Consider the following 57,671-nt stretch of genomic DNA (forward strand, 5'->3'; position numbering starts at 1 on the left):
GCAGGCCTCTTCAATATTCCAACTTCTTGATTTTCTGTAAGAAAAATCGGGGATCCCTCAGGGTCTGTCCCCATTTACCCCCAGAACCCGCGGCGACGTGCTACCTGTATCGCGACACGCCTCTTATAACCCGCCGAGAAGGTTCTTGTATTTCTCACAAACCGACCTACTGGACAGAGTGGAATCGTCCACGTCATTTAAAACACAAGGCCAGGCTTTCGCAAAACTCAAAAAAACCTTCAAATACATTAACTTAGCGTGCTCAGTATGATCTAGATTAATCTCAATCATTGTCTGCGGAGTAGCCCCGAGAGCATCCTGCCATTCCTGCTGATCTTCGGCATCATAAAACTCATCAAGAATATCTTTTGAATGCAGGGCCAACCAAATATCTGAATCCCCCTCACCAACGCCACCGCGAGAAGGTTTCCCGGCACTCACGAACCCACCATGTTCTAGGAGCACGGTTTTAAAATCGTCCGCGCTCAACTTTTCTGACGATATGATCATTGCCGACAATGACATAATTAAAGCCCTCCTCTGCTGGCGCCATACAAAAACAGCTGATCCAGAGTATTTATCACCTTGACACCTATTTTTTCGTAGGCTTTTATCTGCTGCGCTTTGTCCATATTTGGCGCAAACAATATAACCTCCTTACGATCAGGGTTCAGCGTAGGATTATTCTGGAGTTTTTTCAGCTGCTCCAGCTTCCGTGGATTTGCACTGCTGGCCACTTCGATTATGAAGTTAGGCGTTTCAGCATCAATCTCTCCAATACCTTCAGGTTTTCCATTTATGAACCCAGACCTGAATTTACTTTGATAATCCAACAACACACCCTTATCACTAAGCGCTTTACCTACTTGCCCCTCTAGCACCTCTCCCGGAGAGTTCGACTTCAACGCCAGCTCAATGTCATTTGAAAACTTGCCCGGTTCAAACTTTAGGAATCTTCCAGCATTACCTGCTTCGCTGTCCGCCAGCCCCGCCAGCTTGATCCGAAGCAATTCTGTTTCAGCAGCGGCTACTTTTGCTGCCTCCCGCTTCGCAAAGACCTCCAGAATAGCGTCTACAACAAACTTACCACTTCGAATCCCTGTCATCGCAAGGATGGCGTCATCGAAGGCGCTAACAGACAGTACCCCTTTATTACCAATTGTCGCCAGTCGATCAGCAGCATCCGTCACAACAGACTCAAATGACGAGATGCTCGACAACTCGTTCCCATACTGAGCTGTCTGTTCCCGGCCAAACTGGCCCCACTGCTGGTAAACCGCTCCTTGCCCAAATACCCCGGCAGCATTGAACAACGTCGAATCGTCGAATTGCTCTTTGGTGGCACTGAACGCGTATACCGGTGCGCCATTAGCGATAATCGGTCGACCATCACTCCAGGTCAGCGGGGTTTTCTGAGCTGTCAGTTGCGAGATTGCTTCATACGCAACGCCCATATCTATAGCAAAACCCTCGGACTCAGAGTCGTTGCCAACGGTTTTCTGCATCACGCTTTTCAGGCTTTCCAGATGCGCAGCATCCACTTCTGCGCCGGCAGCGAGGAGCAGCAGGTCTTCCCAACGAGCGCTCGAATGTGGCTTCCCAAGTAAGCCCTCAAGCTCCTCAGCTTTTTTCTTCAGCAGCGGGATTTCCTGTTGCTTGTGCAATTGGCGGTTGAACATCTCAACACCGGTTGCACTGACGATCGCAGTCGTCGCGCCCGTTGCTCCGCCACCAGACCCCGCCGCCGCGCCAAGACCCGAAGCAATCAAGGTTGCCAACGAATCCTGCTGCTTGTCGCTGAGACCGCTATCTTTCAGGGCTTTGGCAATCATTGGCATCAAGGCTGCGGAAACACCTGCACCCAGTGCACCGGCTGCAACGCTGCTGCCCGACAACCCCATTACCGCGCCAACCAGCGAGTGCAGCATGACGCGTGCGGCCCCGCCTTCGGCCCACGCCGCTTGAGTCACACTGTCAGTAGCATCGCGTGCTTGCTTGTCGGCGTAGTCGCCGATTTTTTTGAACGCGTCATTGGCCGTGGTGTTGGCGACGATACCGATGGCCGTCGTGCCGCCCACGCCTCCCAGGCCCACAGCAATCAAACCTGCCGCAACATCCGCCATGATGCGTTTTTCGCCGCCCACCTCCCAACTTTTAAGCTCGATGAGTGCTGCCAGACGCTCCTCGTCGGTCGTGGCTGCCTTCATTTTGTCAGCAGCCGCTTGCTGCTGGGCGTTGGCCACTTTGCCGATGATGTTTCTCGACAGCGAGACCGTGCTCTGAATCAGATCGATCCGCTCTTGAATGGCTTTCTGATCAGGTTTGTCCAGTGCCTCATTCGCATGCGCCGTATCACGATTCAGACCCACCAAATCATTCACGCCTGCAGCGTTGCGCACGATGATGGTGCCTTCGCTGACGGCACTGCGGGTCTTGCTCTGATCCGAGTATTCAAGCGCCAGCGGAATGCTGCCGCCGACACTGGTGCCGGACTTGCCGCCATAAGACAGCGAAATGCCGGCCGACTGGGCACTGATATCGCTCGTGTTTTTGATGTCACTGACGAACAGGCGATCAGTGCTGAGCAGGTTCTTGTCCGGTGTCGCTTCACTGGTAATGACCGCGCCTTGCAGGGTCGTATTTTTGCCAACGGTGATGTCGTAACCACCTTGGCCGGCGAACAGACCGCTCTGATCGGTCACGGCCTTGTAGTCGCTGTTCATGTTGCCGGCGGCAAGGCTTGCAGACCCGGTCACCGTTGCGCCATAGCAGAATGGCGGGATACAGATGCTCGCGCCGATACCGGCACTGCCCTGCTTGCTGCTCTGGGTCTCGGTGTCCTGACGCGAGGTGATGTTGAGGTTGCCGTCGATCACAGCCTTGATACTGTCGGCTCGGACTTGTGCACCTGCCAGCGTGGTGTCATTGCCGCTGTGCAAGGAGAGAGAGCCGGTATCCAGGGTCGTATTGACCTGGGTGACCGAGCTGCCGGTGCCTTTGTTTTTGGCTACAGACGCTCCGAGATCAAGGGTAAACCCGTTCTGCTCGCCCAGGTTGAAGCTAGCGCCAATGGCGGTTTTGTTATTACTGCCGTTGTTGGCCCAGTCAGCCGTGTTCTGCGCGCTTTCCAGAATGATGTCGTTCTTGGCGATCAAAGCAGTGTCTGCGGCTTTCACGCTGCTGCCGACAATATGAATATCACCGGCGGTCCCCGGCGCACCGCCATCAGCGATGATCAACAGGTTCTGGCCAGCATTGATCGTGCTTTGTTTCGCTGTCTGACTGTTGTACTCGCTGGTGCTCTTGCTGTGGGTGTTCGCCAGTTCAGTACCGATCTTTATCAACGAACCATTGCTGGCGGAACCCTGTTTCTTGCCATAGTCGGAACCTGCACCTTCGGCGCTTCCCCCCATACCGCCGAGATCGTTCAACGCCATGGCGGCTTGAGCGTATTTGACCGCTTTAAGGCGCGGGTCGTCGGCGTTTTTCGCCGCTTCGACCGAGTTGTGAATGGTATTGACCGTGTCAACGATCATGCCACCAATGACCCGCCCTACTCCCAGGCTACTGGATTTGTCAGTACTGCTTTGACTCGAGCTTTCCATGCCCGCAGCAATGGTCACCTTGGAGCCGATCAGGCTCATGTTCTTGGTGCTGACCAGATCACTGGCGATCACGCTCAGTTCACGACCACTGGAAAGAGTGACGTTGCCAGCACTGGAGCCGATGGTGCTACCGGTCAAAGTGGTCTGGGACGACTGCCCGGTATGGTTCTGACTGCTGACCGACAGATGTTGGTTGCCTGTGATGTCATCGACACCAAGGTTGTTGGCGGTCAATACCCCCGTCAGGTCGCGGTTCTTTTCCTTATGCAATTCATTGCGGGTAAAAGTGTTTTCTGCGGCGTTGATGGTCAAGTCGCGACCGGCCTGCACCTTCAGATCCTGAGTGCTGACCAGCGCTGAGCCGGTAATCGTGACGTCTCGACTGGCCACCACATCGACGGTGTTACCCGAAATCATGCTGCCGACCGCTGTCGTTTGCGTCTCGGACACTTGATCCTTGACCTTGCTCGACTTCAAGCCGCCCCAACTACTTTTGCTGGAGCTGCTTTCATGCCGGACGCTTTGCGAGTCAGTGACAGCAACGATTTGCATGTCGTTGCCTGCAACCAGTTTCACGGCACCTTTATCAGAGGCCACTTCGCTGCCCTTGATGAGCATGTCGTTGTTGGCAACCAGCGTTGTGTTGCCCCCCGACGTTACTGAGCTGGCGATATTGGTGGTGCTGGATTCTTCATCAAGACGGCTTTTCTTCCCGGAGGAGGTTTTCTTGGTCTTGCTGTAGAAGCTGTAATCGGTGTCTTGCGCCGATTGCAGCGTCAGATTGGCACCCGCGGTCAGGTAAGCCTCATTCCCGGCGCTGACTCGACTGGCAATCAGGTCCAAGTCTTTACCGGCATTGAGCATGACCGTCCCGCCCGCCGTCAGTGTCGTCGAGACCTGGCTGACATGGTCCTCTTGACTCGTGACCTTTTTGGTCTTGGTATACGAGTGCTCTTCATCCGCCGCCGAGGCCAGGGTCAAGTCGCCCACGGCGCTCATGTCGACATCGCGTTTGGCATCGATCTGGCTGGCAATGGCGGTGATGTCGCGACCGGCATTAACGATCAGACTCTGACCGGCATTAATGGCCGAACCATATTGAGTAATCGTCTGATCCGTGTGCAAACCACGTTGACCACCTGAGACCTGCTCAGCCGAAACGAGGTTGACGTCACGCCCGGCATTGATCGTGGTGTCCAGGCCGCTTTTCAGCATGCCTCCGGTGTTGTTGAAGTCCTGTCCAGCCTTGATGGTCAGATTGTTGGCGGCCTCGATACGCGCAGCACTGTCGACAAAGTCGCTACGCTCACTGCGGTAGCCGCTGTCACTCTCGTGGGTGGTGACGGTGCGTTCGTTGATGATGTCGCCACGAGTGGTGGTCAACGACACTTCTTTACCCGCGATAACGCCGCCGGATTTGTTGATCAGGTTGTTGCCGGCCAGCAGGTCGAGGCGATTGCCCGCTTCGATCAGGCCGCTGTTGACCAGGTCGTTGGTGGCGGTGGCCGACAGGTTGTTGTTGGCCTTCAAGGTACCGGCGTTGTTCAGGTCCTTGCCGGCGATCAGGGTCACGTCGCTGCCCTGGATCAGGGCGCCGTTCGGGGCGAGGCGATTGTTGGCGTTGGCCAGGTACAGTACCGGTACCAGTACTTGTTCGCCGTTGACTTCGGCGGTTTCCATCCAGACGATGTCGTGGGTCAGCGCCGCCACTTGTTCGGATGTCAGGCTGACGCCCACCGCCAGATTGAGCTCGTTTTTGCTGGCGAGCGCATTGTCCATCAGGTACTTGAACAGCTCGCTGTCAGACGTTTTACCATCGATAAAACGCTGCCCCGTACGGGCAACCACGGCTTGCTGGATCAAGGTCTGTTCGTAGAATCCGTCACCCAGACGCTTGGCGCTTTGATCGGGGTCGTAACCGAGGTTGGAAAGCAGGTAGTCCGAGCTCATGAACTGCTTGAGGTCGGTCAGTACCGGGTTGGTTTCGACCAGGTATTTTTGCGGTTTGGACTGGCCGCCGCTGACCGGTACGCCCTGCACGCGATTGATCGTGAACGCTGTGGAACGACCCGGCAGCGTCGCGCCACCAGTGTCCGTCGCCGGGGCGCTGACGTCGATTACGCTGGCACCGGCACCCTGTTGCTGGGTCTGGTGATCGACGGTGCTCAGGTTGACGTTGCTGGCTGAGGCCGAGGCATTGTTGGTCAGCAGAATGTTGCGCGTCTGCAAGTTCGGCAACGCTTGATCACGCTGGCTCGGATTGACGCTGGCACCGCCCATGGTCCAGCTCTGCGGGCCGGTCGCGACCGGCGCGGTGTTTTCCTGGCCGCTGAGGCGGAACAGACCATTCTGCCCGGTTGGCAGTGCGAAGCCAGGCAACACCACCGGGTTGACCTGCTGTTGGGCGAGGTTTGGCGGCAGTTGCTGATTGACAGTGACGCGCGTGGAGAACTGGCTGCCACCCGCTCCGGTGCCGGTGCGCGGACCGCTACCGATATAGGTGTAGCCCGGACGGACGACACTGTTATCAATGTTGTTCTGGGCGGTGATGTTGACCGCGCCTGCGGCTTGAATGACGGCGGAATAGCTCTGGTCGCTGCCGGCGATTTTACGGGTGCTGCCCAGCCCCGGCAGTTCCCGTTCGGTCATGCCGATGAAGTTGGCGATACCGCCCTGCAGACCACCCAGATTATTGGCGTCGTAGCCACTGCTTTCATACCAATACTGGTTGGTGAAGGCACTTGCTGCGCTGTACCAGCCACCCGCGTTCCGGGTGCGCTCGGACATGTAGATGCGGGTGGTTTCGGTCTCACCGGTTTCCACGCCACTGTTGGTCAGGTTCGCCACGTTGGCAGTGAAGTTGCCCGCCGTGGCGATGGTGCTGCTCTGGTTGAGCAGGTCACCGCCATTGATGGTCAGGTTGCTACCTGCGGTGATGCTGGACGCAGCGCTGGCCGCAGTGACCTCGAGTTTTTCGCGCTGCACGATCTCCCAGGCGTGGTTCTGCTTGCCGCTGCAGTCACCGGCGTTGACCCCTTCGATACAGGTGACCTCACCGATGCGCGCGGTGTAGATACCGGCGTTGTTGACCGTGAGCACGTCGCGGATGTTCTGGATCGAACTCGCCGCGAGGGTCATGCTGCCGTCGCTTTGCATCGACGCCGAGCGATTGACGATGGAGTTGGCCCACCCGCCCCTGCCGTCGCGGTCAATCGTCAGATTGCCGAGGCTGTAGACGTTGCCGTAGCTGTTATTCAAATCGGCGACCCGCAGCGACATGTTCTTGCCGCTGAAGATCAGCCCGCTGGCGTTGACCAGGTTACCGGTGGTGAGGGTCAGGTCATCGGCAGCAGCGGTGGTGCCGTAGTTGCGCACGCCGCTGGCATTGATGGTCAGGCCTGCGCCGGAGGTGAGTCGACCGGCGTTATCCAGTTGGCCACCGACATTGATCGTGGTCTGCCCGCCACCGGCGATGCTGGAGGTGGCGGTCGTGAGGCTGACTTGCGCAGCACTCAGACCGAGGTCGCCCTGGCTGGTGAGACGACCGGTGCCCCAATAAGCCGAGCTCAAGCCGACATTCATGCTGCCATCACTGGCCAGCAGCCCTTCGTTGTTCCAGTTGACGCCGTTGCCGGTGAAGCTGTTGGAGGCCAGCAACTGCCCGCTGGCGGTCTGGGTCAGGTTGTTGACGTTGACGGTCAGGCGCCCGGCCTGAATCGAGTTGCTGTTGGTCCAGGTGTCGGTGCTGATGGTCAGGCCACCACGGGTCACCAGCGTGCCACCAGCGTTGATCACGTTGTGGGTGGAGATGTCGAAGGTGCCCGTGCCGACGTGCAACAGGCTGCCACCGGCATTGAGGAAACTGCCGGCATCAAGGGTGAGGTCGGTGTTGGCGGTTTCCAGCGTCCCGTTGCGGTTGTCGAACAGGCCACCAATCTGGAAAGCGGTTTTGCCGCTGGTGCCCAGCGCACGCAACTGCCCCGTCTGATTGTCGAGGCTCGCCGCCTTGATCGCCAGGGTGCTATCGCTCTCGATGATACCCAGACGGTTGTTCAGTGCACCGCTCAGATTCAGGTCGATCTGCTGGCCGGCAATCTGCCCGTCGTTGTCGCCGCTGTTGTCGAAGTTGTTGCCGGTGACGTTGATTTTGCCTTTGGCGTAGAGCCCGCCATTGCGGTTATCGAAGTTGCCGGTGACGACGATGGCGTCGCCGCTTTGCGCGGAGATACGTCCACCGTAGTTGTCGATCGACATCAGCGCATTGAGGTTCAGGCGCTGGGCCTGGATCACGCCGCCCTGACGATTATTGTTCAGGTCGTAGCCATTTTTCAGCACACCGCTCAGGCGCGCAGTAAACGCAGCTTGCAGGCTGGCGAGTACACCGCCACGGCTGTCGAGGTGGCCGGCATCAATGGTCAGGTCGCCGTTGGTGGCGATGATCCGACCGCTCTGGTTATCGATGTCACCAGCAGTGACAACGCTCAGTGCGCCCTGGCTTTGCACGGTGCCTTTGCCGTTGTCGAGGCTGGCGGCCTGCAGTTGTACGTCGCCCGTCTGACTGTAAATCAAGCCATCGGTGCTGTTCTGGATGGCGCCCGGTGTAGTGATCGTCAGCAGACCGTTGGCGGCCACCGTGCCGCGATTACGGTTGTCGAGGCCACCGCTCAGCAGGGTCATCAGACCCTGACTGACCAATTGCCCGCCCTGGTTGTTGATCTGGGTCGAGCGTTGCAGCAACAGCGCGCCGCCACTGGCCAGTTTGCCGTTGGTATTGGTCAGAGCACCCAGCAGATCAAGGGTCACTGCGGCGCTACCGACAAGACTGCCGCCGGTGTTATCCAGCATGGTCCCGGTGAAACTCAGGTCTTGCTTGGCATTGACGGTGCCGCCAGCGTTGCCCAGGGTAATGGCTTGCATTGCCAGGGTCGCATCGGTGGCAATCAAACCACCCGCAGCGTTGTTCAGCAGACCACCGATGGTGAGGGTTTGCGCACCGCCGCTGGAGAGTAAGCCGCCGTTGCTGTTGTCCAGATTCGCGGCATTGACGCCAAGGTTTTTCTGGGTGACCAGTGCGCCCTTGCCGCTATTGAGCAAGTCCCCGCTCAAGGTCACGTTGAGGTTGCCGTCAGCGCTTGAAAGTGTGCCGATGTTGCGGTTGTCGAGGCTGGCCGCGTTGACGGCCAGGCCGTGCAAGCCGGAGATCAGACCGTTCTGGTTGATCACTGCGCCGGCGTTGACGTTCAGCACATTATTGCTGATCAGCTTGCCGCCGCTGTTATCGAAGCTGCGAGTATTGAGGTCGATGCTTTGGCTGCTGGAGATCTTGCCGTTGCGGTTGCTCAGGTCGCGCAGATGCTGGAGGCTCAGTTGGCCTTCGGTGGTGATCAGGCCACCGTCGTTGTTCAGGTCAGCGCTCGCTGCACCAAAATCGATGGCGATGGCGCTGCCCAGCAGAGAGCCGTTCTGGTTGTTCAAGCCTTTGCTGTTGATGGTCAGGCCACTAGTGGCGTTGATCAATCCAAGGTTCTGGTTAGTGAGCAAACCATCGAGATTCAGATCAAGGTTCGCGCGGCTGGTCACGGTACCGCCGCTGTTGTCCAGGCTGGCGGCTTTGATGTCCAGCGCGGCGGCGGCAATCATGCCTTTGAGGTTGCTCAGCGCCTGGTCGATGCGCAGCGTCACCGCCTGATTGCTGAGCAATTTGCCGTTGCTGTTATCGAGGCTGCGCGCCGCCACGGTGAAGGCGTGGGCACTGGAGATTTCGCCACCGTCGTTGTTGACGTCCTGAAGGTTTTTCAGCATCAGCAACGGTGCGCCGATCAGGCCGTTCTGGTTATTCAATTGACCGTGATTGAGGTCCAGCTCCAGCGACGTATTGCTGAACAGCTGACCGCCCTGCTGATCCAGACCGGTGACGTTAGCGGTCAGGGCAGCGGCGCTGGCAATCCGGCCGCCGTCCTGGTTGGTCAATTGGGTGGCTTTCAGGTCCAGCGTGTCGCCGCTGTTCAACTTGCCGTTGTGGCTGTTATCCAGCGCACCGGTCTGCACCCGCACCGGGCCTTTGCCGCTGATGACGCCGTTTTTACTGTTGTCGAGGCTGGCACTGTTGAGGGTCAGGCTGGCGTCGGTAACGATCTGCCCTTCCCGGTTGAGCACCACGCCGGTGGTGGTCAACGTCAGCGGCCCGCCCACGGACAGGCTGCCAAGGTTGTTGATCAGGCTAGCGGCGTTGACGACAAGCGTACCTTCGGCGCTGATCAGGCCCTGGCTGTTGTTCAGATCACCGGTGAGGTCGAGTTGCAGATCGTGCTGGCTCAACAGCGTACCCGCGCTGCTGTCGAGGCTGTGCCCGGTCAACGTCAGGTCGGTCTTGCCCGACAACAGGCCTTTGGCCCGGTTGAGCACTTCAGCAACGGTCAGGGTCAACGCGCCCTGCGCAATCAGTTTGCCGCCGTCGCTGTTGTCCAGACGGCTACCCACCAGCGTCACGTCGGCCTGGCTGGACAGTTCGCCGCCACGGTTGTCGACGGCATCGACCTTCAGTTGCAACGCGTCGTTGGCGCCGACGAGGCCACCGTTTCGGTTGTCGAGGCTGGCGCCGGTCAGCGTCAGACCGCTGCTGGCGACCAACTCACCGTGCTGGTTGTTGAGGTTGGCGACATTGGCGATGACATCGGTTTTACCGGCGATCTGGCCATCGCTGTTGTCCACGCTGTCAGCGCTCAGATTCAGCTCGCCATCAGCGATCAAAGTGCCGCTCTGGTTGAGCAGTTGACCGTCCACTGTCACCCCGAGGGTGCCACGGCTGGAGATCATGCCACTGCCGTTATCCAGGCGGGCACTGCTGATATCGACGGTTTGCGCGGAGATCAGACCTTTGACACTGGCCAGCAGTTGTTCGATGCGCAGGGTCAGGCCCTGATTGCTGATGAGCTTGCCGTTGTTGCTGTTATCAAGGTTTTGCGCGGTCAGTGTGAACGCCTGGGCGCTGGAAATTTCACCGCCCTGGTTGTTGATGTCCTTGAGGTTTTTCAGCACCAGCACGTGGGCGTTGATCAGACCGTTCTGGTTGTTCAACTGGCCGTGATTGAGGTCGAGACTCAGTGAGGTTTTGCTGAACAACTGGCCGCCCTGCTGATCGAAACCGGTGACCGTAGCGGTCAGCGCCTTTTCGCTGGCGATCCGGCTGCCGGTGCCGTTGCTCACCTGCGTGGCGTTGAGGTTCAGGGTGTCGCCGCTGATCAAGCTGCCGCCCGCGGTATTGTCGAAGACACCGGTGGTAACAGCGGTGGCATTTTTGCCGCTGATCAAGCCCTTCTGGCTGTTATCAAGACCTTGCGAGTTGAGGACCAGGCCTTTGTCGGTGGCGATCGAGCCGGCCTGATTGTTCAGGCTGCCCGTCGTGGTCAACGTGAGGGCACTGGCACTCGACACCTGACCGCGAGTGTTGTCGAGACTGGCCGAATTGACGGTCAGTTTGCCTTCACTGCTGAGCAGGCCTTCGATGTTGCTCAGGGCATTGTCGAGGCGAATATCCAGACCTTGCTGGCTGACGAAACTGCCACCGCTGTTGTCCAGCGTCTGCCCGACCAGCGTTGTGGCGTTCTGGCTGAACAGCTGCCCCTTGGCCTGGTTGATGATACGGGCCACGGTCAGGCCCAAGGTGGTTCCAGCGAGAATCTTGCCGCTGTCACTGTTGTTCAGGCTTTGCCCTGCAACCGTGACATCGACCGCGCTGGAGATTTCGCCACCGCGGTTGTCGATATCGTCGACCTTCAGTTTCAGCGCTTTTGTGGCGCCTACCAGACCGGCGTTACGGTTATCGAGCGCCTGGCCTGTGAGCAACAAAGTCCCTTGCGCGACCAGTTCACCGTCCTGGTTGACGAACTGTGCGACGTTGGCCGTCAGATCGGTTTTGCCGGCAATGCGCCCGGTGCTGTTATCGATACGCGTGACACCGAGGATCATCGGTCCGGCCGCACTGAGCAAGCCGCCGCGGTTATCCAGTTGGCTGCCGCTGAGGTTGACGGCAGCCTGACCATCGAGCAGGCCTTTCTGACGGTTGTCGAGTGTCCCGACCGTCAGTTGCAGATCCTTGGTCGCGCGAACTTTACCGCCACGGTTGTCCAGCGCGTCGCTGCGCAGGGTCAAACGGTCTTTGCCCAGCACGCTGCCGCTGCGGTTGTCGAGACTGATGCTCTGCACGTCCACCACGCCTTTGCCGCTGACATCGCCATTCTGGTTGTCGAACAGGCCGCTGATGCGCGCAGTCAGACCGCCGTCACTGACGAGGCTGCCTTCGTGGCTATTGTCCAGGCTCGCGGCGGTAATGCTGACGTTCACACCGGAGCCCAACACACCATTGCGGTTGTTCAGCGCACCGATCAAACCGATGTTCAGCGCAACGTCACCCGTGACCTGGCCGTCGCTGTTGTCGAGGGTGACAGCGGTGATACCGAGGGTCCCCGCACTGGAAATCTCGCCATTGTGGTTGTTCACCTCGCCGATATCGGCCTTCAGACTGCCACTGCTGGTAATCACGCCCTGCGTATTGAGAACTTTGCCGGCGCTCAGTTGCACGGCGGTGTTAGCGAGCACGCGGCCCTTGTTCTGGTTGTCCAGCGTGCCGGCAACGATGTCGACGGATTGCCCGGCGTTCAAAGAGCCACCCTGGTTGTTCAGGGTTTGCGTTACGTTCGCCGTCACGTTGCGACTGGCGATCACGCTTTTGCCGCTGTTGTTGAGGTTCTGCGCACGCAGGCTCACGTCGCCTGTACCGTTGCGGCTGTTGTCCGCGTTGACCCCGGCTTCGATGATGCCGTTGTTGGTCAGTGTGCCGCCGGCGCCGAGGTTGATGCTGTCGCGCGCGGCGAGGTTTTGCAGGCTGGTCAGATCACCTTGAGTTTGCACATTCAACGCGGTGCCAGCGTAAACCGGACCTTGCGCCTGGAGGCTGGTGGCTTTGACGTTGACGGCCGTGGCCGCAGAGGTCTGCGCCAGGGTCAATTGGCCGTTGGCATCGATCTGGATATCACCACCACTGGCGGCCAGATTACCGGCCAGTTTCACCCCGACCCCGGCCTCGGTGCCGACCAGTTTGATCGCGCCAGCGTACATGCCGCCGAGTGCCGAGGAGTCGATGGCCAATTGTGGTTTGGCGCTGCCGTCATCGGCGCGCGGCGTAGCGTTGAGGGTTTGTGCGTTGACGTCGTTGCGCCCGGCGACGATGGTCAGGTTCTGTGCCTGAATCTCGGCATTGATCTTCGCGCTGCGAGTGATGATTTCGAAGCGATCGACATTGTTCGCGTTGAGCCCCGCGCCTTCGATGGCGACGCTGCCCTGATCGACCTGGAAGCGATCGAGCCGACCGTTGTCGAGCACCGGTTTACCGGTGGTCAAGGTCACTCGTGGCGAGTTGATGAAACCGCAGCCATTACAGGTGATGCCGTAGGGGTTGGCGACGATGACCCGCGCCGACTGCCCCGCCACCTCGGTGTAACCACGCAACTGGCTTGGGTTACCACTGACGACTTCGTTGAGAATCGCCTGCGCCGACCCGCTGTTTTTCAGGTTCGGGTTACCGATGATGTGGCCGCCCAACTGAGTGTTCGACGTCTGGGTCGCACCGTTGTTGAGGATGACGCCCTGCGCACCAACGTTGTAATCGTGGAACTGGTTGTGCGACAGACCGCTGGCATTGGGCGTGGCGATGTTGATGATCGGCACGCCATTGCCGGCGCGATCCAGCGACGTATTCGGGTTGGCCACCACAATGCCGTCGGCCTGCGCCCACATCGGTTGCCAGAACATGACGTTCGCCAGCAGAAACGCCAGCCCGCGCTTGGGCATGCCCAGAAAGCGCTCGTGCTCTTTCACGGCCGCAGAAGGTTGGAGCGCAAGAAAGGCGAACTGGCGAACGTCCATGTCGATGATCTCGAAAAGTTGTTTTTAGATGAAGAAATCAATGCGGAAATAGATCGGCGCTTCGCGCTCGGTCAGGGCATCCGGTCGTTCCAGGGAATGCGCGAATGTCACGCTGGCGGCCACGTGCTGACCACGGGCGAACAGCTCCAGCGAGTTGCTCGACATGCGCCCATGCTGATTGCCGTTGTAGCGATCACCACGGATCACGCCTTGGTCGTAGCCCAGGCTGGTGCCGTATTCGGCGAACACCGGTTGCATCCACTCAATGGTCACCGGGCGGGCCCAGCGCAGATCGTTGCGCCAGTAGCCACCGCTGTCGCCGGATAGCGACTGATCCTTGTAACCACGAATCGACGACGAGCCGCCGAGGCTGGTGCGTTGCGGGCTAAACAGCACATCTTCACTGCGCTGACCGGTCATCAAGCTGCTGAAACTGAACGACTCGCCCCACACCTTGAACGGTTGCAGGTAGCTCAAGGTCGCGGTGTATTTACGGTAGCGGGCATCCGGTTCACCCGGACCAGGGTCGTGGCTACCCTGCGCGTCGAACGTACCGATGCCTTCCTGCATGCCGGCATCGAAGTTGACGAAGGCACTGCCGATTCGACGACCATGGTTGATGCCGAACTGCGCTTCGCTGATGCGGTTGCTGCTCAGCTTGAGTTTGCTGTCTTCGATGAAGTTATTGGTGCGCAGGTACGACAGGCCGGCGCTGAGCGAGGTCTTGCTGACGGCGTCGCGGTGGATCACCCGCTCGGCGCGCAACTGATGGTTTTCGCTGTCGCCGGTCTGTTTGAAGTTGTAGCCGTTGGCGGCGATTTGTGAGCGGTACTCGCTCTGGCTGTAGGTGTAGCTGAATGTCCACCAGCCCCACGGCAAGCTGTAATTGAGCATGGCGTTATTGGAGGTGTGCTGGTGATCGGTCATCGCATCGTGACCACCGCGCAAACTCAACTGATCGGCCAGACCCAACGGGCTGTCCCAGTCAAACGTGGTGCCCCATTGCTGTTCACCGGTGCTGCGCTGGCCGTCGTTGTTGCGTGACAGCCCGACTCGCCATGGCTTCTGTGGAGTGTTAGTGACCAGCACGTTGCTGCCGCCGACGTTCTGCCCTGGCGCCAGCTCCATCTTCGCCTGATTGGAAGGCAGGCGATTGAGCTGATCGACCATCTGCTCGATCTCACGCAGGTTGACCAACTCGCCCGCCTTGCCGGGAAAGGCCATGGCCAGTTCGCGATCCGAGAGCTTGCTGTTCTCCGCGCCCTTCATGCCTTCGAGCTTGCCTTCGACCACCAGTACCTTCAGATGGCCGCCAGACAGATCCTGTTGCGGCAGGTAGGCGCGGCTGGTGACCAGACCTTTCTCGATGTAGTAGTCGGTGATGACCTTGAGCAGCTCGTTGAGCTGAGGTACGCCCAGGCATTCGCCGATATAGGGTTTGAGCAGGCGGGTTTTATCACGTTCGGAAAGGCTGTCGGCGCCCTTGAGTTCGATGTCCTGGATCGGGAAACAACGGGTATCCGTGGGGGCTGCCGGTTGCGCAGGCCTGGCGTCCTTGCCGGGCAGATCCTTGAGTTCTTCGAGGCGCCGCTGCTGCTCTTCGAGCAAGCGATTCTGGCGATCGCGGATCAGGTCGGTTTCACCGGGCGTGGGTGCAGCATGAGCCACTTGAAGTGCACACAGGCACAGTAAAGCCATGCACAACCGCACCGCAGGGGCGGGTGAGGACATGTTCGATCCCTCGAGATAAATTTGATATCAAAATAGTGGCGCGATACTAGATGGCCATCATTTTGACGTCAAACAATCGCTTTTACCGTTTGTCGGGTTTGTATCGAGGGTTTTACAAATGGGTTCGCTGCAGCCCAGCGAGGCACGTCCTCATTAATCTGGCGCCAGCGAAACACTCGATTAAAGTAATGCCGTCCTTTTAGTGTTCGACACCCAGCCGCGTCGCGACGTCCTCCGGCGCCAGCGCTCGACCATCGGCCGCGATCAATTCCAGCTTGCGAATCGGCTGACGGTCCTTTGCATCGACCATCACCGAACCCGGCTCACCCGGCGCGTACATGAATTCACCGCCCCACTGCGACAGCGCGACGATCACGGTCTGCAAGGCTTTGCCGCGCTCGGTCAACACGTATTCTTTATAGGCGCCGCCATCGGCCGCTGGCAGCGCTTGCAGGATCCCCTGCTCCACCAGCCCTTTGAGGCGCGCGCTGAGCATGTTCTTGGCGATATCCAGACTCTTCTGGAAATCATTGAAGCGGCGAATCCCGTCCAGCGCATCACGGATGATCAGCAGCGACCACCAGTCACCAATCAGGTCCAGTGTCCGGGCAACCGGGCAGGCATTGCCCTGCAGACTTTTGCGTTTCACGTAAACGTACTCCCTCGATTCAGTGCGCGGCCGGGCGGCTTTGAGTTGCATCATACAACTCTGCAGCCGATCGACGATTGCAGCGACACAAAACCAGCACCTGCATACAAGTAGCCGGCGCGCTTTGCGCTGATAGTGAATGTCGCCATTTCGGCATCACGTGCGATCCCTGACGCAGGAGTTTCCATGAGCACCTTCACCACGCAAGACGGTACCGAGATTTACTACAAGGATTGGGGCAGCGGCAAACCTGTGCTGTTCAGCCACGGCTGGCCGCTGGATGCCGACATGTGGGAATACCAGATGGAATACCTGAGCAGCCGTGGCTATCGCACCATTGCGTTCGATCGTCGCGGTTTCGGCCGGTCCGATCAGCCGTGGACCGGTTATGACTACGACACCTTTGCCGATGACATCGCGCAACTGATCAACCACCTGGACCTGCGCGAAGTGACGCTGGTGGGCTTCTCCATGGGCGGCGGCGATGTCAGCCGCTACATTGCCCGGCATGGCAGCGAGCGTGTTGCCGGTCTGGTGTTGTTGGGCGCGGTGACACCGCTGTTCGGCAAGAAAGCCGACTTCCCGCAAGGCGTCGATACCTCGGTGTTCGACGGCATCAAGGCCGGTCTGCTGCAGGATCGTGCGCAGTTCATCGCCGATTTCGCCGCGCCGTTCTACGGCACCAACCAAGGCCAGAAAGTCTCTGACGGCGTGCTCACGCAGACGCTGAATATGGCCCTGCTCGCTTCGCTCAAGGGCACCGTGGATTGCGTGACCGCGTTCTCGGAAACCGACTTCCGCCCGGACATGGCCAAGATCGATGTGCCAACCCTGGTGATCCATGGCGACGGCGATCAGATCGTGCCGTTCGAAACCACCGGCAAACAGGCGGCAGCGCAGATCAAGGGCGCTGAGTTGAAGGTCTATGCAGGTGCGCCGCATGGGTTTGCGGTAACGCACGCGCAAGCGTTGAATGAGGATCTGCTGGCGTTTCTGAATCGCTGAAACCAGCGCAGTGGTGAGGGGAAGATTCTGCTCACCACTGCACGTCACGCCATCCTGTTTTTTTTACCTCGCAACCCCGAACCGATGCTCTGAAAGCCCCGTTTTTCAGGAGTTTCCCGGCCCTGCATCAGAATTTTATCTTCACATCCCAGCTTAATAATATTTTACCGATAACCCCCTCCTCCCTAGTCTGACCTCAAGCCAAACGGACAAGCCAACAGCGGCCCGAATCCCACTGCCTTGCTAGGAAGGATGTAGAGATGACCCCTGAAATAATAAAAACAGACACGCTGATCGTGGGTGCCGGCCAGGCAGGCGTCGCCATGAGCGAGCACCTGAGCAAACTCGGTGTGCCGCACCTCGTGCTGGAGCGCAATCGCATTGCCGAACGCTGGCGCACCGGGCGCTGGGACTCGCTGGTGGCCAACGGCCCGGCGTGGCACGACCGCTTTCCCGGACTGGAATTCGATGACGTCGATCCCGACGGTTTCGCCCCGAAAGAACGTGTGGCCGATTACTTCGAAGCCTACGCGAAGAAATTCAATGCACCGATCCGCACCGGTGTGGAAGTGAAAAGCGTGGTACGCAATGTCGGTCGTCCGGGGTTCACCGTCCAGACCTCCGAAGGCGTGATCGAGGCCAGCCGTGTGGTCGCCGCGACCGGGCCGTTTCAGAAACCGGTGATCCCGGCGATTGCCTCGCAAGACGAACGACTGTTGCAGATCCACTCCGCTGACTACCGCAACCCGCAGCAACTGCCGGCAGGCGCAGTGCTGGTGGTCGGTGCCGGCTCTTCCGGCGTGCAGATCGCCGATGAGCTGCAACGTTCCGGCAAGCAGGTTTACCTGTCGGTCGGCGCCCATGACCGCCCGCCGCGCGCTTATCGCAACCGGGATTTCTGCTGGTGGCTGGGCGTGCTCGGCGAGTGGGATCAGGCGGCAATGAAACCCGGCCGCGAACACGTGACCATCGCGGTCAGCGGCGCCCATGGCGGTCGCACTATTGATTTTCGCGGTCTGGCCCATCGCGGCATGACCCTGGTCGGCGTGACTGAATCGTTCAAAAACGGCGTGGTGACCTTCAAGCAAGACCTGCTCGGCAATCTCACTCGCGGTGACGAAAACTACCTGGCACTGCTCGATGCTGCTGACGCCTACATCGAACGCAACGGCCTCGACCTGCCGGAAGAACCGCAAGCGCGCGAAACCTATCCGGATCCTGAGTGCGTGAAAAACCCGTTGGTCGATCTCGATCTGGCCAAGGCTGGCGTCACCTCGATCATCTGGGCCACCGGGTTTGCCGTGGATTATTCCTGGCTGCAAGTCGCGGCGTTCGATGACAAGGGCAAGCCAGTGCATCAGCGCGGCGTGTCGAGTGAGCCGGGGGTGTATTTCCTCGGTCTGCCGTGGCAGTCGCGCCGTGGCTCGTCGTTTATCTGGGGCGTGTGGCACGACGCCAAACATGTCGCCGACCACATCGCCACGCAGCGCAAGTACCTCGACTACCGCGATGCCGAACAGCGCGAGGCCGAGTTGCACCAGAACAGCCACAGCAAAGCCGCCGACACCGTCGACGCTTGATAGCCCTTTTCGCCCCGGCGCCGATTGCGCCGGGCAAACCTTCTTCAGGAGCCCTTCATGAGCCAGCCCACCCACACCCGTATCCGCATGTTCAACACCAAGGACACCTACCCGAACCAGACGCTGGACAACGACCTGTGCCAGGCCGTACGCGCCGGCAACACCGTTTATGTACGCGGTCAGGTCGGCACGGATTTCGACGGCAATCTGGTCGGCCTTGGCGACCCGCGCGCGCAGGCTGAACAGGCCATGCGCAACGTCAAGCAACTGCTCGAAGAAGCCGGCAGCGACATGAGCCATATCGTCAAGACCACCACGTACCTGATCGACCCGCGTTATCGCGAGGCGGTGTATCAGGAAGTCGGCAAGTGGCTCAAAGGCGTGTTCCCGATCTCCACCGGGCTGGTGGTGTCGGCACTGGGGCAGCCGCAGTGGTTGATGGAGATTGATGTGATTGCGGTGATTCCTGAGTAAGTCAGGAAACCGAGTCGCGGCGATCGCTGGCAAGCCAGCTCCCACAGGGATTTGAGTTGTTTGCAGATTTTGTGATCAACCCAATACCTGTGGGAGCTGGCTTGCCAGCGATGAGGCCCTCAAGGACAACATCTTCCTAGAAAGGAGTAAGCAGATGACCTTTTCAATCACAGCCCGCTGCGCCGAAACCGGCCAGTTCGGTGTCGCCATCAGTTCCTCCAGCATCGCCGTCGGCGCCCGTTGCCCGTGGCTGCTGCCCGGCGTTGGCGCGGTGTCGAGCCAGAACATCACCCTGCCGTCCCTCGGCCCGGAAGTCCTCGCGCTGATGGAGCAAGGCCTGGCGCCGGACGATGCGCTGGACAAAGTCCTCACGCGCAATGGCTACAGCCAGTACCGGCAGATCACTGCGATCAACCATCTCGGCCAGACCGCACATTTCAGCGGTGCGCAAACCCTCGGCGTGCACAATGCCGTGACCGGCGAGCAGTGCGTCGCCGCCGGCAACATGCTCGCCGGGCGCTCGGTGATCGAAGCGATGGTCAGCGCCTTTGAGGACGGCGAAGGGCAACTCGCTGATCGCCTGCTCAGAGCCCTGCACGCCGCGCAAGCCCTCGGCGGTGAAGCCGGCCCGGTACATTCGGCCGCTGTCGTGGTGGTCGGCGAGCAGACCTGGCCGATCGTCAACCTGCGCGTCGACTGGGCCGATGAAGACCCGATCGGCCAGTTGCAAAAGCTCTGGGACGCCTATGCGCCGCAGCTTCAGGATTATATCGACCGCGCCCTCGATCCGGCCAAAGCGCCGGGCTATGGCGTGGCTGGGGATGATCGATGAACAGTGTCGAGTTGCTCAAGGCGCTGGTGGCGTTCGACACCACCAGTCGCGAATCCAACCTGCAACTGATCGAATTCGTCCGCGATTACCTCGAAGGTTTCGACGTACCTTGCGCGCTGCTCTACAACGATGAGCGCAGCAAAGCCAACCTGTTCGCCACGATCGGCCCGGTGGATCAACCGGGCATTGTGCTGTCCGGGCATACCGATGTGGTGCCGGTCGATGGCCAGCCGTGGACGTTGCCGCCGTTCGAACTGACCGAGCGCGACGGCAAAGTTTTCGGACGCGGTACGGCGGACATGAAGGGTTATATCGCCTGCGTGCTGGCGTTGGTGCCGGCGCTGGTGCAGGCGTCGTTGCGCCTGCCGGTGCACATTGCCCTGTCTTACGACGAAGAGGTCGGCTGCCTCGGCGTGCGTTCGTTGCTCAAGGTTTTGCAGCAACGCCCGATCAAACCGTTGCTGTGCATCATCGGCGAACCGACCGAACTGAAACCGGTGCTCGGTCATAAAGGCAAACTGGCGATGCGCTGCGATGTGCAGGGCCATCCGTGCCATTCGGCGTATGCGCCGCTCGGGGTCAATGCGATTGAATACGCCGCCGAACTGATCGCTGAACTGGGCCGCCTCGGTCAGCAACTGAAAGCGCCGGAGCATCACGATGCGCGCTTCGATCCGCCCTACAGCACGGTGCAGACCGGGGTGATCAGCGGCGGCAAGGCCTTGAACATCGTGCCCGCCGATTGCCGTTTCGATTTCGAGATCCGCGCCCTGCCCTCACAGGATCCGGCCCTCGTCGCCGAAGCGCTGCAAGCCTATGCCGAACGCGAAGTGCTGCCGCGTATGCGCGCGGTCAGTGCGCAGAGTGATATTCGCTTCAGCGCCCTGTCGGCGTATCCGGGGCTGGCCACCGATGCGCAAAGCCAGGCCGCCGAGTTGATCTCTGCGTTCTGCGGTTCGAAGGATTTCGGCACCGTGGCGTTTGGCACTGAAGGCGGGTTGTTTGATGCAGTGGGCATTCCCACCGTGGCGTGCGGCCCCGGCAGCATGGATCAGGGTCACAAACCCGATGAGTTTGTCAGCCTCGATCAACTGCAGGCGTGCGATGACATGCTTCAGCGCTTGCTGGCGTTTATCAGTCTTTGACAGGCGGCTCGGCGGCACTCACGGGTGCAGTCGGGCCAGCTCTTCGCGGCAGTGATCGACAAACAACTGCGCCGGTTTGGTCAGTTGCACGCGACGCAGCCAGGCCGCCGACAATCCCGAACCGGTGACGTCTTCCGCCAGCGGCACACAGACGACTTGCTGACCATCGTAGGTGTAGTCGCTGAACGGTTTGGTCACCAGAATCGAAAAGCCGAAACCGTTGCCGACCATGCCGCGCACCATCTCGATCGACGGTGAGCTGAAGACAATGTTCGGCGTCAGCCCGCGCTCTTCGAAGATGCTCACGAAATAGGTTCGGCTCGGCACCACGTCGAGCAGGATCATCGGTTCCAGCACCAGATCATCCAGCGAGACCTTGGCCTGTTGCGCGAAGCGATGGCTGGCCGGCAGCAATGCGTAAGGCTGTTGCGGCGGCATCAGTGGTGTGGTTTCGATGGTGCTGTCCAGGTCGTGTTCGAACATCATCGCCACGTCAATGCTGCCAGCGGTGAGGGCCTGCACCAGTTCTTGTTGTTCGCCATCACGAATGCGGATTTCCACCCCCGGCCAGCGCGCCTTGAAACCGGCGATCAGGCGCGGCAGGTACAGCGGCGCGACGGTTTCGAAACAGCCGATATCGATCTGCCCCGCGACCACATCATTATCGGCCAGCGCGTTCTGCTCGAACTCGTGGGCCACCCGCAGCAGCTCCAACGCCTTGCGATAGAACCGCGAGCCACTGGGCGTCAGCGAGACGCCCTGGGCGTGGTGGCGGATAAACAGCTGCACACCGAAACTTTCTTCCAGGTGCTTGATGGCGGTGGAGACCGACGGTTGCGCGATGTAGAGCTTGCGCGAGGCTTCGGCGACGCTGCCGCAGTCGGCGGTGGTGACGAAGTATTTGAGCTGGCGCAGGTTGTAGGCGGCCATGTGAGTCTCCCAAAGAGCGCGGGTGTTCGCCCTGTTTCCCTGGCGCACGATCAAGCTTGAACATACCGGAGGCTGGCGCCAGCCCAAGCATATTTTTTTTAAGGTCTGTAGCAACAAACTTACTAATTTATCTATCCCGACGCTTTGCACATGATCACTTCAACAAGAAATGCGCCGCCCGTGCCGGCGCTTGCCGAAGTACGTCCACGTACTCATCCTTGCCTTGGAGTTCGTCATGGCTACCCCTGCAGCATCCTCCGCTCCGCTGATTGAAAAACACACGATAGGCTACGTGCCCCCCGAAGATCGCCATGGAAAGGTCAGGGATCTGTTCACCCTCTGGTTCGGCGGCAACATCGCGCCGTTGCCCATCGTCACCGGTGCGCTGGGCGTGCAGTTGTTTCACTTGAATCTGCTCTGGGGCATCGTCGCGATTCTGGTCGGCCATCTGGTCGGTGGTGTGCTGATGGCACTGCATTCGGCACAGGGCCCACAGATGGGCATCCCGCAGATGATCCAGAGCCGCGCGCAATTCGGCTCCCTCGGCGCGTTGCTGGTGGTGCTGATTGCCGGCGTCATGTACATCGGTTTCTTCGCCTCCAACATCGTGCTGGCCGGCAAGTCGCTGCATGGTGTGGTCGACAGCGTTCCGGTGCCGGTCGGCATCGTCATCGGCGCGGTTGGCTCGGGGATCATCGGCATCATCGGCTACCGCTTTATCCACGTGCTCAACCGCATCGGCACCTGGGTGCTGGGGATCGGCATCGTTGTCGGCTTCGGCTACATCTTCACCCACATCCAGACTGACGACTTCCTCACCCGGGGCAGCTTCAACTTCTCCGGTTGGCTGGCCACCGTGTCGCTCGCCGCGTTGTGGCAGATCGCGTTTGCGCCGTACGTGTCCGACTATTCGCGCTACTTGCCGGCCGACGTCAAAGTCTCGTCGACGTTCTGGACGACGTATCTGGGTTCAGCGCTGGGTTCGAGTCTGGCGTTCATCTTCGGTGCCGTTGCCGTGCTGGCTACACCGGTGGGCATGGACACCATGGACGCGGTCAAACTCGCCACCGGCTCGATCGGCCCGCTGATGCTGGTGCTGTTCCTGCTCAGCGTGATCAGCCACAACGCCCTCAACCTCTACGGCGCGGTGCTGTCGTTGATCACGCTGGTGCAAACCTTCGCCTACCGCTGGATCCCCACCGCCAAGAGCCGCGCAGTGATCTCGATCATCGTGTTGCTGGCCTGCTGCTTTGCCGCCGTCGGTGCCTCGAAGGACTTCATCGGCCACTTCGTCGACATGGTGCTGGTATTGCTGGTGGTGTTGGTGCCGTGGACGGCGATCAACCTGATCGACTTCTACGCGATCCACAAAGGCCAGTACGACATCCAGTCGATCTTCCAGGTCGACGGCGGCATCTACGGGCGCTACAACCCGCAGGCGTTGCTGGCCTATGCGATCGGCATCGCCGTGCAGATCCCGTTCATGAACACGCCGCTGTACGTCGGCCCGGTGTCGGCGCATATCAACGGTGCGGATCTGTCCTGGCTGGTGGGACTGCTGGTGACCTCGCCGTTGTATTTCTGGCTGGCCAACCGCGACACTTCCTATCGCCGGCGGATGATGGGCGGGAAACTGGCGAGCAGTCTGTGAGATTGATGCGCTGAAAAACGAAGGCCCGCACTGTGCGGGCCTTCTCTGTTGCGGTGTGGTATTTCTTTACACCTGACAACGATTGGGTAAGGGACATCCAATGCTGCGAATACTCGGTAAAGCCTCATCGATCAACGTGCGCAAAGTCCTGTGGACGTGCGCCGAATTGCACATTCCTTTCGAGCGTGAAGACTGGGGATCGGGGTTCAGATCGACCAACGATGCGGAATTTCTCGCGCTCAATCCCTGCGCCATGGTGCCGGTGATTCAGGACGGCGATTTCACGTTATGGGAATCGAACACGATCATTCGTTATCTGGCGTCGCGCTATGACGGTTCGCAGCTCTATCCGAGCGAACCGCAAGCCCGGGCGCGGGTTGATCAGTGGATCGACTGGCAAGCGTCGGAGCTGAATCGCTCGTGGTCGTATGCGTTTCTGTCACTGGTGCGCCAATCACCGGAGCATCAGGACAACGCCGCATTGTCAGCCGGTTGCCGCGACTGGGCGCGGAACATGGCCATCCTCGACCGGCAACTGGAAAAAACCGGCGCCTACGTCAGCGGCGAACAGTTTTCCCTCGCGGACATACCCATCGGGCTGTCGGTAAACCGCTGGTTCGAAACGCCATTTGCTCACCCGGACTTTGCCGCGGTGAAAGCCTATTACGAACGCTTGAGCCTGCGTCCCGGCTACAGGCTGCACGGTCGAAACGGCACGCCGTGATCAAGGTTACTTGCTTTTGAACGCCTCACGCCGCGCCTGCCGTTCGGCGGCGTAGGCTGCCTGTGGCTGGCTGATCAGGTCTTCCCGACGCAACGGTTCGCCGCAGTGTTCGCACAGCGGCCCGAGTCCGGCGCTGTGGTTGCAGCTTTTGTGGGTCATGTTCACCGCCAGCCCCTCCTCCGGTGCCTTGCACCAGGTCTCTCCCCACGCCCGCAGCGCAATGATTACCGGGTAGAACGCCTCGCCTTTCGCGGTGAGGTGGTACTCGTAGCGTTTCGGTCGCTCGTTGTACAAGCGGCGCTCGACCAGCCCATCCGCTTCCAGACATTTCAGACGCGCAGCGACCATTTGCGGCGTACCGCCGGTCTGCGCCTGGATCTCGTCATAGCGATGATTGGCCATGAACAGTTCGCGCAAAACCAACACGGTCCAACGGTCGCCGACGATCGTCTCGGCCCGCGAGATCGGGCACAGCGTGTCGGGAAGACTATCGTTTACTGCCATCAGGGCTTGCCTCTTTTAAAGTTGATATGATTATCATATCTACACGATGCCGGGACAAGCCCTGTGCACCGATAATCCCATTGCCGGAGCAAGCCGCCATGTCGAATACCCCCTATCCGTTGGACAGAACCGCCTACCTGTTGGTCGATCCGTACAACGATTTTCTTTCGGACGGTGGCAAGATTTTCCCTCTGATCAAACCGATGGCCGAACAGAACGGCCTGCTCGACAACCTGCGCAAACTCGACCGCACCGTTCGCGACTTGAACATTCGGGTGGTCATCGTACCCCATCACCGCTGGGAAAAAGGCGACTACGAAACCTGGGACCACCCGACCCCGACCCAATGCAAAATCATGCACATGCATCATTTTGCCCGTGGCGAATGGGGCGGCGAATGGCACCCGGATTTCGCCCCGAAGGACGGCGATATCGTGGTTCAGGAACACTGGGGGTCCAGTGGTTTCGCCAACACCGATCTGGATTTTCGCCTGAAACAGCAAGGTGTCACCCACGTGATCGTCGTCGGCCTGCTGGCCAACACCTGCATCGAAGCCACCGCCCGCTATGCCTCGGAACTGGGCTACCACGTCACCCTCGTCCGCGATGCAACAGCAGCCTTCAAAGCGGAAATGATGCACGCCGCCCACGAACTCAACGGCCCGACATTCGCCCACGTCATTGCCAGCACCGACGAACTGATTGCCAACCTCAAATCACAAGGTGAAGCGCAATGAATCTGACCGGCCATTTGCTGATCGGCGAGACGGATGTCGCCGCCACCGAAGGCACGATGAAAGCGCTGAATCCGGCCATTGATCAATTGATCGAACCGGACTTCGCCTTCGGCGGTGCCGCACAGGTTGATCAGGCTGCAACACTCGCCGATACAGCGTTCGACCACTACAGCCACACCTCACTGGCCGAACGTGCCGCGTTTCTCGAAACCATCGCTGACAACCTTGATGAGGTGCGCAGCGAACTGGCCGTACGCGCTGCGCTGGAAACCGGACTGCCCGAAGCTCAGCTTGAGGGCGAAGCGTTGAGAGCCGCCACCCAGTTCCGCCAGTTCGCTGATGTCGTGCGCAAGGGCCGCTTCCTGCAACTGGCGATCGACCCGGCGCAGCCCCAGCGTCAGCCGCGCCCACGGATGGATCATCGTCTGCAAAAAATCGCCATCGGCCCGGTGGCGATTTTCGGCGCGAGCAACTTCCCGATTGCCTACTCGGTGGCGGGTGGCGATACCGCGTCTGCACTGGCGGCCGGCGCTACCGTGATTCTCAAGGCACACAACGCGCATCCCGGCGCTTCGGAAATCCAGGCGCGGGCCATTCGTAAAGCCGTGCAGGCCCATGGCTTGCCCGAAGGTGTTTTTTCGATGGTGCGTGGCGGCGGCAATGCCATTGGCGAAGCGCTGGTCGATCATCCGCTGATCAAGGCGGTGACCTTCACCGGCTCCGAACCCGGTGGCATGGCGCTGTATCGCCGCGCGCAATTGCGCCCCGAGCCGATCCCGGTGTTCACCGAGATGACCAGCGTCAACCCGACCTTCATCCTGCCCGAGGCACTGGCGGCTCGCGGCGCCGAAATCGGCGACGGCTTCATCGAACGGATGCTGGTCAACGTCGGTCAGGCGTGTTTTTGTCCGTCGATCCTGATCGCCATCCGCGGTGCGGGGTTTGATGAACTGCGCGACGCCATGCGCAAACGGGTCAGCGAAGCACCGGCGCGGACAATGCTGACGCTGGGTATTCATGGCGCCTACGTCGAGGGTCTGATGGCCTTGGAACGTGCCGGCGCGCAGGTGATCGCGGCAGGCACGCCGGCCGAAGCCACGCTCGCCGGACGTGCTGCGTTGCTGGAAGTCGAGGGACAGCAATTGCTCAGCGAACCGGCATTGGCCCATGAAGTGTTTGGCCCGTCGGCGCTATTGGTTGCGGTCAACGATGAAGCCGAGTTGCTGGCCGTCGCCCGTTCGTTCAAGGGTCAGCTCAGCGCGGCGATTCACCTTGAAAGTGTCGATCTGGAATTGGCGCGGTGCCTGCTGCCGATTCTCGAACGGCGCACCGGACGCATCGTGGTTAACGCCTTCGCCCACCCACAGGAAGTGACCTTCGCCACCGTACACGGTGGGCCGTTTCCGGCTACATCGGACAGCCGTTTCACCTCGGTCGGCATGACCTCGATCGAACGTTTCTTGCGTCCCGTGGCGTATCAAGGGTTTCCCGATGAGTTGCTGCCAGAGGTGTTGCGCGAAGGGAATCCGCTGAATCTGCCGCGCAGTATTGACGGGGCGTTTTTTACTGCCCTCATCCACGCCTATAAGTAAACCCATGCATCAACTCCAGACTTTACTGGAAAAACGTGCCGGGAATCTCGTCCGCCGGGTTGCCGCTGATGTGAATGATCGGGTAATGGGTTTACAGCGGGTAGCGAGCACCGTGGGATAGGTGATCTCGACCATCTCCTATTTATAGCCCGGCAGATTGTCGAGGAATGACTTTGCAACTCGCGGCCACGATTGGATAGTTGCACAGCGCGATCCTGCAAAGTGCCGTAGGAAAACAACACGGCGTGTAATGTCAGGGTGGTCATGGCGCATCGTTACTTGGCCAACCGCGTTCATACTTTTTACGAAAAAACAACTGTCACTTATGACAGTTACGAATAGAAAAGCCTTTGTTAATCTGTGGTCCGGGTAACTACCCATTACAGAACATTTTTCAATTAATCAATCAAGGAATCTAAAAATGAAAACTTCCGACCAGAAATTAGAGTTTGCTGCTAGCGATCCGACCCATAAAAAACACCCCAACGACTCATTCACGGCAACTTTAACGCCTCCACGAAGATACACAGGCGAACACTTTGAAGCCGACTGGATTCAATGCAGCCACTCTGCTCAAGACGGGAACCTCCTTATCACGGGTGGCTACGATGCAGGAGGTGATGATGCTTATGTAGCCATCCAAATTATCTTCCAGAAAGACCTACCAGACGGTGAACATGAAGTGGGACCAAAGGGAAGCGCCGTCAGTGGAAACCTCGCCTTCGTGTCATCATGGTCTATCAATACCGAAATCCTCAGGGCAAAAAAAGGAAAATTTCATTTACAGAGAATCGCCCATAACTCTATTAACGCAACCATCGATATGGAGTTCGAGTACAACAACGAAACCATTAAAGTTTCAAATGGGAAGGTATTCGTTACAATCGACACTCCAGTTTAATTTTAGTTGATAGTTATGCAGCCCAAGTGGTTTGAAATAAACGTGCTGCCAGTCGCGGTTTTAAGTATTCACCGCGACTGGTACGCACGTTGCTAATCGAAAATTTTTCCACCACAGAAACACTCAAAAACCTGCCTCATTCCTCAGCCCGCACCACCCCGCGCTCCTCCAGCAAGCGCACAAACATGCTCAGGCTGCGCGACACCGTGCCCCGCCGCCACACCAGCCATGTAGTCAAATAGCGAAAATCCGCCGCCAATGGCCAGACGCTGACGGTCGCACTGCCGGGCATGCTCTGGAGCATTTTGCGCGGCATCAGCGCCAGGCCGGCACCGGCGCTGACGCAGGCGAGCATGCCGTGGTACGACTCCATTTCGAAAATCTTGCCCGGTACGGCCGCGTCGGTGCTGAACCATTTTTCGAAGTGGTGACGATAGGAGCAGTTGGAACGGAAGGCATAAATGTTCTCGCCGTTTACGTCCGCCGCGCGCTTGACAGGTGCGTGGTTGATCGGGGCGATGATGACCATTTCCTCCTCGAATGCCGGCACGCCCTCCAGCGTCGGATGCAACACCGGACCATCGACAAACGCTGCGGCGAGGCGCCCAGAGAGCACGCCGTCGATCATGGTGCCGGACGGTCCGGTGGACAGGTCCAGATCGACTTTCGGGTGCAATTGGTTGTACGCCGCAAGTAATTCGGGAATGCGCACCGCCGCTGTGCTTTCCAGTGAACCCAGCGGAAACGCGCCCTGCGGTTCCTCGCCCGCCACCGTTGCCCGGGCCTCTTGCACGAGGTCGAGAATCCGCCGCGCGTATTCAAGAAAACTCCACCCGGCCGGCGACAAACGCAAACGGCTTTTCTCGCGGATAAACAGATCAACGCCCAGATCCTGCTCAAGCTGCTTGATCCGCGTGGTCAGGTTCGACGGCACGCGATGGATCTGCGCGGCGGCGGCGCTGATGCTGCCGTGCTCGGCAACCGCTTTGAAGATTTCCAGCTGCACCAGATCCACAGTCATTCTCCAATCGTGAAAGAAACGATCTTTATTATTCAGTTTCCAGAAAACAAACACCACACTACTCTAGGCCCATCCGACGAACACGCAGGACGACGCCATGAGCCAGATTTCCAGCCAGACCCACGCTATCTCGATCAACCCCGCCACGGGCGAGCAGATCGGTCATTACGCGTTTGAATCCGCGCAAGCGCTCGACGCCGCACTGACCCGCGCCGCTTATGGCTTCGGCAAATGGAAGCGCAAGCCGTTGCAGGATCGCTCGCGTTTGTTGACCGCCCTCGCCGGCGCGCTGCGCGAAACCAGCGAAGCCATGGCTACCATGATCACCCTGGAAATGGGCAAGCCAATCGCCCAGGCCCGTGGTGAAATCGAGAAATGCGCCAAGCTCTGCGAGTGGTACGCCGAACACGGCCCGGCCATGCTTGACGCTGAACCGACCCAGGTTGAAGGCGGCAAGGCGCGCATCGAGTACCGTCCGCTCGGCCCGATCCTCGCGGTCATGCCCTGGAACTTCCCGATCTGGCAAGTGCTGCGCGGTGCCGTTCCGGCGCTGATTGCCGGCAACACTTACGTACTCAAGCATGCGCCGAACGTGATGGGCAGCGCCTACCTGTTGCGCGATGCCTTCACCCGCGCCGGTTTCGCCGAGGGTGTTTTTGAGGTGATCAACGTCACCCCGGAAGGGGTTTCCACCGCGATCGCCGATCCGCGCATTGCCGCTGTGACCCTGACCGGTAGCGTGCGTGCCGGTATGGCGATCGGCGCTCAGGCCGGTGCCGCGTTGAAGAAATGCGTGCTGGAACTGGGTGGTTCCGATCCGTTTATCGTCCTCAACGACGCCGATCTGGATGAAGCGGTACAAGCGGCAGTCATCGGTCGCTACCAGAACTCCGGTCAGGTCTGCGCCGCAGCCAAGCGCCTGATCATCGAAGCAGGCGTGGTCGAAGAATTCACCCGCAAGTTCGTCGAGGCCACGCGCAAGTTGAAGGTCGGTGATCCGCTGTCTGCCGAGACCTACATCGGCCCGATGGCACGTTTCGACCTGCGTGATGAACTCGACCAGCAAGTGCGCGACACCCTGGAAGAAGGCGCAACGTTGTTGCTCGGCGGCGGTAAATCCGAAGGCCCGGGCAACTACTACGAGCCGACGGTGCTGGCCGATGTCACCGACCGCATGACCTCGTTCAAACAGGAACTGTTCGGCCCGGTCGCGTCGATCATCACCGCCCGCGATTGCGCGCATGCCGTGGCCTTGGCCAACGACAGCGAGTTCGGCCTGACCGCAACGATCTACACCGCCAACGTGGCACTGGCCCAGCAGTTGACCAGCGAACTGGACACCGGCGGCGTGTTCATCAACGGCTACTCCGCCAGCGACCCGCGCGTGACCTTTGGCGGCGTGAAGAAGAGCGGTTTCGGTCGTGAACTGTCGCACTTCGGCGTACGTGAGTTCTGCAATGCACAGACCGTGTGGCTGGATCGCAAATAATCCAGACACCGGAAAACCCTGTAGGAGTGGGCCTGCTCGCGATAGCGGTGCATCAAGCGATGAAGATGCTGAATGCACCGGCCCCATCGCTGGCAAGCCAGCTCCCACAATGACTGCGGTGTAACCACTGATGCTGCAGACGCCTTTGGACCCTGTGGGAGCTGGCTTGCCAGCGATAGCGGCGCATCAGTCAACATTTATGCCGACTGATACTCCGCTTTCGCCAGCAGGTTCGCTCCCACATTGGGTTTATGCGGCAGCCTGTTGTGGCTCGGCGACGCTGCGATCTTTGCTCAACAATCCCAGCACCACCGCCGCCGACACCAATGTGATCACCGTCAGAATGTGCAGCAGATACTGAAACGCCGACGCATAACCTTGCACCAAACGTTCGTTGGCCAGACCTGGCACAGTGTTGATCGCATGCGCCATATCGCCGGTGGTCACCCGGTGCGCGGTCTCGGCGATCAGCGACGCCTCGGCACTGCCTGTCACCACGTGCACGGCACTCGACAAATCAGCGTGCAGCAATGACGCCAGCACTGCCGCGACAATCGCCAAGGCAATCCCCTCACCCGCCACGCGCACGGTGCTGAAGATACCCGCCGCCATGCCGGCGCGCTCTTTCGGCACGACACTGACCGACAAACCATCCATCAGCCCCCAAGGCAAACCGGCGCCCATACCGATCAGCAGCATCGGCACCACCAACGCAATTTTCGGCTCACCGACGTTGTACAGACTCAGCCAATGCAAGCCCACGGCGGCAATCAGGAACCCGGCACCGGACAGGATACCGGCGGAAACCAAGCGCGCCAGCGACGCGGCCAGCATCGGCACCACCAGCATCGGCGCCGACAACGCCAGCAACAGCAGACCGGCATCGATCTCGCTCAGACCCTCAACGCCGATGAAGCGCAGCGGCAACATCACCACCAGCACGATGTAGCAGAAACAGGTGCCGATCGGCAGCATCTGCACGCCAATGAAGCGCGGATAACGAAACAAGGTCAGGTCCAGCATCGGCCGTTCGACACGCATTTCGACGATCACGAACGCTGCCAGCAACACGACCGAAGCGCCCAATAGACCGAGCACCAGCGGACTGTCCCAACCACTGTCCGGCGCCTGGATCAGGCCAAACGTGAACAGCGCCAGCATTGCGCTGAACACCAGCGTGCCCGGCCAGTCCAGCCCTTTGGCATGCGGGTCGCGGGTTTCGCGCATGCGCGGCACCCCGAAAACCAGCGCGATGATTCCAATCAACGCGGTGAAGATAAAAATCGCCCGCCAGTTGAAGACCTCGATCAGCGCGCCGGCGACCAGCGGACCGAAGGCCAGACCAATGCCAAACGTAGTGCCCAGCACGCTGTACGCCCGGGTCCGGGCATGCCCTTCGAACTCTTGCGCCAACGCCGCCGAACCGCTGGCCAGCGCCGCCGCCCCCGCGACACCTTGAACCGCGCGCAACACGTCCAGCCAGAACACCGAAGGCGCCAGACTCTGCGCGATCGACGCAACGGTGAACAGCAGCATGCCGAAGGTGAACAGGCGTTTACGTCCGTATACATCAGCCAATGCGCCGGCGGCCATCAGCAAACTGCCGAACGACAACATAAACGCATTGGTGATCCAGGTCAGCGCCACCGGGCTGCCGCCCAAGTCCCGGCCGATGGCCGGTGTCGCCACCGCACCGCCAGTAAAACTTAACGGCAGGACCAGTGCCGAGAGACACACTGCGGCCAGTATGAGCAACTTGTCTCGCGCTCCGTGCGGCTGAGTCATAGAAATCATTCGTTCCATCCTTTGAGAAATCACAAAGCTGCGTTGCGCAGCGAATAAGGCGCGAAATACACAGAAAAATCCACCGAAGTTTGCGCACGAAAAAGATGAGAGCGAGCAGCCTCGCTCTCACAGCTCCGGCGTTCAGTTGGCGAAATCGGTAGACAGCGCCAGTTCATTCCACTCGGCCAGTTCTTGCGCCACCCACCGATTCTTCGCCTCGATCCGCGCAACCGTGTCACTGCCCAGCGCCAGGCGCAGCGGCGGATTTGGCGCATTGACCAGCGCCAGCATCGCCTCGGCCAACTTCAACGGATCACCCGGTTGCGCATGGTTGGCCGCCTCGGCGAATGTGCGCATCTTGCCGACGGTTTCGTCGTAATCCGCTAGCTCAAGGCGGGTTTTGATCAGCGATTGCTCATCAAGGAAATCCGTGCGGAAGAAGCCCGGCTCGACCACCGTGGCTTGAATGCCCAGCGGCGCCAGTTCCTGATGCAACGCCTCGGTAATGCCCTCGACGGCGAACTTGGTCGAGCCGTACACGCCCCAGCCCATATAAGCCTGGTAGCCGCCGATCGACGAGATGTTGATCACCCGACCACTGCGTTGCGCCCGCATATGCGGCAACACCGCGCGGGTGACGTTGAGCAGGCCGAACACGTTGGTGGCAAACAGACGCTCGGTCTCGCTGGCACTGGTTTCTTCGACGGCGCCGAGCACACCAAAACCGGCGTTGTTGATCAGCACATCGATACGGCCAAAACGCTTGATGCCTTCGGCAACCGCTTGGTGCGCTTGCTCCTCACGGGTGACGTCGAGACGCACCGCCAGCAGGTTCGGCTGCTCGCCGAGGCGGTCGGTGATGTCTTGCGGGTTGCGCGCGGTAGCGATGACCGCGTCACCGGCACGCAAGGCCTGTTCAGCGATGAGGATGCCAAAACCACGGGAAGCGCCAGTAATGAACCAGGTACGCATATCAACTCCTCCGGTCTGCAAGCCCGGCAACGGTGCCGGGTCTTGTTAATGAGTTGATGCGACTTTAAGGCCGTGCTACTGATGCGATAATCCCAACAAATTTGCATGACTTTGTGAAAGGCATTCACAGATGAAATCACCTTCGGCGGCAGATCTGTCAGTGTTCCTGTGCACCGCGCAGCACTTGAATTTCAGCAAAGCGGCCATCGAACTGGGCCTCACGCCCTCCGCTTTGAGCCATTCGGTAAAGGCCCTGGAAAACCGCCTCGGCGTGCGCCTGTTCAATCGCACCACCCGCAGCGTGGCGTTGACCGAGGCTGGCGAGCGTCTGTATGCGCGGCTGAAACCGGCGTTTCGCGACATCGACGACGCCTTGGAAGACCTCAACCATTTCCGCGATAAACCCTCGGGCAACCTGCGCATCACCTGCGGGCGGCAAGCCTGCGAACTGGTGTTGCTGCCGATTGCCAGCGAGTTTTTGCAGGCGTATCCGGACGTTCATCTGGAAGTGGTCGAGAGCGATGCACTGTTGGATATCGTCGCCAGCGGGTTCGATGCCGGCGTGCGCTTCGGCGATCGCCTCGAAGCCGATATGGTGTCGTTGCCGATTGGCCCGACAATGCGTTCGGTGGTGGTCGGCTCACCCGCGTTTTTCCAACGCCATGCGGCACCGCAAAAACCTGCGGACCTGCACGGTTTGCCGTGTATCCGCCACCGTTTCCCGAGCGGCTCGCTGTATCGCTGGGAACTCGAACGTGGTGGCGTCGCCCAGGAAATAGAAGTCAACGGGCCGCTGACCCTCGGCGATGTCAGCCTGATGGTCGGGCCCGCACTGCAGGGGCTGGGACTGGCTTATGTGTTCGAAGACATGGTAAGCGAACATCTCGCCAGCGAGCGGCTGGTGCAAGTGCTGGCAGACTGGTGCCCGTACTATCCGGGTCTGCACCTGTACTACCCGAGCCGGCGCCATGTACCGGCGCCGCTGAAGGCGTTTATCGACTTCGTGCGCAACCGGCGGTAGGCATCTACAGATATTTCAACCAGGCCATGTCGCGGCGCCGGGCCTTCAACGCCGAGAACCAGCGCACGACCGGGAACAGCGCAACCGCCAGAATCACCGACGCCAACCAGATCGCCGCCACCGACGAAAAGCCGAAATAGCTGCCTTGATTCAGCCCGAACAGGGCCACACCGATCAGGTACAACACCTTCAACGTGTACAGATGCAGCAGATAGAAAAACATCGGCGCCGAACCGAACACGGTCAGCCAACGAATCCAGCGACGATCCTGTACACGCTCGAACGCCAGTAGCAGTAACAGCCCGGCGCTCACGGTCAGCGCGATAAACAACAACGACGGTGGGTACTTGGTGATGTTGAAAAAGCTCATCAGGGTTTGCACCGACGTGTCGCCCACGGCCCATGGTTTTTCGCCATAGCCGTTGATCAGCCGCAGCCCGACAAAACCCAGCAGCCCCGCGCTACCCGCGATCAGCAGGTGGCACTGACGCAAACCCGCTTCAAAGCCGCGAGCAAACCATGGCCCCAGCGCATAACCCAGACCGATCACACCGATCCATGGCAGCAACGGATAGGAAGTGCGCAGGCGCAGATTTTCGCTGATTTCGATCCAGCCGCGATCATGCAAAATCGCCCATGGCACGTGCAGCGCCGACTCCACTGGAAAATGCACCGCGTCGAGCAGGTTGTGTCCAGCGATGATCGCCAGGCTCAACGCCAGCAACAGCCAGCGCGGCAGCCAGACCAGCAGCGACAGGGCGATCATGCTCAAGCCGATCGCCCAGATCACTTGCAGATAAATCACGCTCGGCGGCAGCTGGAACGTCCAGGCGAAGTTCACCAGCGTGAACTCCAGCACCACCAGAAACAGGCCGCGCTTGAACAGAAACGCACTGACATCGGCCTTGCCCGCGTACTTTTCGCCGAACAACCACGCCGACAATCCCGTCAGCAGCACGAATACCGGCGCACACAGATGCGCCAGGGTGCGACTGAAGAACAGCGCCGGCTCGGTGCTGGCAATGTCCATCGGATCAGCGACTTGGCGATGCAGCAAAAAGGTTTCACGCACGTGGTCCAGCAGCATGAACAGAATGACCAGGCCTCTGAGGGCATCGATGGACAGCAACCGGCCAGTCAACGGGGCAGAACGGGGAAGCACAATCGTCATAAGCGTTTCGCAATCGAAGGGATAACAGCGGGCGCCGACAAGGACTGCCCTGAAAAATTTGCGTTACCTTATAACACCAAAAAGCAAATTCCCAAGCCCAATCGATAGCAGTTCTCAGAAAACCCTGCCGATCACGCCGCCCGGGTTGCCCTCCGGCCTCAGGCTTCTATAGTGATCAGGTCCCCCTGCCCTTGCGGCGTGCTGTCGAGCGTTGTCCATGGTCAACACCGAACACCTGATCATCTGCGAGCACTGCGACTGCGTGTACGAAAAAGCCGTGCTGGGCAAACACCAGAAAACCTCGTGCGTGCGTTGCGGCGGCGTACTCCAGCGTTTCAACGGTTTGACCGTCGAACAGCGTCTGGCCCTGACCTTCACGGCGGCGATGCTGTGGCTGTTCGCCAACTTTTATCCGGTGATGAGCATCAGCCTCAAAGGCCTGAAAAACAGCGCGACGCTGTGGGATTCGGTGCTGGCGCTGAGTCAGGGGCCGATCACGTTCATGGCGATGGTCGCGGCGATTTCGATCATCATTGCCCCGGCGTTTCAACTGGTGCTGCTGGTCTGGGTGTTGAGCTTTGCCTTGGGTGAAAGGCGCGCACCGGGCTTCAAGTTGTGCATGCGCTGGCTGGAAACCCTGCGGCCGTGGAGCATGCTCGAGGTGTGCCTGCTGGGGGCGATGGTGGCGGTGTTCAAACTGGCCGGATTGCTCGACGTGTTGCCCGGTATCGGCCTGTTCGCGCTAGCCGTGCTGAGCTTGATGATGATCAGGATTGCCGGCCGCGACATCCGCGACCTCTGGGACATTCCATGAAACGGCCACCGACTGCCAGCGAACTCAATCTGTGTCTGTGCCACAGCTGCGGACTGGCTTGCGACATGACCGACGAGCCGCACGAGTGCCCGCGCTGCGATGCGCCGCTGCACCGGCGCAAGACGAACTCGCTGACGCGCACCTGGGCCTACATGCTCGCGGCACTGGCGTTTTACGTGCCGGCCAATCTGCTGCCGGTGATGAACACCACCATGCTCGGCAGCGGCGCCGACAGCACGATCATGAGCGGCGTGCTGGAGTTCTGGCAGCACGGCGCGTGGGACATCGCGCTGATCATTTTCATCGCCAGCATCGCCGTGCCGGGCGTCAAGTTCGTCGCCCTGTCGCTGTTGTTGATCACTGTGCAACGCGACAGTGGCTGGGCACGCCGGGAGCGCTCGAAAATGTTCCGCTTCGTCGAGCTGATCGGCTACTGGTCAATGCTCGATGTGCTGGTGGTCGCACTGGTCGCAGCGCTGGTGAAATTCCAGACACTGGGCGATATCGAACCGCGGCCGGGCATCCTGTTCTTCGGCATGGTTGTGGTGCTGACCATGCTCTCGGCAATGAGCTTCGACCCCCGGCTGATCTGGGACAACGCTCCAGACGATGAACCACTCAGCGACGCAGAACCGCCAGCAGCACCTGCAACGGATGACGCAGTGCCTGATCCGACTGGCGCTTGACCTGACTGCGGCAGGAATAACCGGTCGCCAATGCTTCGCCCTGCTCCGCCGGCGCGTCGACCTGACGGGCCCACGACTGCTCGTAGATCACCGCCGAGGTTTCACGATTGCGCGCTTCGTGGCCGTAAGTGCCGGACATGCCGCAGCAACCGGTGGCTTGCGTGGCCAGTTTCAACCCTGCGCGCTCAAACACCTGTTCCCACTGGCGGGTGGCGGCCGGGGCGTTGGTTTTCTCGGTGCAATGGGCGAGCAGTCGGAACGATGCAGTTTTATCCTGCGCCGCCTGCTCTGGCATCACCTTCAGCAACCATTCCTGCACCAGCGCCACCTCCGGGCATTGCTCCATGCCGGGGACTTTCAGGTATTCCTGGCGATACACCAGCGTCATCGCCGGATCGAGGCCCAGCAACGGCACTCCCACATCGGCCAATTCGCGCAACTGCCGAGCATTGCGCAACGCCGTGCGGTTGAACGCCGAGAGGAAGCCCTGCACGTGCAGCGGCTTGCCGTTGGCGCTGAACGGCGCCAGATAGACCTGATAGCCCAGACGTGAAATCAGCTCGACCAGATCGGCCAACAGCGGCGCTTCGAAGTAGCGGGTGAAGGCATCCTGCACGATGACCACACTGCGTTCGCGTTGCGCTGGAGTCAGCGCCGCCAAGGTCGACACCGTCGCCGGTTGCACCTGCCAGCGGCGCATCGCCGCGTGGAAATCGAAGCGACTGAGCAACGGCACGTCGATCATGCCGCCGACGCGCTCCAGCAGACGACGAACCCACGCAGCGCCCATCAACCCGTTGTACAGCGCCGGAATCCGCGCCATGTACGGGATGCTGTATTCCAGCGAGGCGATCAGGTAATCCCGCGCCGGGCGCAGATAACGGCTGTGATACAGCTCGAGAAACCGCGAGCGAAACTCCGGCACATTGACCTTGACCGGGCACTGCCCCGCGCAGGATTTGCACGCCAGGCAACCGGCCATTGCGTCGTAGACTTCGTGGGAAAAGTCTTCGGCCTGCGCGCGGCTGTTGCGCCAGCGCTGCCACAACGTGCTGAAAAACGCTGGCTTGCGAATCGCATCCGACAACACATCGACACCCGCCTCGCCCTGCAAACGCAGCCACTCGCGAATCAACGAGGCGCGACCCTTGGGCGATTGCGCACGCTCACGGGTGGCTTTCCACGACGGGCACATTGCATCGTCGGGGTCGAAGTTGTAGCAGGCGCCGTTGCCGTTGCAGTGCATGGCCGCGCCGTAGCTCTGCCAGACTTTTTCGTCTATCTGCCGATCCAGTTCACCGCGCAAAGTCACTTCGTCGATTTTCAGCAGCGCAGCGCCAGTGTTGGCCGGGGTGGCGATTTTACCGGGGTTGAACTGATTGAACGGGTCGAACGCGGCCTTCAAGGCTTGCAGCGCGGGGTACAGTTCACCGAAGAAGGCCGGTGCGTATTCGGAGCGCAAGCCTTTGCCGTGCTCACCCCACAACAGGCCACCGTAACGCTGGGTCAGCGCAGCGACGCCATCGGACACCGGACGCACCAACGCGGCTTGCTGCGGGTCTTTCATGTCGAGAATCGGCCGCACGTGCAGCACGCCTGCATCGACATGGCCGAACATGCCGTACTGCAAACCGTGGCTGTCGAGCAAGTCGCGCAACTCGGCGATATATTCGGCCAGGTGTTGCGGCGGCACCGCGGTGTCTTCCACAAACGGCTGCGGCCGCGCTTCACCGGCGACGTTGCCGAGCAGGCCAACCGCACGTTTGCGCATGCCGTAGACCTTGTTTACCGCGGCGTGCCCGACCGCCAGCGTGTGGCCCAAACGCTCGACCGTGCGGTCGCTGCTCAAGTGCTCGACAAACGCCTCGACCCGGCGTTGCAACTCTTCGGGATCGTCGCCGCAGAACTCCACCAGGTTGATGCCAAGCGTCGGCCGCTCGGCGCTTTCCGGGAAATACTCGGCGACGCCATGCCAGACGATGTCCTGCATCGCCAGCAGCAAGACTTTCGAGTCAACGGTTTCGATCGACAACGGCTTGAGCGCCATCAAGGCCCGGGCGTCGCGCAGTGCGTCCATGAACCCGGCGTAGCGGATGTTCACCAACATGGTGTGCTTGGGGATCGGCAAGACATTCAGCCGCGCTTCGACGACAAACCCCAGCGAGCCTTCGGCACCGCAGAGCACGCTGTTGAGGTTGAAACGGTTGTCCGCCTCACGCAGGTGCGCCAGGTCATAACCGGTCAGGCAGCGGTTGAGGTCGGGGAAACGCTCTTTGATCAGCTCACCCTGCTCATCAATGATTTGCCGGGCGCAGCGATAGACTTCGCCGACGCGATCTTCGCGGGCGCACAGGGCTTCGAGTTCGCTCTCCTCAAGCGGCAGCCCGTGCAGGCGCTCGCCACCACGCAGGACCATATCGAGCTCAAGCACATGGTCGCGGGTCTTGCCGTAGGTGCAACTGCCCTGACCGCTGGCGTCGGTGTTGATCATGCCGCCGACGGTGGCGCGGTTAGAGGTCGACAGCTCCGGGGCGAAAAACAGCCCGGCGGATTTCAGTGCGGCGTTGAGCTGATCCTTGACCACCCCGGCCTGCACGCGCACCCAGCGTTCTTCAACGTTGATTTCCAGAATGCGGTTCATGTGCCGCGACAGGTCGACGACGATGCCATCGGTCAGCGATTGGCCGTTGGTGCCGGTGCCACCACCGCGCGGTGTGATCACCACTTGCTGGTACGCCGGTTCGGCGATCAGCCGCGCCACCCGCGCCACGTCCTCGGCGTCCCGCGGAAACACCGCCGCTTGCGGCAGACGCTGATAGATCGAATTGTCCGTCGCCAGCACCACGCGGCTGGCGTAATCGGCGCTGATTTCACCGCGAAAACCGCTGGCTTTCAGGGCTGTCAGGAACTGCTGGTAATCGCTGGTCAGGGCTTTGGCGGGGGACAGCTGGGCAATCATCGGTCAGGTTATCTCGGTCAAATCGGGCCGCGTGGCGGTAAACAGTTGTACGCAACGAATGATTGCGTCAGGCTCCGCCATCTCATGGTGCCCATGTTCATTGCTGGCGAACGTCGGGACAACCGTAAATTCGACCCGCTATTGATGACTTTTACGAATGAATCCGCGCACGCTCACCCCTTCCATGTCGTTATTGCTGGCTTTCGAAGCAGCCGCACGCCACGAAAGCTATACCCGCGCCGCCCATGAACTGTCGCTGACGCAGAGTGCAGTCAGCCGTCAGGTGCAGATTCTCGAGAAGATGCTCGGCATGCGCCTGTTCACGCGCGAAGGCCGGCAAGTGGTGCTGACCGACGTCGGGCGCATGTATCAGCGCGAACTCGCCGAAGCGTTGGGGCAGATTCGCAGCGCGACGTTGCAGGCGATGGCATTTGGTTCGGGCATTCACAGCCTGCGCCTGGCGACGCTGCCGACCTTCGGTTCGAAATGGCTGCTGCCACGGCTGAAGGATTTCTACACCGCGCATCCGGGCATGACCGTGCACTTGCATTCGCGAATCGAAGCAATCGACTTCGACACCAGCGAAATCGACGCAGCGATCTGCGTCGGCGGCGGTGACTGGCCGGGATTGACCGCCCTGCCCCTGCACACCGAAGAACTGGTGGTGATCGCCAGTGCGCAGTTGTCCGACGCTGAACGCGATGACGCCAAACAACATATCGCCGGGCAACTGCTGCTCAACGTCAGCAGCAATGCCCAGGCCTGGGCGGAATGGTTCAGCCATCACGGCTTGCCGCACCGCAGCATGCGCATCGGGCCGAGCTTTGAAATGACCTCGCACTTGATTCAGGCAGTGCGGGCCAATATTGGCGTGGGATTGGTGCCGCGGATTCTGGTTGAGGATGAGTTGTTGAAAGGTGAGCTGTTGCAACTGGGCGAGCCGATTACCAGTCGTCGCAGCTATTACCTGGTGTATCCGCCGCGTAATGAAAATCTGCCGTCGCTGAAAGCGTTTCGGGATTGGTTGGTGCATACACTCTGAAAGAATGAGTTGCTGCCATTCGCGAGCAAGCTCGCTCCCACACCTTGGAATGCATTTCCCCTGTGGGAGCGAGCCTGCTCGCGAAGAAGCCGGCAATGGCAACCTCAAAATCTCGGTTTAACCGCTTTCCAGTCAGGCTTGTAGCGCTGCATCTGCCGCACATCATCGCGCTGACGAATTCCGCAGGTGAGGTACTGATCATGCAGCTTGCCCAACTGATCATGATCCAGCTCCAGCCCAAGCCCAGGCGCGCGGGTGATTTTCACGCAGCCATCGACAATCGGCAGCTTGCCACCCTTGATCACCTCTTCATCCGGCTCCTGCCACGGGTAATGCGTGTCGCAGGCGTAATCCAGATTCGGCACGGCCGCCGCCACATGCGCCATCGCCATCAGGCTGATGCCCAGGTGTGAATTGGAATGCATTGACACGCCGAGACCGAACACATCGCACATTTTCGCCAAGGTCTGGGTGTCGCGCAGACCGCCCCAGTAATGGTGATCGGCAAGCACAATCTGCACGCTGTTCTGCGCGACGCTGCGACGGAACTCGTCGAAATCGGTAACCACCATGTTGGTCGCCAGCGGCAGACCCGTGCGCTTGTGCAGTTCGGCCATGCCGTCGAGGCCCGGCGTCGGGTCTTCGTAATACTGCAGATCATCACCAAGCAATTCGGCCATGCGAATCGAGGTTTCCAGCGACCAGTTGCCGTTCGGATCGATGCGCAACGGGTATCCGGGAAAGGCTTTTTTCAACGCCTTGATGCACACCACTTCATGCTCCGGCGGCAAGGTGCCGGCCTTGAGCTTGATGCTCTTGAAACCGTACGCCTCGATCATCCGCGCAGCTTGCGCCACGATCTGCTGCTCACTGAGCGCCTCGCCCCAGTTGTCTGGCTTGTAGGGTGAATCGACATGCTGCGCGTACTTGAAGAACAGGTAAGCGCTGAACGGTATTTCATCGCGAATGGCACCGCCGAGCAGATCCACCAGCGGCACATTCAGGTAATGCGCCTGCAAATCGAGGAACGCCACTTCGAACGCCGAGTAGGCATTGCTCACCGCTTTGCTGGCGTGGGAGCCGGGCGCCAGTTCGGCACCGGCAAGGCTCGCCGGTTTGTTCGCGGCAACAGTGGCCTGGACGATGGCGCGCAACTGGTTGAGGTTGAACGGGTCGAGGCCGATCAACTGCGCCTGCAACTGCTGCTGGATCGCCAGTGCCGGGGCATCACCGTAGCTTTCGCCGAGGCCGATGTAGCCATTGTCGCTTTCGATCTCGATGATCGAGCGCAGGGCAAAGGGTTCGTGGATGCCACTGGCGTTGAGCAGCGGCGGATCGCGGAAGGCAATCGGGGTCACGGTGACACGAGTGATTTTCAAGATAACGCTCCTGACAGATCAACAATCAATTCAATGGCTCGCGGCCGGGCTGGCCGTCGCAACGGCGGCGGTCTTGTCATGGGGCTTTGCCGGGGTCTGACCTTTGCCGGCCGGCGCTGTGCGAGCGAAGAAGATCACCACCGCCGCAACCAGCGACGTGCCCGCCAAGCCATACAACCCGCCCTCGATCGAGCCGGTGGTTTGCTCAAGAAAACCGAACGCGGTCGGCGCGACGAAACCGCCGAGGTTGCCGATGGAGTTGATCAGCGCGATCACCGCCGCAGCGATGCGTGCATCCAGGTAGCTTTGCGGAATCGGCCAGAACAGTGCCGAAGCAGCCTTGAAACCGATAGCGGCGAAGCAGATGGCGACGAAGGCGAAGATCGGCCCGCCGGTGGTCGACATGAACATGCCGATCGCCGCGATCACCAGCGTCAGCGCGACCCAGGCCTGCTGGAATTTCCACTTGCCAGCCATCGCCGCAAAGCCATACATGGCGACAATCGAAATGATCCACGGGATCGAGTTGAGCAGGCCAACCTGGAAGTCGCCGAGGTTGCCCATTTTCTTGATCATGCTCGGCAGCCAGAACGTCGCGCCGTAGATGGTCAGGGCAATGGAGAAGTAGATGAAGCAGAACAGCGCAATCTGCCGATCTGCCAACAGTTTGAACATCGACGGCTTGGCCACCTGCACCGCCTCACGGGCACGCTGCTCTTCGGCAATCGCCGCCACCAGCGCATCACGTTCCTCTTCGCTCAACCACTTGGCCTGACGCGGATGCGATTGCAGCCAGAACCAGACGAAGGCGCAAAGCACCACCGAGGCGGCGCCCTCGATCAAGAACATCCATTGCCAGCCATGCAAACCCAGGCCACTGATATGCAGCAACGCACCGGACACCGGGCCGGAGATCACCGAGGCAATCGCCGAACCGCTGAGAAACACCGCCATGGTCTTGCCACGCTCGGAGGCTGGCAGCCATTGGGTGAAGTAATAAATGATCCCCGGAAAGAACCCCGCCTCGGCCGCACCCAGAATAAAGCGCAGCACATAGAAACTGGTTTCACCTCGGACGAACGCCATGGCCATGGCGGCCGCGCCCCAAGTGAACATGATCCGCGTCAGCCAGACCCGTGCGCCGTAGCGTTGCAGGAGCATGTTGGACGGCACTTCGAACAGCGCGTAGCCCACAAAGAACAAACCGGCACCGAGGCCGTAAGCCGCCGCGCCAATGCCCAGATCGGTTTCCAGGTGACTGCGTACAAACCCGATGTTGACCCGATCAATGTAATTGACGATGAACATCACCACGAACAGCGGCAGCACGTGGCGCTTGACCTTGGCGGCGGCACGGGCAAGAACCGTGACATCCAGCGGACTCTGGAGGGTTTTCAAGGGCGACTCCCGATCTTGTTTTTTTAGGGATGGCGTGAAGCATTGGGCCGATCATGGACGGGGGCATTGATCCCGTCTAATCTAACTTGGCATTCGATTGATACCCGGATTAGATCAATGTTCGAACTGACCCAACTGCGTTGCTTCACCACGGTCGCCACCGAACTCAACTTTCGCCGAGCCGCCGAGCGACTGAACATGACCCAGCCGCCGCTGAGCCGGCAGATTCAATTACTGGAACATCACCTTGGTGTCGAATTGTTTACCCGCAGCACCCGCAGCGTTGCGCTGACGGCGGCCGGGCGCGCGTTCTTCATCGAAGCGCAGAATCTGCTGGAGCGCGCACAGCAAGCGGCAGTCACCGCCAGGCGGTTTGCCGAGGGTGATATCGGTTCGGTGAACATCAGTTTTGTCGGCAGCGCGGTGTATGAGTTTCTGCCCAAAGTCATCGCTGAGGCACGCCTGAAACAGCCGCAGGTGAAAATCGATCTGTCGGAGATGAACACTTACCAGCAACACGAGGCCCTGCGCGCGCGACGGATTGATCTGGGCATTGCCCGCGCACCGTTACTGGAGCCGGGGTATGCCACCGAATGCCTGGTACGCGAGCCGTTTGTACTGGCGGTGCCGAGCGGACATCCATTGGCAACGGCGGCTGAAGTGGCGGTCAGTGACCTGGATAAACAACCGTTTCTGATGTATTCCCACGCTGCGTATCCGCCGTTCAACGAACTGCTGACCGGGATGCTGCGCTCAGCTCGGGTCGCACCGGATTACGTGCAGTGGCTGGGTTCGTCGCTGACGATTCTGGCGCTGGTCAACGCCGGCATGGGCCTGGCACTGGTTCCGCGTTGCGCCACCAGTGTGGTGTTCAAGAATGTGGTATTTCGCGACATTGATCTGGGTGAAGGCGTGCAGAGCGAGCTGCATCTGATCTGGCGTGAGAACAACGACAACCCGGCGTTCGCGATGTTGCTGGAAGCGATTCGCCGGGCGGTGGCTGAGGGTTGGGGGTGAAGAAATACTAATTCTTCAGCGGTGGTGGAGCACTGGGTGCCTTGGGCTGCGCATTTGCCACTGGCTTGCCATCTTTCGTGTAGCGACGCGCTACCCATTCCGGCATTGGTTGCGGTGCTCTGGCTGTCATAACGAAACCTCCAATTTCGGGCCGAATTCGACCCACTTGACCTTGCCGGAATCTATCAGCAAAAACTCGGCACCAAAAGGCACTTCCACCCCTTCGGCATCCAGCCAACAGGGATTTTGCATGACGAACTGGCCACTGCTGGACTCCGGCGGCCACTCCACCGGCCAGCCAAAAACGCGCCTTTCATCGTTCAAATGCAGTGTGACCAGACGATGGTGCTGGGCAAAAACGCTGAACCATTCGCTGGGGTAGGAAGTTTGTTTCGTGACATTTCGACTGCGTAACCAGCCATGCAATTTGTCATTCGTGGCCAGATAGCAGGAAAGCAACCCGAGCGTCACCGACACAACGAATGCCCATATCGTTTCGGCCTTGGCATCCCAACGTCCTACAGAAAATCCTTTCGAACCCACCCACAGACAAATTGCCCCAATCCCCAATACCGCGCCCTGAATCACAAACGTAAAAATCAACGCCTGCACAATCTGCCCAAACGTATCGGGTCGCTTGAATGCCGTCAGCGAATAAAAAATCCACGCCGACAAAAAACCGGGAATCAGGTACTGCAACAACGGAATAACTTCTTTGACCAGATCATCCATGATCCGCGACTCCTTGAAAGACCGGCCGACCTGACTATCGACCGCCCCGCAAAAGCCTAGTGCACACGGAGAAAACCCTTCGTGCGCAACTGTCACCGCTCATTTCGCCAATCAGATCCACACCTTTCAGCCTCCAGGCAGCCAAAAAAAAACAGAAACCGACGATACGGTTTCTGCTTTTTTTGTCTCTGCGAGCGTCGTTACAGGCAATCACGCACCGATTGACGCAACGACCCGGACTTGGCCCACGGTGGCCCCTGATACAACGAAACCCGGCTGCCATCCTTGTATTTGACGATATCGAGGATCTCGTCAGCCGTGATGATGCTTGGCGCCGTGATGCGGTAGCCGTTGGAAATCGATGTCTGCGAAGTCTTGGCCACATCCTTCTGCCACAACGGTAATAAACACGCAGCATAGTCCTTGGGCGACTTGGCGCTGGTCTTGCTGATATTCGGCTCACCCGGCACCAGCGATGCCGGCAACGAGCAACCCGCCAACAGGGTCAACGCCAGACTCCCGATCCATATCCGCATGGGGTATTCCTGATCTGAAAAAAGGTGAATGTAGCGTGTAAGCGGCTCTACATCCATCGTGGCACCGCGCCTTTGGCATATTCTGCACAAGTTTCCACAACCGTTCAGCGTGCTGACGAACAGGCTTTGCCCATCGACGAAAAATGCGACTACTCTTTTCTACCGAGAATGTTCTGGAGGTGATCATGCGGCTCAATGAATACGAACACGAACTTCAACGCGACCTGCAAAGCGTTGCATCGGACTTGAGATGGTCGGCCGTCGACCTGAAACGTATCGCCGAACAACTGCGCAAATCCGGCAACGAAGCAGACGCGCAAAGCGTGCTGAGATCCTGTGAGGTGCTGCAAAGCGATGAAGAACGGCTGCAACTCTATGCCCGGGAAGTGAAAGCCCGCGCCATCAGCCGGACCAAGGTCCACTGAGACACCTCCCCCAAAACAGAAGCCCCGACAATCGCCGGGGCTCTTTCATTACAGCCTGCCTGTCAGTGCATTTTGTGACTTTGCGCGCGCGCCGAGCGTTTTTTGTAGCCAGGCAGTGCGGCGGCATAGGCCAGCGCCTCCTCCCGGCTGCCAAACGACGCCAGCCGATCGCCCTGGGTGCAAACCCGCCATGGGCCATTGTTCACCCTAAGCACGTCATAGCCGTTCATGTGCATCTTGTTCAACATCGGCATGCTCATGGACACCTCCATTTTTGCTAACGGTCAGATCCAGTTTCACGCTTTTACCTTACACCCTCATCCGCCCGAAATGCCGACCGGATGTCGCAAGCCGCGACCGTCATGGCTTTGGCACTTTTCGCCGCAGCGAACGCTCCAAACTCCAATGAAACCTTTGCCGCAGGCTTCGGCTCAAATATTGCAGTTTTATTTCTAATTTGTGACAGGCAGTAAACAGGTAACAGATGAAAGTACGCGCAACCGTTATATGCGAGCAGGATCGCCACGTTCTCCTGGTACGCAAACCCCGCTGCCGCTGGACATTGCCCGGCGGCAAGGTCGAGCCCGGGGAAACCCGAGCGCAGGCTGCCGTACGTGAACTGCAAGAAGAAACCGGCCTGGACGCCGACGATGTGTTGTATTTAATGGAATTGCAGAGCGGCAGCACGCAGCATCATGTCTACGAGGCATCCGTGCTGGACTTCGAGCAAATGCGGCCGCAGAACGAGATCATCGATTGCATCTGGCATCCGCTGGACGCAGTACGCAATCTGCACACCAGTGAGGCGACGTTGCGCATTGTTGAAGCGTTTCAACGACGTTTATGAGGCGTCAACCAGCAAAGGCCCGGCGCCCGGCGCTCATTTCGGTGCGTAACTCACCGATGAAGTTGGAAATGTCACGGATCGTGACGAGATGTTCCGGGGAAACGCCATTCAACAACAATTCAACGCGCCCGCTGTCAGCCTCATAAACCTTGATTTGCAGCAGGCCCTGCGTGTCTTGAATGCACTCGCACTTGAACGCAGGAAAGCCGGATTCGACAATCCGGCAAATATCGTCAATGGCAAGCATGATTGAACGCCTCGCAGGCGATGGGTCGGTCGACTCGTTGAGCATAGACGAGCAATTTGTGGCTCACCCGATACAAAATGCCAACCCGATCACAGCATTTCATCCCCGCCCTCAGTGCGCGTCGTGGTCCCAAATCCAGTTCCACATTCCCGGCAAATTCACCGGCTCCGAGCTTTTTTCCACGGTACGCGCCAGTGCGGCTTTCTCCAGTTCGGCGTGATCATCATAGAAAGGCTTGTCCGCCAGCTTCACGCCCGTCGAGGCGGCGCTATCGAGCAAAATCTGCAGGTATTCGCGCGCGTGCCGCGCGGTATAACGGTTGAGATCATGAAACGTCACCACCACCGGAATCACTCCGTCCACGCTCGGCAATTCGCCAAGGGCAATTCGCTCACGGACTTCTGATAGCTGTCGCAACATGTTTGCCCGACGTCGCGGGCTGGCATTGAAGCCCCAGATCTTGCCGTCGTTGGCACTTAGATCCGTAAGCAAAACATGCAAGCCATGCTGTCGATAGGCGGCAAAAGTGCGTTTGTCGTAATTCCAGAACGGCGGGCGCAGCAACTTCGGCGGCGCCCCGGTGATGGCAGCGATATCGGCGGTACCGTTAGTCAGCGATTCTTCAAGTTGTTGCGGGTCGAGCGAGCGGTGATTGGTGTGCCAGTGAGTCGCCGTGTGAAACGCCAGTATGTGCCCCTCCTCATGCTCACGCCGCATGATGCTGCGACCGATGTCACTGTTGCCCGCTCGCGGTGCACGGGTCTGCACGAAGAACACCGCTTTGATATTCGGCTGCAGCGGGTTGTCCTTGAGGCTGTCGAGCACCGTCGCCGACGGATTCCACAAACTGGATGCACTGGGGCCGTCATCGAACGTCAACAGAAAGCGCACCGGCGCCTGGGTTTTCAGGCGCGTTGCGGTTTGCGCAGTCATTTCTATCGGGGCGGCGATACAACCGGCCAGCCCGAGGGCGATGAGCGCTGCACAGAGAAGCTTGAATCCGGATGTCATGTTTTGCCTTGGGCACGGCGACTGCCGTCATGTGGTCGATTGGCAAAACTCCCTCGCCCTTATCCATCCCTGCGCTGCGATACGCGAGCGGTGGTTGGATAAGGTACACAGGGTTTGGTTCCGGCGCTCGCTCAGTGAGCCAATGCCTGTTGAAAAGACGTGTCGATAATCCCGGCGGTGGCCAACGGTGCCGGCAGCGCTTTGACTTTGAACAGGAGGTCGGCGGTGCTTTGCAGGTCCGTTGCCGCTTGCGTGTCGACGGGGCCGACAGTCATGTGCGCCTGACGCAACCAGTGGCGTGAGACCTGCTGATCGAGATTGGCTTTCTTCGCCCACAGATCGGCGTATTCATCCGTGTGGCTGTCGACCCACGCCCGCGCCTGCTTCAAGCGCCCGAGAACACAATCTGTTGGGAATTCGATGAATGCATAAGCTCATCACTGTCGGTTACCACTGTGCGTACAACAACAGTGGCAATCCAGAGTGTTGCCCCAACAACAGTAGAAATTCTCCATCACGCCTTTAAACCCTTACAAACTGGTGCTTTCAGGCACATGGCACAGAGCCTGCAATATTCCATTCATGCAGGAAGCATTCGATAAAAATATCTTTTTGGACATAAGAAACCTGTGCCTTTGCCGGAGTGCCCCATGACATCGTTCTTTCCCGGATTCAAAACCCTGCTGGCGGCCAGCGCCATGGTGCTGAGCCTGCAACCGCTCGCCCACGCGGCTGAAACTGCGCCGGCGGAAATTCATCTCGACTACGCCTATTACTCGCCAGTCAGTCTGGTGCTCAAGCACTTCGGCTTCCTCGAAAAAGCCTTGCCGCAAACCAAAGTCAGCTGGGTGCTAAGTCAGGGCAGTAACCGCTCGCTGGAATACCTCAACAGTGGCGGCGTCGATTTCGCCTCAAGCGCCAGCCTTGCTGCGGTGCTGAGCCGCGCCAACGGCAGCCCGATCAAATCAGTCTATGTCTATAGCCGCGCCGAATGGACCGCCCTGGTGGTGCGCAAGGATTCGCCATATCAAAGCATCGCCGACCTCAAGGGCAAAAAGATCGCCGCCACCAAGGGCACCGACCCGTATCTGTTCACCCTGCGCAGCCTGCAGCAGTCCGGGCTGAAAAAAGACGAGGTGGAACTGGTCCACCTGCAACATCCGGATGGCCGCACCGCCCTGGAAAAAGGTGATGTCGACGCCTGGGCCGGGCTCGATCCGCACATGGCCGCCAGTCAGGTGCAGGCCGGCTCGCGCTTGCTCTACCGCAACCCGGCGTTCAACAGTTACGGCGTGGTCAGCGTCACCGAGCAATACGCCAAAGAGCATCCGCAGACCATCGACACCGTGATCAAAGCCTACGAACAGGCCCGCGAATGGGCGCTGAAAAACCCTGATGAATTCGCCGCCCTGCTCGCCAAGGAGTCCGGCTTGCCGCTGGACGTGGCCAAGTTGCAACTGTCGCGCACTGACCTGAGCAGCCCGCAACTCACCCAGCAGGACATCAGCGCCTCCAAGGCTGCGGCGCCGATTCTGGTCTCCGAAGAACTGGTGCGCCGTGGGGTGAACGTCGATCAAGTCATTGACCAACTGCTCGACAGCGGTGTGCAGCAAGCCGTCGCCCGCCAGTAACCGATCAGTCTCACGACCAATCCGCGCCCGTCGCGGATTTGTTGTGAGCGGAGCCAAAAACCATGACCACTCACAGCAAAGACCTGCCCGCGCCACTGGTCGTCGCGCGACAGCAACCGACGAGCCACAATCCGACGTGGCGGCGCCGCTGCAAAAGCCTGGCCCTGCCGCTGCTGATCATCGTCGCGCTGGAAATGATCGTACGCATCGGTTGGCTACCGTCCTACCAGATGCCGGCACCGAGCGAGATCGCCCTGACCCTCACCGACCTCGCCGAAGGCGCACTGTGGAAACACATCGGCGCCAGCCTGATTCGCGTGCTGCTGGGATTTGCCATTGGCGCCAGTCTGGCGCTGGTGTTTGCCGCCTGGGTTGGCTTGAGTCGCGAAGCCGAGGCTTATCTGGAACCGACTTTCGCCGCGTTGCGCTCAATCCCGAGCCTGGCCTGGGTGCCGCTGCTGCTGTTATGGCTGGGCATCGACGAGACCTCGAAAATCGTCTTGATCGCCATCGGCGCGTTCTTTCCGGTGTACGTCAATGTCGTCGCAGCGATTCGCAACATTGATCGCAAACTGGTGGAGGTCGGCCGCATCTATGGCTTCAGCCGCTTGCAACTGGTACGGCGGATATTGCTGCCGGCCGCCCTGCCCGGCCTGTTCACCGGACTACGCAGCGGCATGAGTCTGGCGTGGATGTTTCTGGTGGCGGCGGAACTGATCGCGGCCACCAAAGGTTTGGGGTATCTGCTCAGTGACGGCCGGGAAACTTCGCGGCCGGACATCGTGCTGGCCGCAATCATCGTGCTCGCCTTGCTCGGTAAACTCAGCGACGGCTTGCTGGCCATGCTCGAACGCCGCTGGCTGAGCTGGCGTGACACTTTCACCGGTCAAGGCGCCAGCGACTAAGCTGAAAGCTCCAACCGGAGATTCAGCCATGTGCGGAAGACTCTCGCAGTACCGCGGCATTCACGACTTCGTCGCGGTGCTGAGCATTCCCGACGCGTTGATCAATCACGTCGGCGATGCACCGCTCGACCGCTACAACGCGGCGCCAACCACCGCGCTGGCCGTCCTGCATCAACAAGGGCAACACCTGCAGGCCGACAATCTGCGCTGGGGCTGGCGCCCGCACTGGGCCAAGGATCGCCCGCCACCGATCAATGCCCGGGTAGAGAAAGTCGCCCACGGACCGTTCTTCCGGGCGATCTGGCGACATCGCTTGATTGTGCCCGTGGACAACTGGTTTGAATGGGTCGATAGCGAAGACAAAACCCGACAACCCTGGTTGATTCGTCGGGCAGATCATGGAGCGGTTTTCTGCGCTGCCATCGGACAATTTCCGACGGCCGAAACGCCGGCCCGGGACGACGACGGTTTCGTGATCATCACCGCCGATGCTGTCGGCGGCTTGCTCGATGTCCATGATCGCCGACCGGTGGTATTCCGCGCAGAGTTGGTGCACGAATGGCTCGACCCCGCGACGCCGGTTGAGCGCGCCGAACAAATGTTGCTGTTCGAAGGTGAAGGCAGTGAAGTGTTCGAATGGTACAAAGTCGGCAAAGCGGTTGGTAACGCACGTAATCAGGGGGCCAGTTTGATTATCGAGCAGCGTTAAACATTTACCGCCTAAAAGCGTTTATCAAATATAGGAGCTGCATGATCGTTACAACGACTGTTTCATCTTTGAAACGCTGTAGATAAAACACACGTTCGAATGAACTAACCGCCTGTCTGACATTTCAACCGTCATACATACATTTTGATGCACTACGGCTAGCATGCGCGCCGCCTTTCCGATTGGTATACCAGTTGACCAAAGAGTCAACAAACCAGGAATCCCCCACAACGTCTACAAGCCTTGCAGAGAAATAAGTTGCGCGACGATTTTGCAATCAAACAGGTCAGCGGCCTGGAGTGTATTTATCTGTCCATGACAGAACGCTTTGAACTCGACTGTTTTATCGGCCACTACATCAAGACTCGAAACCTGCGTGGCGTTGCCGATATTGAACGCACCCTGCGCACCACCCTCGAAGGGTATCCCGGCCACGCGCCGGTGATGGTCAACGAGCTGAATGCGTGGATTGATCGAACCTTGGGATATCGGGCCGCACACCCCGATTTCACGCAGCTGGACGATCTCTGAACCGAAAAAGCCCCGCATGCGCGCGGGGCTTTTTCGTAAAAATCATTCAAAACTTGCGGTCAGGATCCGAAAGTTCTCTGCCGTCATCGTGCTTCCAGGTTTGTTCCTTGTGTTTCTCCCGCTCTATTTCTTCTTGCGTCGGCTCATCCGCGCCTTCGTCATCCGTCTCTGGCTGCTTTTGCTCAGTCGTCATGTACACCTCCCGTCATCAGTTACCCGTCATCCTTGAAGCGTAGATCAGTTTCAAACGGACAACTTACAACCACCAACGCAGCAAAAAGAAGAACGCCATGCTCAACAACATGCTGAGCAATGTACTGCGCGTGTATATCACCAAAGCGATCGCCACCAGCGAACTCAGCAGATAAGGATTATCCCACTGCAGATTCAGCTGTTTGTCCGGCATGAAGACAATCGGCCCGCAGATGGCCGTGAGCATCCCCGGCACCGCAAAACCGAGAAACTGCCGCGCATTGCTACTCAAACGCACCGGCAACCGCGGTTCGAGAAACACGTAGCGATTGAGAAACACCAGAATCCCCATACCGAAAATCACTGCCCAAATCATCATGTGCGCCCCCGATACAGCTTGTTGCAGACAAACCCTGCGGTCATTCCGGCCAGCCCCGACAACACCAGGGCCGAACCCCATTGCCAGTAACTGAACAACACCGAACAAAACAGCGACACTGCCACGCAAACCACCGTCGGCACGTTGCGTACCACCGGTGTGATCAGGGCGATGAAGGTGGCGGCAATCGAGAAGTCCAGCCCCAGATGCTCAAGCCCCGGAATGCTGCTGCCGAGGACAATGCCAGCCAACGTGAACAGATTCCACGCGATGTAAAACGTCAGACCGACACCCAACGCATACCAGCGGTTGAACTGCTGACGGTCGTGCTGGCTGGTCAGGGCAAACAATTCATCGGTGAGCAGAAAACCCAGACCGATGCGCCAGCGCCCCGGCAGTGGCGAAATCACCGAACGCATGCTCATGCCATAGAGCAAGTGCTGCGAAGTCAGCAGCAGCGTGGTCAGCAGAATCGAGAAAATCCCCGCGCCGCCCTTGAGCATGCCGATCGCCACCAGTTGCGCCGCACCGGCAAACACAATGCTCGAAAGGCCCTGGCCTTGCAGCGGCGTGAGATTGGCTTCGATCGCCATGGAGCCGGCCAGCAGCCCCCAGGGCGCAGTGGCCAGAGACAACGGCATGATCGCCGCAGCGCCGCGAAGGAACGCACTGCGCGGCATCATAAGTGAGTCAGACATATCGCTCTTCAACAGTGAAAACAGCAACAGACTCTGCCAGCAAATCCCCTTGCCCGGCTTGAACAATCTTGCGCAATTGCGCCAAATCGCGCCGACTGTGGACAGCCAACGGCGTACCATGTGAGCCATTCACAATCGCGTCAGGGAGACGACATGCTGTACCGAATCGCAGCCGACGGGCTGGTGCTGTTTCATTTGTCCTTCATTCTGTTTGTGCTGTTTGGCGGGCTGCTGGTCCTCAAATGGCCACGCTTGATGTGGCTGCATTTGCCGGCGGCCGCCTGGGGAGTGGCGGTCGAGGTGCTGCATCTGACCTGTCCGCTGACCTACTGGGAAAACCTCATGCGCCACGCCGCCGGGCAGACTGAATACGCCGGCGGCTTCATCGAGCATTACATCTGGCCGATCATCTACCCGGCCGGGCTAACCCCGCAGATTCAACTGGCGCTCGGCAGCGTGGTGCTAGCGGTCAACCTGCTGGTTTACGGTCGTTTAATCCGTTCGTGGAAAATGCGTCGAGCCGTGTAATCAACGCGAAGTCTTCAAGGTTTCCAGCCAGACCGGATCCAGGCGCGTCTGCTCGGTATCGAGTGCCAGCGCCTGCATCCGCTCCTTATGCGTTTCAACTTCTCGCCACAGTTGCCCGTGATCGCTGGAGTTGCCGTCCAGTTCGTGCATTTGCATCAATCCCAGATGGTAGAAGCGCAGAACCTTCATCGCCGTCGGATCGTTCTGTTCCACCGCCGCCGTTACCTGATGCACCACATTGGTGATGCTCATCAGGCTGCGCTTGAGCCGCCAGCTGTACACCGCTGGCGCCATCCAGCTCTGATTCCAGAAGCGCCCGCGCAGTAACGCTGCGGTCAGCAGAAATGCCACAAACACCCCGCCGACATTGAAGCGCAGGTTATCGCCACCCGGCTCGCCGAACAGCGCCACCGCTACGCTGGAAAACAGCATCGCCAGCACCAGGAACAGCACGGCGATGATGATCGTGCTGCGTCGCGTCTGCTGGCGAAAAGTGGCGGCATCCATCGGCTGAATCTCGAACATCACAAATGACTTCCTTGAGCGACAAAAGGGGTAACTGAAAAAACCGGCCGGCGCATTATCGCCTCTACCGCGGATTTAGCTATGCTGGGGCTCCTTTTCATCTTTTCAGCGTCCAACGGGGACATGGCGGTACAGCGCAGATCGTGCCATCTTCATTCATGGATACACACTATTCGGATGCCATCCGCCTGGTTTTGGGATGACATCGTTTTAAGGATCATTGCATGACCCAACGACACGTAATCAATGCCTCGGTCAGCCCGAAAGGCAGCCTGGAAACCCTTTCTCAACGTGAAGTTCAGCAACTGAGCGAAGCCGGATCCGGCAGCACCTACACCCTCTTCCGCCAGTGCGCCCTGGCCATCCTCAACACCGGCGCCCATGTCGACAACGCCAAGACCATCCTCGAAGCCTACAAGGACTTCGAAATCCGCATTCACCAACAGGACCGCGGCGTCCGCCTGGAGCTGCTGAACGCTCCGGCCGACGCGTTCGTCGACGGCGAAATGATCGCCAGCACCCGCGAAATGCTCTTCAGTGCCCTGCGCGATATCGTCTACACCGAAAACGAACTCGACAGCCAGCGCATCGACCTCAGCACCTCGCAGGGCATCAGCGACTACGTTTTCCACCTGCTGCGCAATGCGCGCACGTTGCGTCCGGGCGTCGAGCCGAAGATCGTCGTGTGCTGGGGCGGTCACTCGATCAACACCGAAGAATACAAATACACCAAGAAAGTCGGCCATGAACTGGGCCTGCGCAGCCTCGACATCTGCACCGGCTGCGGTCCAGGTGTGATGAAAGGCCCGATGAAAGGCGCGACCATCGCTCACGCCAAACAGCGTATCCATGGCGGGCGCTACCTCGGTCTGACCGAGCCGGGCATCATCGCCGCCGAAGCACCGAACCCGATCGTCAACGAGCTGGTGATCCTGCCGGACATCGAGAAACGTCTGGAAGCCTTCGTCCGCGTTGGCCACGGCATCATCATTTTCCCGGGCGGCGCCGGTACGGCTGAGGAATTCCTCTACCTGCTGGGCATCCTGATGCACCCGGACAACAAAGGTCTGCCGTTCCCGGTGATCCTGACCGGGCCGAAACATGCCGCGCCGTATCTGGAGCAGCTTGACGCGTTCGTCACCGCGACCCTCGGTGAAGCGGCCAAGCAGCACTACGAGATCATCATCGACGACCCGGCCGAAGTGGCTCGGCAGATGACTCAGGGCCTGAAAGCCGTGAAGCAGTTCCGCCGCGAGCGCAACGACGCGTTCCACTTCAACTGGCTGTTGAAAATCGACGAGGGCTTCCAGCGCCCGTTCGATCCAACCCACGAAAACATGGCCAACCTCAAACTGCATCGCGACCAGCCACCACACGAACTGGCGGCCAACCTGCGCCGGGCGTTCTCGGGCATCGTCGCCGGCAACGTCAAGGACAAGGGCATTCGCCTGATCGAAGAACACGGGCCGTACCAGATCCGTGGTGATGCGGCGATCATGCAACCGCTCGACGCACTGCTCAAAGCCTTCGTCGCCCAGCACCGGATGAAACTGCCGGGCGGCGCCGCGTATGTGACGTGCTATCGCGTGGTGGCGTAATCCACAAGCATGAAGATCCGAAGATGATGCTTCGGGTCTTCATGACGGCTCGACCTACTCAATCTGGTTTGAAACGTATTTCCCGATAGCGCGGTACCGACAGATGCCAGCCGATGTTGCCAAGCCATTGCACTCTGAACGCCTCGGCGCATCGCAATGCTTGCTCGCGCACGTCGGTTTCACACCCAATTTGATCAAGCTCGTCGGGTAGTCGCGCCTGCAGTTCGAGAAACTGTCGCATCCACACCTCAATTCTCTGATTCACTTCAGCCGCTGCCTGATCCGGACTCAGTCCATGATGATGTCGAAGGTGAGTCAGGAGGTTGTAAACGTCCTCATCAGGATTAATTAAGATGCAGAACGACAGCACATCGTTGACTGCTTTCATTAAATTCAGTGATAGCCTGCGCAATTCCTGCCATAGCGAACAGTAATAAACCGTTGCGGGAAGATTTATCTGATGGGCAAAGTACGTAAACTCAAAGCACACCTGAAAACCTCCGGCATTGCGCCACACACTTTCATAATCGGCCAGTCCAGGCTGGGTTCCGCCGAGGCGATGCGTCGAAGCACTGACGCAGCAAAACAGATAGCTGCTGTATTGATCCAGTGTTCGTCGTACCCACTGCTCAGGCATTGACGCCCCCGCCCGACGAATAATGTCTCTCAATCCCCCAGGCAGTCCTGCGCACTGACCTGCGCCACGCTCGCTCGCAACTTCGTGCACTTGTCGCAACGCCCTTTCCAAAGCATCAGGAGAACAACTCAGATCTTCATCGGCCAAATCATCCTGACAACTGAACCACCCGGTCAGATCAGAGAGAACATTCAGCGTCTGCGCATTTGCATGGGGCCACATGAAGGCAGCGTATTTGCCTGGTAGATAAATATTCAACTGGTGTATCGCCCGTTCGGAATCTGTCAGCCCCAGACTTTCAAGCCAGGCACGCGTCTGTTGTTCGGCCTGATCGGCCATAGGACTGGGTGCAACATCAATCAATTGCAAGGCCGGTGGCAGTGAGTAACTCATGCGGCAACTCCATGATTATCGGGTGATAATATCCCGCAGCATGCTGAAGAAGACCGGAGTAAACATAACTTTACTTAGAGAACCAACATTGCTCCAGGCGCAGCGAACTCAGACAGTCACACCAACCTTAGTTCAGCAAAACAAGGTTTCAACTCTCCGCGCTACCGTCCATCGACTATCACGGCCAACCTGATATAGAACGCAATCGCGAAAACTTTATAATCAATAAGTCCTAAAAAAACCAAACACCCAACACTCTTTACGCTACTTTCTAGAGACGCTGACTGTGACACCCTGGCAACCAGGCATTCAAACGACGCTCTGATTGACACCGGGAGTAATCTGCCATGCTTCCTTCAAACCCTCAGCAATATGCGGCTGCCAAAAAAAGCTGGTTGGTTGCGTTCGA

48 protein-coding genes and 1 pseudogene (1 of these 49 running past the window's edge) are annotated in these 57,671 nt (G+C 59.3%); 25 read left to right on the plus strand and 24 right to left on the minus strand.

Annotated features, from left to right (window positions below; translation table 11 throughout):
- Window positions 1-123: 123 nt before the first annotated feature.
- The 4 genes from M9827_RS19320 to M9827_RS19335 all read right to left on the minus strand — a co-directional run bounded on the left by M9827_RS19320 (window position 124) and on the right by M9827_RS19335 (window position 15,909).
- A complete protein-coding gene (locus M9827_RS19320) occupies window positions 124-525 on the minus strand; it encodes a hypothetical protein (RefSeq protein ID WP_250606674.1) in 402 nt (133 codons plus the stop codon).
- 2 nt (window positions 526-527) lie between these two features.
- Window positions 528-13,529: a two-partner secretion domain-containing protein gene (locus M9827_RS19325; protein WP_250606676.1), complete on the minus strand. Its 13,002-nt coding sequence runs from the start codon at window positions 13,527-13,529 to the stop codon at window positions 528-530.
- 24 nt (window positions 13,530-13,553) lie between these two features.
- Complete coding sequence (locus M9827_RS19330) at window positions 13,554-15,260, minus strand: ShlB/FhaC/HecB family hemolysin secretion/activation protein (protein ID WP_284676939.1); 1,707 nt, start codon at window positions 15,258-15,260, stop codon at window positions 13,554-13,556.
- Window positions 15,261-15,459: 199 nt separating this feature from the next.
- Window positions 15,460-15,909, minus strand: coding sequence for a winged helix-turn-helix transcriptional regulator (locus M9827_RS19335; protein ID WP_250606677.1), 450 nt, complete (start codon window positions 15,907-15,909; stop codon window positions 15,460-15,462).
- A 186-nt stretch (window positions 15,910-16,095) separates the two neighbouring features.
- On the opposite strand from M9827_RS19335, the gene M9827_RS19340 reads away from it, so the two are divergent.
- From M9827_RS19340 to argE, 5 genes are all read left to right on the plus strand, one after another.
- Window positions 16,096-16,914, plus strand: coding sequence for an alpha/beta fold hydrolase (locus tag M9827_RS19340; RefSeq protein WP_250606678.1), 819 nt, complete (start codon window positions 16,096-16,098; stop codon window positions 16,912-16,914).
- Window positions 16,915-17,174: 260 nt separating this feature from the next.
- Window positions 17,175-18,494, plus strand: a complete 1,320-nt coding sequence (locus M9827_RS19345) for a flavin-containing monooxygenase (protein ID WP_250606679.1) — start codon at window positions 17,175-17,177, stop codon at window positions 18,492-18,494.
- A 57-nt stretch (window positions 18,495-18,551) separates the two neighbouring features.
- Window positions 18,552-18,968: a RidA family protein gene (locus M9827_RS19350; protein WP_039763092.1), complete on the plus strand. Its 417-nt coding sequence runs from the start codon at window positions 18,552-18,554 to the stop codon at window positions 18,966-18,968.
- Window positions 18,969-19,122: 154 nt separating this feature from the next.
- Entirely contained in the window at window positions 19,123-19,800 is a 678-nt protein-coding gene (locus M9827_RS19355) for a DUF1028 domain-containing protein (RefSeq protein WP_250606680.1), read from the plus strand.
- On the plus strand, window positions 19,797-20,945 hold the full coding sequence (argE, locus tag M9827_RS19360; protein ID WP_250606681.1) for an acetylornithine deacetylase: 1,149 nt from the start codon (window positions 19,797-19,799) through the stop codon (window positions 20,943-20,945). Before M9827_RS19355 ends, argE begins: the two co-directional genes overlap by 4 nt.
- A gap of 18 nt (window positions 20,946-20,963) precedes the next feature.
- On the opposite strand, the gene M9827_RS19365 is transcribed toward argE, so the two are convergent.
- A complete protein-coding gene (locus M9827_RS19365; protein ID WP_250606682.1) occupies window positions 20,964-21,875 on the minus strand; it encodes a LysR family transcriptional regulator in 912 nt (303 codons plus the stop codon).
- Between the two features lie 235 nt (window positions 21,876-22,110).
- Here M9827_RS19365 and M9827_RS19370 point away from each other — a divergent pair, with 235 nt between their 5' ends.
- On the plus strand, window positions 22,111-23,526 hold the full coding sequence (locus tag M9827_RS19370) for a purine-cytosine permease family protein (protein ID WP_250606683.1): 1,416 nt from the start codon (window positions 22,111-22,113) through the stop codon (window positions 23,524-23,526).
- A gap of 100 nt (window positions 23,527-23,626) precedes the next feature.
- Window positions 23,627-24,250: a glutathione S-transferase family protein gene (locus tag M9827_RS19375; RefSeq protein ID WP_250606684.1), complete on the plus strand. Its 624-nt coding sequence runs from the start codon at window positions 23,627-23,629 to the stop codon at window positions 24,248-24,250.
- Window positions 24,251-24,256: 6 nt separating this feature from the next.
- Here the strand turns inward: M9827_RS19375 and M9827_RS19380 are convergent, their stop codons facing one another.
- A complete protein-coding gene (locus tag M9827_RS19380; protein WP_250606685.1) occupies window positions 24,257-24,754 on the minus strand; it encodes a winged helix-turn-helix transcriptional regulator in 498 nt (165 codons plus the stop codon).
- A 98-nt stretch (window positions 24,755-24,852) separates the two neighbouring features.
- Between M9827_RS19380 and M9827_RS19385 the strand changes: the two genes are divergently transcribed.
- From M9827_RS19385 to M9827_RS19395, 3 genes are all read left to right on the plus strand, one after another.
- Window positions 24,853-25,491 (plus strand): cysteine hydrolase family protein, encoded by a 639-nt coding sequence (locus M9827_RS19385; RefSeq protein ID WP_250606686.1) that lies wholly within the window; start codon window positions 24,853-24,855, stop codon window positions 25,489-25,491.
- Complete coding sequence (locus M9827_RS19390) at window positions 25,488-27,083, plus strand: aldehyde dehydrogenase (NADP(+)) (RefSeq protein ID WP_250606687.1); 1,596 nt, start codon at window positions 25,488-25,490, stop codon at window positions 27,081-27,083. Before M9827_RS19385 ends, M9827_RS19390 begins: the two co-directional genes overlap by 4 nt.
- Before the next feature lie 421 nt (window positions 27,084-27,504).
- Window positions 27,505-27,984: a hypothetical protein gene (locus M9827_RS19395; protein ID WP_250606688.1), complete on the plus strand. Its 480-nt coding sequence runs from the start codon at window positions 27,505-27,507 to the stop codon at window positions 27,982-27,984.
- Window positions 27,985-28,120: 136 nt separating this feature from the next.
- Here M9827_RS19395 and ptrR read toward each other — a convergent pair whose 3' ends face one another.
- Window positions 28,121-28,999: a putrescine utilization regulator PtrR gene (ptrR, locus tag M9827_RS19400; protein WP_134174387.1), complete on the minus strand. Its 879-nt coding sequence runs from the start codon at window positions 28,997-28,999 to the stop codon at window positions 28,121-28,123.
- A gap of 103 nt (window positions 29,000-29,102) precedes the next feature.
- Here ptrR and M9827_RS19405 point away from each other — a divergent pair, with 103 nt between their 5' ends.
- A complete protein-coding gene (locus M9827_RS19405; protein ID WP_250606689.1) occupies window positions 29,103-30,494 on the plus strand; it encodes an aldehyde dehydrogenase family protein in 1,392 nt (463 codons plus the stop codon).
- Window positions 30,495-30,743: 249 nt separating this feature from the next.
- Here the strand turns inward: M9827_RS19405 and M9827_RS19410 are convergent, their stop codons facing one another.
- Both M9827_RS19410 and M9827_RS19415 read right to left on the minus strand, forming a co-directional pair.
- Window positions 30,744-32,288 carry an MFS transporter gene (locus M9827_RS19410; RefSeq protein ID WP_250606690.1) on the minus strand — a complete coding sequence of 515 codons (1,545 nt, stop codon included), beginning with the start codon at window positions 32,286-32,288 and terminating at the stop codon, window positions 30,744-30,746.
- A gap of 132 nt (window positions 32,289-32,420) precedes the next feature.
- A complete protein-coding gene (locus tag M9827_RS19415; RefSeq protein WP_250606691.1) occupies window positions 32,421-33,251 on the minus strand; it encodes an oxidoreductase in 831 nt (276 codons plus the stop codon).
- A gap of 130 nt (window positions 33,252-33,381) precedes the next feature.
- On the opposite strand from M9827_RS19415, the gene M9827_RS19420 reads away from it, so the two are divergent.
- Window positions 33,382-34,272: a LysR family transcriptional regulator gene (locus tag M9827_RS19420; RefSeq protein WP_250606692.1), complete on the plus strand. Its 891-nt coding sequence runs from the start codon at window positions 33,382-33,384 to the stop codon at window positions 34,270-34,272.
- Window positions 34,273-34,276: 4 nt separating this feature from the next.
- On the opposite strand, the gene M9827_RS19425 is transcribed toward M9827_RS19420, so the two are convergent.
- Window positions 34,277-35,443 (minus strand): acetyltransferase domain-containing protein, encoded by a 1,167-nt coding sequence (locus M9827_RS19425; RefSeq protein ID WP_250606693.1) that lies wholly within the window; start codon window positions 35,441-35,443, stop codon window positions 34,277-34,279.
- A 217-nt stretch (window positions 35,444-35,660) separates the two neighbouring features.
- On the opposite strand from M9827_RS19425, the gene M9827_RS19430 reads away from it, so the two are divergent.
- Together M9827_RS19430 and M9827_RS19435 are read left to right on the plus strand one after the other, a co-directional pair.
- A complete protein-coding gene (locus tag M9827_RS19430; RefSeq protein WP_250606694.1) occupies window positions 35,661-36,257 on the plus strand; it encodes a paraquat-inducible protein A in 597 nt (198 codons plus the stop codon).
- Window positions 36,254-36,943 (plus strand): paraquat-inducible protein A, encoded by a 690-nt coding sequence (locus tag M9827_RS19435; RefSeq protein WP_250606695.1) that lies wholly within the window; start codon window positions 36,254-36,256, stop codon window positions 36,941-36,943. The genes M9827_RS19430 and M9827_RS19435 overlap by 4 nt, the downstream gene beginning before the upstream one ends.
- Here M9827_RS19435 and ydiJ read toward each other — a convergent pair.
- Window positions 36,876-39,902 carry a D-2-hydroxyglutarate dehydrogenase YdiJ gene (ydiJ, locus tag M9827_RS19440; protein WP_250606696.1) on the minus strand — a complete coding sequence of 1,009 codons (3,027 nt, stop codon included), beginning with the start codon at window positions 39,900-39,902 and terminating at the stop codon, window positions 36,876-36,878. The two genes, M9827_RS19435 and ydiJ, sit on opposite strands and share 68 nt — an antisense overlap.
- Before the next feature lie 157 nt (window positions 39,903-40,059).
- Here ydiJ and M9827_RS19445 point away from each other — a divergent pair, with 157 nt between their 5' ends.
- Complete coding sequence (locus M9827_RS19445; RefSeq protein WP_250606697.1) at window positions 40,060-40,944, plus strand: LysR substrate-binding domain-containing protein; 885 nt, start codon at window positions 40,060-40,062, stop codon at window positions 40,942-40,944.
- Between the two features lie 104 nt (window positions 40,945-41,048).
- Here M9827_RS19445 and M9827_RS19450 read toward each other — a convergent pair whose 3' ends face one another.
- Window positions 41,049-42,323 (minus strand): glucarate dehydratase family protein, encoded by a 1,275-nt coding sequence (locus M9827_RS19450; protein WP_250606698.1) that lies wholly within the window; start codon window positions 42,321-42,323, stop codon window positions 41,049-41,051.
- A gap of 30 nt (window positions 42,324-42,353) precedes the next feature.
- On the minus strand, window positions 42,354-43,721 hold the full coding sequence (locus M9827_RS19455) for an MFS transporter (RefSeq protein WP_250606699.1): 1,368 nt from the start codon (window positions 43,719-43,721) through the stop codon (window positions 42,354-42,356).
- Between the two features lie 117 nt (window positions 43,722-43,838).
- On the opposite strand from M9827_RS19455, the gene M9827_RS19460 reads away from it, so the two are divergent.
- Complete coding sequence (locus tag M9827_RS19460) at window positions 43,839-44,738, plus strand: LysR family transcriptional regulator (RefSeq protein ID WP_127926836.1); 900 nt, start codon at window positions 43,839-43,841, stop codon at window positions 44,736-44,738.
- 126 nt (window positions 44,739-44,864) lie between these two features.
- Here the strand turns inward: M9827_RS19460 and M9827_RS19465 are convergent, their stop codons facing one another.
- Together M9827_RS19465 and M9827_RS19470 are read right to left on the minus strand one after the other, a co-directional pair.
- Entirely contained in the window at window positions 44,865-45,470 is a 606-nt protein-coding gene (locus M9827_RS19465) for a DUF6338 family protein (protein WP_250606700.1), read from the minus strand.
- A gap of 200 nt (window positions 45,471-45,670) precedes the next feature.
- A complete protein-coding gene (locus M9827_RS19470) occupies window positions 45,671-46,006 on the minus strand; it encodes a hypothetical protein (RefSeq protein WP_186623575.1) in 336 nt (111 codons plus the stop codon).
- Between the two features lie 185 nt (window positions 46,007-46,191).
- Between M9827_RS19470 and M9827_RS19475 the strand changes: the two genes are divergently transcribed.
- A complete protein-coding gene (locus M9827_RS19475; RefSeq protein WP_007910805.1) occupies window positions 46,192-46,431 on the plus strand; it encodes a hypothetical protein in 240 nt (79 codons plus the stop codon).
- A gap of 62 nt (window positions 46,432-46,493) precedes the next feature.
- On the opposite strand, the gene M9827_RS19480 is transcribed toward M9827_RS19475, so the two are convergent.
- Window positions 46,494-46,691 carry a DUF2188 domain-containing protein gene (locus M9827_RS19480; protein ID WP_250606701.1) on the minus strand — a complete coding sequence of 66 codons (198 nt, stop codon included), beginning with the start codon at window positions 46,689-46,691 and terminating at the stop codon, window positions 46,494-46,496.
- 224 nt (window positions 46,692-46,915) lie between these two features.
- Between M9827_RS19480 and M9827_RS19485 the strand changes: the two genes are divergently transcribed.
- Window positions 46,916-47,278 (plus strand): NUDIX hydrolase, encoded by a 363-nt coding sequence (locus M9827_RS19485; protein WP_250606702.1) that lies wholly within the window; start codon window positions 46,916-46,918, stop codon window positions 47,276-47,278.
- A gap of 4 nt (window positions 47,279-47,282) precedes the next feature.
- On the opposite strand, the gene M9827_RS19490 is transcribed toward M9827_RS19485, so the two are convergent.
- The 3 genes and pseudogenes from M9827_RS19490 to M9827_RS19500 all read right to left on the minus strand — a co-directional run.
- Complete coding sequence (locus M9827_RS19490) at window positions 47,283-47,525, minus strand: DUF1652 domain-containing protein (protein WP_250606703.1); 243 nt, start codon at window positions 47,523-47,525, stop codon at window positions 47,283-47,285.
- 111 nt (window positions 47,526-47,636) lie between these two features.
- A complete protein-coding gene (locus M9827_RS19495; RefSeq protein WP_250606704.1) occupies window positions 47,637-48,536 on the minus strand; it encodes a polysaccharide deacetylase family protein in 900 nt (299 codons plus the stop codon).
- Window positions 48,537-48,667: 131 nt separating this feature from the next.
- Window positions 48,668-48,934: pseudogene (locus M9827_RS19500) on the minus strand (ABC transporter substrate-binding protein); the annotation flags it as partial.
- A gap of 252 nt (window positions 48,935-49,186) precedes the next feature.
- On the opposite strand from M9827_RS19500, the gene M9827_RS19505 reads away from it, so the two are divergent.
- From M9827_RS19505 to M9827_RS19520, 4 genes are all read left to right on the plus strand, one after another.
- Window positions 49,187-50,167, plus strand: a complete 981-nt coding sequence (locus M9827_RS19505) for an aliphatic sulfonate ABC transporter substrate-binding protein (protein ID WP_250606705.1) — start codon at window positions 49,187-49,189, stop codon at window positions 50,165-50,167.
- Window positions 50,168-50,229: 62 nt separating this feature from the next.
- Window positions 50,230-51,072, plus strand: coding sequence for an ABC transporter permease (locus tag M9827_RS19510; RefSeq protein ID WP_250606706.1), 843 nt, complete (start codon window positions 50,230-50,232; stop codon window positions 51,070-51,072).
- Between the two features lie 28 nt (window positions 51,073-51,100).
- A complete protein-coding gene (locus M9827_RS19515; protein ID WP_250606707.1) occupies window positions 51,101-51,781 on the plus strand; it encodes an SOS response-associated peptidase in 681 nt (226 codons plus the stop codon).
- A 258-nt stretch (window positions 51,782-52,039) separates the two neighbouring features.
- Window positions 52,040-52,312 (plus strand): hypothetical protein, encoded by a 273-nt coding sequence (locus M9827_RS19520; RefSeq protein WP_250606708.1) that lies wholly within the window; start codon window positions 52,040-52,042, stop codon window positions 52,310-52,312.
- Window positions 52,313-52,358: 46 nt separating this feature from the next.
- On the opposite strand, the gene M9827_RS19525 is transcribed toward M9827_RS19520, so the two are convergent.
- From M9827_RS19525 to M9827_RS19535, 3 genes are all read right to left on the minus strand, one after another.
- Window positions 52,359-52,505: a hypothetical protein gene (locus M9827_RS19525; protein WP_250606709.1), complete on the minus strand. Its 147-nt coding sequence runs from the start codon at window positions 52,503-52,505 to the stop codon at window positions 52,359-52,361.
- 63 nt (window positions 52,506-52,568) lie between these two features.
- Entirely contained in the window at window positions 52,569-52,880 is a 312-nt protein-coding gene (locus M9827_RS19530; protein ID WP_185036735.1) for an AzlD domain-containing protein, read from the minus strand.
- Window positions 52,880-53,563 (minus strand): AzlC family ABC transporter permease, encoded by a 684-nt coding sequence (locus M9827_RS19535; RefSeq protein ID WP_502943461.1) that lies wholly within the window; start codon window positions 53,561-53,563, stop codon window positions 52,880-52,882. The genes M9827_RS19530 and M9827_RS19535 overlap by 1 nt, the downstream gene beginning before the upstream one ends.
- Before the next feature lie 171 nt (window positions 53,564-53,734).
- On the opposite strand from M9827_RS19535, the gene M9827_RS19540 reads away from it, so the two are divergent.
- Complete coding sequence (locus tag M9827_RS19540) at window positions 53,735-54,109, plus strand: DUF2784 domain-containing protein (protein WP_250606711.1); 375 nt, start codon at window positions 53,735-53,737, stop codon at window positions 54,107-54,109.
- On the opposite strand, the gene M9827_RS19545 is transcribed toward M9827_RS19540, so the two are convergent.
- Entirely contained in the window at window positions 54,110-54,634 is a 525-nt protein-coding gene (locus M9827_RS19545) for a DUF3087 domain-containing protein (RefSeq protein ID WP_250606712.1), read from the minus strand. It lies immediately after the preceding gene.
- A 224-nt stretch (window positions 54,635-54,858) separates the two neighbouring features.
- Here M9827_RS19545 and ppnN point away from each other — a divergent pair, with 224 nt between their 5' ends.
- Window positions 54,859-56,232, plus strand: coding sequence for a nucleotide 5'-monophosphate nucleosidase PpnN (gene ppnN, locus M9827_RS19550; protein WP_250606713.1), 1,374 nt, complete (start codon window positions 54,859-54,861; stop codon window positions 56,230-56,232).
- Between the two features lie 58 nt (window positions 56,233-56,290).
- Here the strand turns inward: ppnN and M9827_RS19555 are convergent, their stop codons facing one another.
- Window positions 56,291-57,262: a terpene synthase family protein gene (locus M9827_RS19555; RefSeq protein ID WP_250606714.1), complete on the minus strand. Its 972-nt coding sequence runs from the start codon at window positions 57,260-57,262 to the stop codon at window positions 56,291-56,293.
- Window positions 57,263-57,609: 347 nt separating this feature from the next.
- On the opposite strand from M9827_RS19555, the gene M9827_RS19560 reads away from it, so the two are divergent.
- A protein-coding gene (locus M9827_RS19560) for a polyprenyl synthetase family protein (protein WP_250606715.1) crosses the window boundary here: on the plus strand, window positions 57,610-57,671 show its 5' portion. Its footprint extends 880 nt past the window's final position; 62 of the gene's 942 nt are visible here — the first part of the coding sequence; it begins with the start codon at window positions 57,610-57,612; its stop codon lies beyond the right edge, outside the window.

The sequence above is a fragment of the Pseudomonas sp. AKS31 genome (genome assembly GCF_023634765.1).
Lineage (GTDB): Bacteria > Pseudomonadota > Gammaproteobacteria > Pseudomonadales > Pseudomonadaceae > Aquipseudomonas.

What these genes read in the sequence shown, in the direction of transcription:
- M9827_RS19320 (WP_250606674.1), bottom strand. Translation starts at nt 525, where the DNA reads ATGTCATTGTCGGCAATGATCATATCGTCAGAAAAGTTGAGCGCGGAC.
- M9827_RS19325 (WP_250606676.1), bottom strand. Translation starts at nt 13,529, where the DNA reads ATGGACGTTCGCCAGTTCGCCTTTCTTGCGCTCCAACCTTCTGCGGCC.
- M9827_RS19330 (WP_284676939.1), bottom strand. Translation starts at nt 15,260, where the DNA reads ATGTCCTCACCCGCCCCTGCGGTGCGGTTGTGCATGGCTTTACTGTGC.
- M9827_RS19340 (WP_250606678.1), top strand. Translation starts at nt 16,096, where the DNA reads ATGAGCACCTTCACCACGCAAGACGGTACCGAGATTTACTACAAGGAT.
- M9827_RS19345 (WP_250606679.1), top strand. Translation starts at nt 17,175, where the DNA reads ATGACCCCTGAAATAATAAAAACAGACACGCTGATCGTGGGTGCCGGC.
- M9827_RS19350 (WP_039763092.1), top strand. Translation starts at nt 18,552, where the DNA reads ATGAGCCAGCCCACCCACACCCGTATCCGCATGTTCAACACCAAGGAC.
- M9827_RS19355 (WP_250606680.1), top strand. Translation starts at nt 19,123, where the DNA reads ATGACCTTTTCAATCACAGCCCGCTGCGCCGAAACCGGCCAGTTCGGT.
- argE (WP_250606681.1), top strand. Translation starts at nt 19,797, where the DNA reads ATGAACAGTGTCGAGTTGCTCAAGGCGCTGGTGGCGTTCGACACCACC.
- M9827_RS19365 (WP_250606682.1), bottom strand. Translation starts at nt 21,875, where the DNA reads ATGGCCGCCTACAACCTGCGCCAGCTCAAATACTTCGTCACCACCGCC.
- M9827_RS19370 (WP_250606683.1), top strand. Translation starts at nt 22,111, where the DNA reads ATGGCTACCCCTGCAGCATCCTCCGCTCCGCTGATTGAAAAACACACG.
- M9827_RS19375 (WP_250606684.1), top strand. Translation starts at nt 23,627, where the DNA reads ATGCTGCGAATACTCGGTAAAGCCTCATCGATCAACGTGCGCAAAGTC.
- M9827_RS19380 (WP_250606685.1), bottom strand. Translation starts at nt 24,754, where the DNA reads ATGGCAGTAAACGATAGTCTTCCCGACACGCTGTGCCCGATCTCGCGG.
- M9827_RS19385 (WP_250606686.1), top strand. Translation starts at nt 24,853, where the DNA reads ATGTCGAATACCCCCTATCCGTTGGACAGAACCGCCTACCTGTTGGTC.
- M9827_RS19390 (WP_250606687.1), top strand. Translation starts at nt 25,488, where the DNA reads ATGAATCTGACCGGCCATTTGCTGATCGGCGAGACGGATGTCGCCGCC.
- M9827_RS19395 (WP_250606688.1), top strand. Translation starts at nt 27,505, where the DNA reads ATGAAAACTTCCGACCAGAAATTAGAGTTTGCTGCTAGCGATCCGACC.
- M9827_RS19405 (WP_250606689.1), top strand. Translation starts at nt 29,103, where the DNA reads ATGAGCCAGATTTCCAGCCAGACCCACGCTATCTCGATCAACCCCGCC.
- M9827_RS19410 (WP_250606690.1), bottom strand. Translation starts at nt 32,288, where the DNA reads ATGATTTCTATGACTCAGCCGCACGGAGCGCGAGACAAGTTGCTCATA.
- M9827_RS19415 (WP_250606691.1), bottom strand. Translation starts at nt 33,251, where the DNA reads ATGCGTACCTGGTTCATTACTGGCGCTTCCCGTGGTTTTGGCATCCTC.
- M9827_RS19420 (WP_250606692.1), top strand. Translation starts at nt 33,382, where the DNA reads ATGAAATCACCTTCGGCGGCAGATCTGTCAGTGTTCCTGTGCACCGCG.
- M9827_RS19425 (WP_250606693.1), bottom strand. Translation starts at nt 35,443, where the DNA reads ATGACGATTGTGCTTCCCCGTTCTGCCCCGTTGACTGGCCGGTTGCTG.
- M9827_RS19430 (WP_250606694.1), top strand. Translation starts at nt 35,661, where the DNA reads ATGGTCAACACCGAACACCTGATCATCTGCGAGCACTGCGACTGCGTG.
- M9827_RS19435 (WP_250606695.1), top strand. Translation starts at nt 36,254, where the DNA reads ATGAAACGGCCACCGACTGCCAGCGAACTCAATCTGTGTCTGTGCCAC.
- ydiJ (WP_250606696.1), bottom strand. Translation starts at nt 39,902, where the DNA reads ATGATTGCCCAGCTGTCCCCCGCCAAAGCCCTGACCAGCGATTACCAG.
- M9827_RS19445 (WP_250606697.1), top strand. Translation starts at nt 40,060, where the DNA reads ATGAATCCGCGCACGCTCACCCCTTCCATGTCGTTATTGCTGGCTTTC.
- M9827_RS19460 (WP_127926836.1), top strand. Translation starts at nt 43,839, where the DNA reads ATGTTCGAACTGACCCAACTGCGTTGCTTCACCACGGTCGCCACCGAA.
- M9827_RS19465 (WP_250606700.1), bottom strand. Translation starts at nt 45,470, where the DNA reads ATGGATGATCTGGTCAAAGAAGTTATTCCGTTGTTGCAGTACCTGATT.
- M9827_RS19470 (WP_186623575.1), bottom strand. Translation starts at nt 46,006, where the DNA reads ATGCGGATATGGATCGGGAGTCTGGCGTTGACCCTGTTGGCGGGTTGC.
- M9827_RS19475 (WP_007910805.1), top strand. Translation starts at nt 46,192, where the DNA reads ATGCGGCTCAATGAATACGAACACGAACTTCAACGCGACCTGCAAAGC.
- M9827_RS19480 (WP_250606701.1), bottom strand. Translation starts at nt 46,691, where the DNA reads ATGAGCATGCCGATGTTGAACAAGATGCACATGAACGGCTATGACGTG.
- M9827_RS19485 (WP_250606702.1), top strand. Translation starts at nt 46,916, where the DNA reads ATGAAAGTACGCGCAACCGTTATATGCGAGCAGGATCGCCACGTTCTC.
- M9827_RS19490 (WP_250606703.1), bottom strand. Translation starts at nt 47,525, where the DNA reads ATGCTTGCCATTGACGATATTTGCCGGATTGTCGAATCCGGCTTTCCT.
- M9827_RS19495 (WP_250606704.1), bottom strand. Translation starts at nt 48,536, where the DNA reads ATGACATCCGGATTCAAGCTTCTCTGTGCAGCGCTCATCGCCCTCGGG.
- M9827_RS19505 (WP_250606705.1), top strand. Translation starts at nt 49,187, where the DNA reads ATGACATCGTTCTTTCCCGGATTCAAAACCCTGCTGGCGGCCAGCGCC.
- M9827_RS19510 (WP_250606706.1), top strand. Translation starts at nt 50,230, where the DNA reads ATGACCACTCACAGCAAAGACCTGCCCGCGCCACTGGTCGTCGCGCGA.
- M9827_RS19515 (WP_250606707.1), top strand. Translation starts at nt 51,101, where the DNA reads ATGTGCGGAAGACTCTCGCAGTACCGCGGCATTCACGACTTCGTCGCG.
- M9827_RS19525 (WP_250606709.1), bottom strand. Translation starts at nt 52,505, where the DNA reads ATGACGACTGAGCAAAAGCAGCCAGAGACGGATGACGAAGGCGCGGAT.
- M9827_RS19530 (WP_185036735.1), bottom strand. Translation starts at nt 52,880, where the DNA reads ATGATTTGGGCAGTGATTTTCGGTATGGGGATTCTGGTGTTTCTCAAT.
- M9827_RS19535 (WP_502943461.1), bottom strand. Translation starts at nt 53,563, where the DNA reads ATGCCGCGCAGTGCGTTCCTTCGCGGCGCTGCGGCGATCATGCCGTTG.
- M9827_RS19540 (WP_250606711.1), top strand. Translation starts at nt 53,735, where the DNA reads ATGCTGTACCGAATCGCAGCCGACGGGCTGGTGCTGTTTCATTTGTCC.
- M9827_RS19545 (WP_250606712.1), bottom strand. Translation starts at nt 54,634, where the DNA reads ATGTTCGAGATTCAGCCGATGGATGCCGCCACTTTTCGCCAGCAGACG.
- ppnN (WP_250606713.1), top strand. Translation starts at nt 54,859, where the DNA reads ATGACCCAACGACACGTAATCAATGCCTCGGTCAGCCCGAAAGGCAGC.
- M9827_RS19555 (WP_250606714.1), bottom strand. Translation starts at nt 57,262, where the DNA reads ATGAGTTACTCACTGCCACCGGCCTTGCAATTGATTGATGTTGCACCC.